57 protein-coding genes and 3 tRNA genes (1 of these 60 cut by a window edge) are annotated in these 57,430 nt (G+C 50.1%); 14 read left to right on the top strand and 46 right to left on the bottom strand.

All coding sequences use genetic code 11. The features are described 5' to 3' along the window. The 3 genes from D9741_RS19550 to dsbG form a co-directional block, all read right to left on the bottom strand. A protein-coding gene (locus D9741_RS19550) for a phosphoadenosine phosphosulfate reductase (RefSeq protein ID WP_130219411.1) crosses the window boundary here: on the bottom strand, nucleotides 1-742 show its 5' portion. The gene continues 479 nt to the left of window position 1, outside the view; 742 of the gene's 1,221 nt are visible here — the first part of the coding sequence; it begins with the start codon at nucleotides 740-742; its stop codon lies off the left edge, out of view. 146 nt (nucleotides 743-888) lie between these two features. Then, complete coding sequence (locus D9741_RS19545) at nucleotides 889-1,791, bottom strand: LysR family transcriptional regulator (protein ID WP_130219413.1); 903 nt, start codon at nucleotides 1,789-1,791, stop codon at nucleotides 889-891. Nucleotides 1,792-2,000: 209 nt separating this feature from the next. After that, nucleotides 2,001-2,747: a thiol:disulfide interchange protein DsbG gene (gene dsbG, locus D9741_RS19540; RefSeq protein ID WP_130219460.1), complete on the bottom strand. Its 747-nt coding sequence runs from the start codon at nucleotides 2,745-2,747 to the stop codon at nucleotides 2,001-2,003. 373 nt (nucleotides 2,748-3,120) lie between these two features. Here dsbG and ahpC point away from each other — a divergent pair, with 373 nt between their 5' ends. Continuing rightward, nucleotides 3,121-3,684 carry an alkyl hydroperoxide reductase subunit C gene (gene ahpC / locus D9741_RS19535; protein ID WP_000052796.1) on the top strand — a complete coding sequence of 188 codons (564 nt, stop codon included), beginning with the start codon at nucleotides 3,121-3,123 and terminating at the stop codon, nucleotides 3,682-3,684. Here the strand turns inward: ahpC and D9741_RS23395 are convergent. Beyond that, complete coding sequence (locus tag D9741_RS23395) at nucleotides 3,681-3,857, bottom strand: hypothetical protein (protein ID WP_165383272.1); 177 nt, start codon at nucleotides 3,855-3,857, stop codon at nucleotides 3,681-3,683. The genes ahpC and D9741_RS23395 overlap by 4 nt on opposite strands. Between D9741_RS23395 and ahpF the strand changes: the two genes are divergently transcribed. Next, nucleotides 3,856-5,421: an alkyl hydroperoxide reductase subunit F gene (gene ahpF / locus D9741_RS19530; RefSeq protein ID WP_130219415.1), complete on the top strand. Its 1,566-nt coding sequence runs from the start codon at nucleotides 3,856-3,858 to the stop codon at nucleotides 5,419-5,421. The two genes, D9741_RS23395 and ahpF, sit on opposite strands and share 2 nt — an antisense overlap. A gap of 118 nt (nucleotides 5,422-5,539) precedes the next feature. Here ahpF and uspG read toward each other — a convergent pair whose 3' ends face one another. The 10 genes from uspG to citC all read right to left on the bottom strand — a co-directional run bounded on the left by uspG (nucleotide 5,540) and on the right by citC (nucleotide 14,633). Beyond that, the gene (gene uspG / locus D9741_RS19525) at nucleotides 5,540-5,968 is read right to left on the bottom strand and encodes a universal stress protein UspG (RefSeq protein ID WP_130206453.1); all 429 of its coding nucleotides are present in this window, start codon (nucleotides 5,966-5,968) and stop codon (nucleotides 5,540-5,542) included. A gap of 355 nt (nucleotides 5,969-6,323) precedes the next feature. Continuing rightward, nucleotides 6,324-6,734 (bottom strand): nucleoside diphosphate kinase regulator, encoded by a 411-nt coding sequence (gene rnk / locus D9741_RS19520; RefSeq protein ID WP_130219417.1) that lies wholly within the window; start codon nucleotides 6,732-6,734, stop codon nucleotides 6,324-6,326. Nucleotides 6,735-6,973: 239 nt separating this feature from the next. Further along, on the bottom strand, nucleotides 6,974-7,780 hold the full coding sequence (gene rna, locus D9741_RS19515; protein ID WP_130219419.1) for a ribonuclease I: 807 nt from the start codon (nucleotides 7,778-7,780) through the stop codon (nucleotides 6,974-6,976). Nucleotides 7,781-7,893: 113 nt separating this feature from the next. Further along, nucleotides 7,894-9,357, bottom strand: coding sequence for a citrate/succinate antiporter CitT (gene citT / locus D9741_RS19510; protein WP_130206459.1), 1,464 nt, complete (start codon nucleotides 9,355-9,357; stop codon nucleotides 7,894-7,896). A 50-nt stretch (nucleotides 9,358-9,407) separates the two neighbouring features. Further along, nucleotides 9,408-10,286: a triphosphoribosyl-dephospho-CoA synthase CitG gene (citG, locus tag D9741_RS19505; protein ID WP_130219421.1), complete on the bottom strand. Its 879-nt coding sequence runs from the start codon at nucleotides 10,284-10,286 to the stop codon at nucleotides 9,408-9,410. Beyond that, complete coding sequence (gene citX / locus D9741_RS19500; protein ID WP_000550408.1) at nucleotides 10,261-10,812, bottom strand: citrate lyase holo-[acyl-carrier protein] synthase; 552 nt, start codon at nucleotides 10,810-10,812, stop codon at nucleotides 10,261-10,263. The genes citG and citX overlap by 26 nt, the downstream gene beginning before the upstream one ends. A 3-nt stretch (nucleotides 10,813-10,815) precedes the next feature. After that, nucleotides 10,816-12,348, bottom strand: a complete 1,533-nt coding sequence (gene citF, locus D9741_RS19495) for a citrate lyase subunit alpha (RefSeq protein ID WP_130219423.1) — start codon at nucleotides 12,346-12,348, stop codon at nucleotides 10,816-10,818. 10 nt (nucleotides 12,349-12,358) lie between these two features. Beyond that, entirely contained in the window at nucleotides 12,359-13,267 is a 909-nt protein-coding gene (gene citE / locus D9741_RS19490; protein WP_000622357.1) for a citrate (pro-3S)-lyase subunit beta, read from the bottom strand. Beyond that, nucleotides 13,264-13,560, bottom strand: a complete 297-nt coding sequence (citD, locus tag D9741_RS19485) for a citrate lyase acyl carrier protein (RefSeq protein WP_000700703.1) — start codon at nucleotides 13,558-13,560, stop codon at nucleotides 13,264-13,266. Before citD ends, citE begins: the two co-directional genes overlap by 4 nt. Nucleotides 13,561-13,574: 14 nt before the next feature. Further along, nucleotides 13,575-14,633, bottom strand: a complete 1,059-nt coding sequence (gene citC / locus D9741_RS19480; protein ID WP_130206465.1) for a [citrate (pro-3S)-lyase] ligase — start codon at nucleotides 14,631-14,633, stop codon at nucleotides 13,575-13,577. A 378-nt stretch (nucleotides 14,634-15,011) separates the two neighbouring features. On the opposite strand from citC, the gene dpiB reads away from it, so the two are divergent. After that, nucleotides 15,012-16,670, top strand: a complete 1,659-nt coding sequence (gene dpiB / locus D9741_RS19475) for a sensor histidine kinase DpiB (protein ID WP_130219425.1) — start codon at nucleotides 15,012-15,014, stop codon at nucleotides 16,668-16,670. Next, on the top strand, nucleotides 16,639-17,319 hold the full coding sequence (dpiA, locus tag D9741_RS19470; protein WP_130206469.1) for a two-component response regulator DpiA: 681 nt from the start codon (nucleotides 16,639-16,641) through the stop codon (nucleotides 17,317-17,319). The genes dpiB and dpiA overlap by 32 nt, the downstream gene beginning before the upstream one ends. A gap of 38 nt (nucleotides 17,320-17,357) precedes the next feature. Here dpiA and dcuC read toward each other — a convergent pair whose 3' ends face one another. Further along, nucleotides 17,358-18,743 (bottom strand): anaerobic C4-dicarboxylate transporter DcuC, encoded by a 1,386-nt coding sequence (gene dcuC / locus D9741_RS19465; RefSeq protein ID WP_130219427.1) that lies wholly within the window; start codon nucleotides 18,741-18,743, stop codon nucleotides 17,358-17,360. A gap of 560 nt (nucleotides 18,744-19,303) precedes the next feature. Here dcuC and pagP point away from each other — a divergent pair. Then, nucleotides 19,304-19,864 (top strand): lipid IV(A) palmitoyltransferase PagP, encoded by a 561-nt coding sequence (gene pagP / locus D9741_RS19460; RefSeq protein ID WP_130219463.1) that lies wholly within the window; start codon nucleotides 19,304-19,306, stop codon nucleotides 19,862-19,864. A 174-nt stretch (nucleotides 19,865-20,038) separates the two neighbouring features. After that, entirely contained in the window at nucleotides 20,039-20,248 is a 210-nt protein-coding gene (gene cspE / locus D9741_RS19455) for a transcription antiterminator/RNA stability regulator CspE (RefSeq protein WP_000034825.1), read from the top strand. 53 nt (nucleotides 20,249-20,301) lie between these two features. On the opposite strand, the gene crcB is transcribed toward cspE, so the two are convergent. After that, complete coding sequence (gene crcB / locus D9741_RS19450; RefSeq protein ID WP_130206475.1) at nucleotides 20,302-20,685, bottom strand: fluoride efflux transporter CrcB; 384 nt, start codon at nucleotides 20,683-20,685, stop codon at nucleotides 20,302-20,304. A 92-nt stretch (nucleotides 20,686-20,777) separates the two neighbouring features. Between crcB and D9741_RS19445 the strand changes: the two genes are divergently transcribed. Together D9741_RS19445 and tatE are read left to right on the top strand one after the other, a co-directional pair. Next, the gene (locus D9741_RS19445; protein WP_130219429.1) at nucleotides 20,778-21,566 is read left to right on the top strand and encodes a deaminated glutathione amidase; all 789 of its coding nucleotides are present in this window, start codon (nucleotides 20,778-20,780) and stop codon (nucleotides 21,564-21,566) included. Nucleotides 21,567-21,694: 128 nt separating this feature from the next. Continuing rightward, a complete protein-coding gene (tatE, locus tag D9741_RS19440; RefSeq protein WP_064528973.1) occupies nucleotides 21,695-21,898 on the top strand; it encodes a twin-arginine translocase subunit TatE in 204 nt (67 codons plus the stop codon). 99 nt (nucleotides 21,899-21,997) lie between these two features. Here tatE and lipA read toward each other — a convergent pair whose 3' ends face one another. From lipA to leuS, 14 genes are all read right to left on the bottom strand, one after another. Further along, nucleotides 21,998-22,963, bottom strand: a complete 966-nt coding sequence (gene lipA / locus D9741_RS19435) for a lipoyl synthase (RefSeq protein WP_000042625.1) — start codon at nucleotides 22,961-22,963, stop codon at nucleotides 21,998-22,000. Nucleotides 22,964-23,265: 302 nt separating this feature from the next. After that, on the bottom strand, nucleotides 23,266-23,907 hold the full coding sequence (gene lipB, locus D9741_RS19430; protein ID WP_130206479.1) for a lipoyl(octanoyl) transferase LipB: 642 nt from the start codon (nucleotides 23,905-23,907) through the stop codon (nucleotides 23,266-23,268). 99 nt (nucleotides 23,908-24,006) lie between these two features. Then, a complete protein-coding gene (gene ybeD / locus D9741_RS19425) occupies nucleotides 24,007-24,270 on the bottom strand; it encodes a DUF493 family protein YbeD (RefSeq protein WP_130206481.1) in 264 nt (87 codons plus the stop codon). A 109-nt stretch (nucleotides 24,271-24,379) separates the two neighbouring features. Further along, nucleotides 24,380-25,591, bottom strand: a complete 1,212-nt coding sequence (gene dacA, locus D9741_RS19420) for a D-alanyl-D-alanine carboxypeptidase DacA (RefSeq protein ID WP_064528971.1) — start codon at nucleotides 25,589-25,591, stop codon at nucleotides 24,380-24,382. 140 nt (nucleotides 25,592-25,731) lie between these two features. Continuing rightward, complete coding sequence (gene rlpA / locus D9741_RS19415) at nucleotides 25,732-26,820, bottom strand: endolytic peptidoglycan transglycosylase RlpA (protein ID WP_130219431.1); 1,089 nt, start codon at nucleotides 26,818-26,820, stop codon at nucleotides 25,732-25,734. A 9-nt stretch (nucleotides 26,821-26,829) separates the two neighbouring features. Then, nucleotides 26,830-27,942: a peptidoglycan glycosyltransferase MrdB gene (mrdB, locus tag D9741_RS19410; RefSeq protein WP_000131717.1), complete on the bottom strand. Its 1,113-nt coding sequence runs from the start codon at nucleotides 27,940-27,942 to the stop codon at nucleotides 26,830-26,832. Between the two features lie 2 nt (nucleotides 27,943-27,944). After that, nucleotides 27,945-29,846, bottom strand: coding sequence for a peptidoglycan DD-transpeptidase MrdA (gene mrdA, locus D9741_RS19405; protein ID WP_130219433.1), 1,902 nt, complete (start codon nucleotides 29,844-29,846; stop codon nucleotides 27,945-27,947). 30 nt (nucleotides 29,847-29,876) lie between these two features. Beyond that, entirely contained in the window at nucleotides 29,877-30,344 is a 468-nt protein-coding gene (rlmH, locus tag D9741_RS19400) for a 23S rRNA (pseudouridine(1915)-N(3))-methyltransferase RlmH (protein WP_000776104.1), read from the bottom strand. Nucleotides 30,345-30,347: 3 nt separating this feature from the next. Further along, entirely contained in the window at nucleotides 30,348-30,665 is a 318-nt protein-coding gene (gene rsfS / locus D9741_RS19395; RefSeq protein ID WP_001161662.1) for a ribosome silencing factor, read from the bottom strand. Between the two features lie 259 nt (nucleotides 30,666-30,924). Beyond that, nucleotides 30,925-31,536: an adenosylcobalamin/alpha-ribazole phosphatase gene (locus D9741_RS19390; RefSeq protein WP_130219465.1), complete on the bottom strand. Its 612-nt coding sequence runs from the start codon at nucleotides 31,534-31,536 to the stop codon at nucleotides 30,925-30,927. A gap of 23 nt (nucleotides 31,537-31,559) precedes the next feature. Further along, the gene (nadD, locus tag D9741_RS19385) at nucleotides 31,560-32,201 is read right to left on the bottom strand and encodes a nicotinate-nucleotide adenylyltransferase (protein WP_064528967.1); all 642 of its coding nucleotides are present in this window, start codon (nucleotides 32,199-32,201) and stop codon (nucleotides 31,560-31,562) included. 1 nt (nucleotide 32,202) lies between these two features. Next, on the bottom strand, nucleotides 32,203-33,234 hold the full coding sequence (gene holA, locus D9741_RS19380) for a DNA polymerase III subunit delta (RefSeq protein WP_130219435.1): 1,032 nt from the start codon (nucleotides 33,232-33,234) through the stop codon (nucleotides 32,203-32,205). Next, a complete protein-coding gene (gene lptE / locus D9741_RS19375; RefSeq protein WP_130219437.1) occupies nucleotides 33,234-33,812 on the bottom strand; it encodes an LPS assembly lipoprotein LptE in 579 nt (192 codons plus the stop codon). The genes holA and lptE overlap by 1 nt, the downstream gene beginning before the upstream one ends. 14 nt (nucleotides 33,813-33,826) lie before the next feature. Next, entirely contained in the window at nucleotides 33,827-36,409 is a 2,583-nt protein-coding gene (gene leuS, locus D9741_RS19370) for a leucine--tRNA ligase (RefSeq protein WP_001297565.1), read from the bottom strand. A gap of 235 nt (nucleotides 36,410-36,644) precedes the next feature. On the opposite strand from leuS, the gene D9741_RS19365 reads away from it, so the two are divergent. Next, on the top strand, nucleotides 36,645-37,127 hold the full coding sequence (locus tag D9741_RS19365; protein ID WP_001044880.1) for a zinc ribbon-containing protein: 483 nt from the start codon (nucleotides 36,645-36,647) through the stop codon (nucleotides 37,125-37,127). A 70-nt stretch (nucleotides 37,128-37,197) separates the two neighbouring features. Here the strand turns inward: D9741_RS19365 and ybeQ are convergent, their stop codons facing one another. Continuing rightward, nucleotides 37,198-38,175: a Sel1 family TPR-like repeat protein YbeQ gene (ybeQ, locus tag D9741_RS19360; protein ID WP_130219439.1), complete on the bottom strand. Its 978-nt coding sequence runs from the start codon at nucleotides 38,173-38,175 to the stop codon at nucleotides 37,198-37,200. 163 nt (nucleotides 38,176-38,338) lie between these two features. Here ybeQ and D9741_RS19355 point away from each other — a divergent pair, with 163 nt between their 5' ends. Together D9741_RS19355 and D9741_RS19350 are read left to right on the top strand one after the other, a co-directional pair. Beyond that, nucleotides 38,339-39,046, top strand: a complete 708-nt coding sequence (locus D9741_RS19355; protein ID WP_130219441.1) for a DUF1266 domain-containing protein — start codon at nucleotides 38,339-38,341, stop codon at nucleotides 39,044-39,046. Further along, nucleotides 39,043-40,470 (top strand): J domain-containing protein, encoded by a 1,428-nt coding sequence (locus D9741_RS19350; RefSeq protein ID WP_130219443.1) that lies wholly within the window; start codon nucleotides 39,043-39,045, stop codon nucleotides 40,468-40,470. The genes D9741_RS19355 and D9741_RS19350 overlap by 4 nt, the downstream gene beginning before the upstream one ends. Nucleotides 40,471-40,479: 9 nt before the next feature. On the opposite strand, the gene D9741_RS19345 is transcribed toward D9741_RS19350, so the two are convergent. Then, nucleotides 40,480-41,034, bottom strand: coding sequence for a tetratricopeptide repeat protein (locus D9741_RS19345; protein WP_130219445.1), 555 nt, complete (start codon nucleotides 41,032-41,034; stop codon nucleotides 40,480-40,482). A 101-nt stretch (nucleotides 41,035-41,135) separates the two neighbouring features. Between D9741_RS19345 and D9741_RS19340 the strand changes: the two genes are divergently transcribed. Both D9741_RS19340 and djlC read left to right on the top strand, forming a co-directional pair. Next, nucleotides 41,136-41,843, top strand: a complete 708-nt coding sequence (locus D9741_RS19340) for a DUF1266 domain-containing protein (protein WP_130219447.1) — start codon at nucleotides 41,136-41,138, stop codon at nucleotides 41,841-41,843. After that, entirely contained in the window at nucleotides 41,840-43,291 is a 1,452-nt protein-coding gene (djlC, locus tag D9741_RS19335; protein WP_130219449.1) for a co-chaperone DjlC, read from the top strand. Before D9741_RS19340 ends, djlC begins: the two co-directional genes overlap by 4 nt. Before the next feature lie 110 nt (nucleotides 43,292-43,401). On the opposite strand, the gene hscC is transcribed toward djlC, so the two are convergent. The 11 genes from hscC to miaB form a co-directional block, all read right to left on the bottom strand. Continuing rightward, complete coding sequence (gene hscC, locus D9741_RS19330) at nucleotides 43,402-45,072, bottom strand: molecular chaperone HscC (protein WP_130219451.1); 1,671 nt, start codon at nucleotides 45,070-45,072, stop codon at nucleotides 43,402-43,404. A gap of 83 nt (nucleotides 45,073-45,155) precedes the next feature. Then, nucleotides 45,156-46,091, bottom strand: a complete 936-nt coding sequence (gene rihA, locus D9741_RS19325; RefSeq protein ID WP_130219453.1) for a pyrimidine-specific ribonucleoside hydrolase RihA — start codon at nucleotides 46,089-46,091, stop codon at nucleotides 45,156-45,158. A 117-nt stretch (nucleotides 46,092-46,208) separates the two neighbouring features. Next, entirely contained in the window at nucleotides 46,209-46,934 is a 726-nt protein-coding gene (gltL, locus tag D9741_RS19320; protein ID WP_130219454.1) for a glutamate/aspartate ABC transporter ATP-binding protein GltL, read from the bottom strand. Next, the gene (gene gltK, locus D9741_RS19315) at nucleotides 46,934-47,608 is read right to left on the bottom strand and encodes a glutamate/aspartate ABC transporter permease GltK (protein ID WP_000272824.1); all 675 of its coding nucleotides are present in this window, start codon (nucleotides 47,606-47,608) and stop codon (nucleotides 46,934-46,936) included. Before gltK ends, gltL begins: the two co-directional genes overlap by 1 nt. Further along, nucleotides 47,608-48,348: a glutamate/aspartate ABC transporter permease GltJ gene (gltJ, locus tag D9741_RS19310; RefSeq protein ID WP_000020944.1), complete on the bottom strand. Its 741-nt coding sequence runs from the start codon at nucleotides 48,346-48,348 to the stop codon at nucleotides 47,608-47,610. Before gltJ ends, gltK begins: the two co-directional genes overlap by 1 nt. Nucleotides 48,349-48,517: 169 nt before the next feature. After that, entirely contained in the window at nucleotides 48,518-49,426 is a 909-nt protein-coding gene (gene gltI, locus D9741_RS19305; protein WP_001177085.1) for a glutamate/aspartate ABC transporter substrate-binding protein GltI, read from the bottom strand. A 396-nt stretch (nucleotides 49,427-49,822) separates the two neighbouring features. After that, on the bottom strand, nucleotides 49,823-51,361 hold the full coding sequence (gene lnt / locus D9741_RS19300) for an apolipoprotein N-acyltransferase (RefSeq protein ID WP_130219456.1): 1,539 nt from the start codon (nucleotides 51,359-51,361) through the stop codon (nucleotides 49,823-49,825). 24 nt (nucleotides 51,362-51,385) lie between these two features. Then, entirely contained in the window at nucleotides 51,386-52,264 is an 879-nt protein-coding gene (corC, locus tag D9741_RS19295) for a CNNM family magnesium/cobalt transport protein CorC (protein WP_001278605.1), read from the bottom strand. Nucleotides 52,265-52,353: 89 nt separating this feature from the next. Beyond that, complete coding sequence (gene ybeY / locus D9741_RS19290; RefSeq protein WP_000084469.1) at nucleotides 52,354-52,821, bottom strand: rRNA maturation RNase YbeY; 468 nt, start codon at nucleotides 52,819-52,821, stop codon at nucleotides 52,354-52,356. Beyond that, nucleotides 52,818-53,858: a PhoH family protein gene (locus D9741_RS19285; RefSeq protein WP_001018040.1), complete on the bottom strand. Its 1,041-nt coding sequence runs from the start codon at nucleotides 53,856-53,858 to the stop codon at nucleotides 52,818-52,820. The genes ybeY and D9741_RS19285 overlap by 4 nt, the downstream gene beginning before the upstream one ends. A 327-nt stretch (nucleotides 53,859-54,185) precedes the next feature. After that, nucleotides 54,186-55,610: a tRNA (N6-isopentenyl adenosine(37)-C2)-methylthiotransferase MiaB gene (miaB, locus tag D9741_RS19280; protein WP_000162740.1), complete on the bottom strand. Its 1,425-nt coding sequence runs from the start codon at nucleotides 55,608-55,610 to the stop codon at nucleotides 54,186-54,188. Between the two features lie 145 nt (nucleotides 55,611-55,755). On the opposite strand from miaB, the gene ubiF reads away from it, so the two are divergent. Beyond that, nucleotides 55,756-56,931: a 3-demethoxyubiquinol 3-hydroxylase gene (gene ubiF / locus D9741_RS19275; protein WP_130219458.1), complete on the top strand. Its 1,176-nt coding sequence runs from the start codon at nucleotides 55,756-55,758 to the stop codon at nucleotides 56,929-56,931. 153 nt (nucleotides 56,932-57,084) lie between these two features. On the opposite strand, the gene D9741_RS19270 is transcribed toward ubiF, so the two are convergent. From D9741_RS19270 to D9741_RS19260, 3 genes are all read right to left on the bottom strand, one after another. Next, nucleotides 57,085-57,159: transfer RNA gene (locus D9741_RS19270), tRNA-Gln, on the bottom strand. A 37-nt stretch (nucleotides 57,160-57,196) separates the two neighbouring features. Next, nucleotides 57,197-57,271, bottom strand: a tRNA-Gln gene (locus tag D9741_RS19265). 48 nt (nucleotides 57,272-57,319) lie between these two features. After that, nucleotides 57,320-57,396 (bottom strand) — tRNA-Met (locus D9741_RS19260). Nucleotides 57,397-57,430 lie beyond the last annotated feature (34 nt).

The raw sequence follows: 57,430 nt of genomic DNA, 5'->3' as shown, positions 1-57,430 counted from the left end.
GTTCGCAAATTCGCATTTGACGCAGAGGGACGCCCGCCTGATACATTAGGTTATACAGAGGGTTGCAGAGACTTTGATGATTTGCATACCAGGTCCAGATATCAGCCACTTTCCAGTCGTAGATGGGGTAAATGTACCAGCTATGACCGCCTGGTGCGGCCGTAGTCCAGGGTTTATCGTCGGCAAAACGCTGTTTATTCGAACTGGCGATAGCAACGAAACGGTTATAGGACTCGTCAGCCCGGATGCCGATCATCATGGCCGCAGGACGTTTTTGCGAAAACCATTCGGCAAATTCACGCACGAAATGTTCAAAAGTCATGCCTGGCTGGTAAAACGGGAAATAAGCGGGATCGGTTATTGCATCTCCCGGGGGCTGGCGTACCCATTCAACATCAGGTTCCCAGCATTGCCATTCGGGTTGATATTGAGAAAGAGAGTTTTGCGTCGTAAGAGGCAGCGCTACCCAATAAAATTCTTCAATGACATCTGCATACTGCTCTCGTAGGGACTGAATATAGTGAATAGTTAAAGAAAACTGTGCTTCCCAGTCGATAAACAGAACGTATATTTTTTTGCCCATTTTTCTGGCCAGATTCGCGGTTAGATGAAGCATTAAGCCTGAATCTTTACCGCCAGAAAATGAGACACAAACGCGGGGTAGGGTGTTGAGTGTCCAGGTAATACGCTCTTGTGCAGCTTCCAGAATATTGAGCGGAAGAGGAATTTTATAAATAGACATCTAAAGATGCTCTCTGAACCTGACAGGTAGATAATGCGATAGTTTTTTAATTATAAAGTAAATAAATTCAAATAAGATATATTATTTTATGTATTTATAGTGTGAATTTTTCATTGAAAAACATTTTGCCAACGGATAGATGTTTATTATAAATTGTCATTCAAACGATCAATGAATCGTGAGAACGTAAGGTTATTTAATGATGATTTATTATAGGACATATAAAGTGTGTTTGAAGGCAACGGGTGTTCAAGTTTTATTTGTTTTAGCTGAAGTGTTTTATGATAACTGCGGTATAATTCGTAAGGCACAATACCAATTAAATCGGTAACTGCAATTGTATTAATAATGGTAAACAGAGAGGAACTACGAAACGATATTTTACGGTTTGCCATGAGTGCTTCTATTTCCATCTGGAAATCTTCTAATCCAGGGATTTTAGATATCAGAAAGGTAAATTCTTCATCAAGAATTTGTGCATGGGTGCTCCGTTCATTTATTCTCGGATGGGTAGTACTACAGATGAGTGTATTACGAATTGACTGAAAAGGGATGCAGCTCACAGAACGGCTGATAACTGGTGCCAATGTCACTACGAGATCCGCTTTGCGGTAAGCCAGTAAATCTTCGGCGCTTTCTACGGCCATCATAATGTCATGATGTTCAATGTCGATAACCGCATCCTGGCGCAGACTATTGATCAAAAGGCTGCTGTTTGTCGCAGAGATGAATTGTGGACCATAGATTATAAATTTTTTCTTTAATTCAGATTTATTGACGATATTTATTGTTTGTTCCAGGTTTCTAAGGTTTTTCTCAAGATGATGATGAAGATTTAACCCAGTAGTCGTTGGCGTAATACCTTTTCCGGCACGAGTAAACAAAGGATCATTAAATTGCGTACGTAAGCGTTGCAGGGACTGACTAACCGCAGAGGGCGTTATATATAGCGATTCTGCAGCCTTACTAATGCTGAGATGTTGGTAAATGCACTCGAAGATTACCAGTAAATTCAAGTCAAATTTTTTTAAGTCGTAAAGATTGGCCATGATGTACTCCATTCATATCATTGCACTCATCATGATATTCATTAAATCTATAATATGAATTAATATATTTGTATTTATTATGTTCTTTTACTTAACTCATGATTAAGTTTTTCTAAAATAGCATAGCCGATTTATTGTTTGTGATCAATTCTTGCGGTTTTCAGGATAACTGAAAAGCCGTATATATTCCAGTTATCCATGATTTAATATTATTTATTTCCCATGATGATATTTAAGGTCTTTTGATCCGGTAATCCGACCGCCTGTTGCAATGTATTCTCCGGGCTCATGTAGTAGATAGCAGGCGTGACGTTTGCGCCAAGTTCATCCATCAGTTTTTCATTGGCACTTAAGATTTTCATTTGCTCTGCACCAACGGTGGCCGGAATGTTTAGCTTTAGCTTCTTGTCTGATGCTTCATACTCTTGCCATGCTTTAGCCGGATCTTTAGCCGCGAGGATCGCCGCAGCAGTCGCTGGGCTTTCCGGTTTGATTACGCCAACCAGTAGTGTGCGAATCTGGACTTTGCCAGCCTCAACCCACGGGCGCGTCTGCTGCCAGAACTGTTTACAATACGGACAAAATGGATCGACAAAGACATAAACCATAACAGGCGCATCTTTTTTGCCGTCGAGGAGCCAGTGGGATTGCTCCATCCGTTGCCACATTTCTCGACCGACTGGCGCATAAATTTCTTTCTCAATAAGTGTGTTACTCAGGTTTTCACCTTTTTCGTTGTACATATAACCTGAGATAGCGTGCTTGCCGTCTGGTGTCAGGTAGATAGTAACTCCCATATCCTGATACTTTCCGAGATAACCTTTCATTCCCCCGGGGGCATCAAAAGATTTGAGGATAGTAATACCCTGTTTTTCAATGGCTTTTACTGGGGCTGGAAGTTCCTCTGCGAAGGCGACTGCAGGAAGCAGAGCCAATAAAAGTATCTTTTTTAACATTAATTTGTCCTTTTCAGTCAGTGCAAAATTTGAGTAAAAGGCATAACCTATCACTGTCATAGGTAAGAGCTTAGAACAGGTGATTGCCCTTTGTTTATGAGGGTGTTGTAATCCATGTCGTTGTTGCATTTGTAAGGGCAACAGCGCAGCCTGCTGAACAGGCGCTGAAGATACCAAAGGGTAGTTCAGATTACACGGTCACCTGGAAAGGGGGCCCATTTTACTTTTTATCGCCGCTGGCGGTGCAAAGTTCACAAAGTTGTCTTACGAAGGTTGTAAGGTAAAACTTATCGATTTGATAATGGAAACGCATTAGCCGAATCGGCAAAAATTGGTTACCTTACATCTCATCGAAAACACGGAGGAAGTATAGATGTCCTTGATTAACACCAAAATTAAACCTTTTAAAAACCAGGCATTCAAAAACGGCGAATTCATCGAAATCACCGAGAAAGATACCGAAGGCCGCTGGAGCGTCTTCTTCTTCTACCCGGCTGACTTTACTTTCGTATGCCCGACCGAACTGGGCGACGTTGCAGACCATTACGAAGAACTGCAGAAACTGGGCGTAGACGTATACGCAGTATCTACCGATACTCACTTCACCCACAAAGCATGGCACAGCAGCTCTGAAACCATCGCGAAAATCAAATACGCGATGATCGGCGACCCGACTGGCGCCCTGACCCGTAACTTCGACAACATGCGTGAAGACGAAGGTCTGGCTGACCGCGCGACCTTCGTTGTTGACCCGCAGGGTATCATCCAGGCAATCGAAGTTACCGCTGAAGGCATTGGCCGTGACGCGTCTGACCTGCTGCGTAAAATCAAAGCTGCTCAGTATGTAGCTTCTCACCCAGGTGAAGTTTGCCCGGCTAAATGGAAAGAAGGTGAAGCAACTCTGGCTCCGTCTCTGGACCTGGTTGGTAAAATCTAAATTTCCTTCGTCTTTCGCGCTACCAACTCCGGCGCGAAATACTTCGGAAATTCACCTAATTCTTCGGGTGCTGCGGCACCCGATTTTCTTCCCCGCATCATGATGCAAGCTGCATCCAGGTAGCCGATGAAGGCCGCTTGCATGATGATGTTTAAAGCCCAGGAGATAAACATGCTCGACACAAATATGAAAACTCAACTCAAGGCTTACCTTGAGAAATTGACCAAGCCTGTTGAGTTGATTGCCACGCTGGATGACAGCGCTAAATCGGCAGAAATCAAGGAACTGTTGGCTGAAATCGCAGAACTGTCAGACAAAGTCACCTTTAAAGAAGATAACAGCTTGCCGGTGCGTAAGCCGTCTTTTTTGATCACCAACCCAGGTTCCAACCAGGGGCCGCGTTTTGCAGGCTCCCCGCTGGGTCATGAGTTCACCTCGCTGGTACTGGCGTTGCTGTGGACCGGTGGTCATCCGTCGAAAGAAGCACAGTCTCTGCTGGAGCAGATTCGCCATATTGACGGTGATTTTGAATTCGAAACTTATTATTCGCTCTCTTGCCACAACTGCCCGGACGTGGTGCAGGCGCTGAATCTGATGAGCGTACTGAACCCGCGTATTAAGCACACGGCGATTGATGGCGGTACGTTCCAGAACGAAATCACCGATCGTAACGTGATGGGTGTTCCGGCAGTGTTCGTAAACGGGAAAGAGTTTGGTCAGGGCCGCATGACGTTGACTGAAATCGTCGCCAAAATTGATACTGGCGCGGAAAAACGTGCGGCAGAAGAGCTGAACAAGCGTGATGCTTATGATGTATTAATCGTCGGTTCCGGCCCGGCGGGTGCGGCGGCAGCAATTTACTCCGCACGTAAAGGTATTCGTACCGGTCTGATGGGCGAACGTTTTGGTGGTCAGATCCTCGATACCGTTGATATCGAAAACTACATTTCTGTACCGAAGACCGAAGGCCAGAAACTGGCAGGCGCGCTGAAGGTTCACGTTGATGAATACGATGTTGATGTGATTGATAGCCAGAGCGCGAGCAAACTGATTCCGGCAGCGGTTGAAGGCGGCTTGCATCAGATTGAAACGGCTTCCGGCGCGGTACTGAAAGCTCGCAGCATTATCGTGGCGACCGGTGCAAAATGGCGCAACATGAACGTTCCGGGCGAAGATCAGTATCGCACCAAAGGCGTAACCTATTGCCCGCACTGCGACGGTCCACTGTTTAAAGGCAAACGTGTGGCGGTCATCGGCGGCGGCAACTCCGGTGTGGAAGCGGCAATCGACCTGGCAGGGATTGTTGAACACGTAACGCTGCTGGAATTTGCCCCTGAAATGAAAGCCGACCAGGTTCTGCAGGACAAACTGCGCAGCCTGAAAAACGTCGACATCATTCTGAATGCGCAAACCACGGAAGTGAAAGGCGATGGCAGCAAAGTCGTTGGTCTGGAATATCGTGATCGTGTCAGCGGCGATGTTCACAACATCGAACTGGCTGGTATTTTCGTTCAGATTGGTCTGCTGCCGAACACCAACTGGCTGGAAGGCGCAGTAGAACGTAATCGTATGGGTGAGATAATCATTGATGCGAAATGCGAAACCAACGTCAAAGGCGTGTTCGCTGCTGGTGACTGTACGACGGTTCCGTACAAGCAGATCATCATCGCTACGGGCGAAGGTGCTAAAGCCTCTCTGAGCGCTTTTGACTACCTGATTCGCACCAAAACTGCATAAGAAGAAGTAAGATTCACCTGCAATTGCTTAGCCGCCGGGGTCAAACCTGGCGGCTTTTTTTATAAAAAACGCCCTGCCGGGATTGCTCAGGGCAGGGCGTCATAAATGCGTTAATTTGTTAACGAACGACTAATACCGGCAGATTGGCGTGACGGATCACGTTGGAAGCGTTGGAACCTAACAGATGGGTTGAAATCGATGGATTTCGCGAACCGATAACCACAACATCCGCATCCAGTTCTTTAGCTAACTCGTTCACTTCATCTCGCACGTTACCAAAACGGACATGTGGTTTGATACGGGATGGATCAATATTGAAATGGCCGACCATTGTCTGTAGGCGTTCTTCGGCTTCATGTTGCAAATGTTCTTCGAAACGACGCACATCAGCAGCAAAACGGTGCAGACTAAGGCTTGCGGCGCCCGGTAATACATGGAGTAAATGAATTACGCCATCATCCTGGGCGAGAAATTCAGCGTGACGAACGGCTTTGTCGCTCAATTCCATTTCAAATACGTCTACTGGCATAATGATTGTTTTGTACATAAGCATTCCCTCCTTGCTATTGCATGAACATATAACAGCATATTATTGATTATGATTCTATGATTTGCGAAGTTGATTTGATCTGGGATAGCAATTGATCTGGAAAATGGATTAAGTCAGCTACTACCAGCGTTGCTCAAGATATAGCACTGCCACAACAATAATTGCTGCAATGAATATATAAAACGCAGTAATACCGAGAGCTTCGCTCATAGGGGGGATCCGCTGGTGGATAACTTGTTCAGATTAGAACGCAGCGGTGAAGAGCAAAATGATAAATCTGGTTGATATTTGAGCGGAAAGAGGATGCAGAAGCATCCTCCGGGCAAAGCGAATAACGCTTGTGCAGATGGGATTAAAGCAGGTACTCGCCAGCGGCTTCAGGCTGGTATTCGAGTTCCAGCACTTCAAGGTGGGTAGCAACGCCGCCCGGAAGTTCCCAGTGGATGGTATCGCCAACGCGCAACCCCAGCAGTGCGGCACCAACCGGAGCCATAACGGAAAGTTGAGTATTGCTGTCGGTCATCTTTGCCGGATACACCAGTGTACGCACACGGACTTCGCCATCGCTAAGATTGCGGAATTTAACCCGGCTGTTCATCGTCACCACATCGTGTGGCATCTCTTCTGGCGAACACATTTGGGCGCGATCCAACTCTGCGTTTAACGCGTCGGCGATTGGCAAACCGGCATAGGCAGGTTGCTCCAGCAGAATATCGATGCGTTCGGCATCCAGGTCGTTAATGATGATTGTTGGTCTGGACATTTTTACTCCATGTCGTCGGTACTGCGAGTGTCGCAGATAAACATACCCAAAAGAAAACCCTCACCGTCAGGCGGCGAGGGTTTAGCTCATATGATGATACTGACTGTTGCTCACTCTTTGAAGTGATTTACATCACATTCAGGTAATTCCTTAATGCTGAGCGATTTGTATAAATCTTAATCGAAAAACAGCGTAAGGGATAAATTTTCGTGATGGATTAACTTCCGCTGCGCTGGATCTCAATAACCTGCTTTATCAATCACAAAGTTTTTGCCACAGTTGCCTGGGTGTGGTTGTGGCAAGAATGAGTTTGCAGAAAGCGGCGCATTGATGGCGTCAGCTTTGATTGAAATCTGGATTTCAGTCAAATATGCCGGATTACCCTGGCAGGTTAACTTGACTGCTTTGACGTTCTCTTTCCCCCAGCTTTTGGCAAAGGCGGCGTCAAAGTCACTGCGGCTCACGGTTTTACCGTAGTTATCCGCAAGGAATTTTCCGGCTGTGCTTTCTTTGATCTCTTGATTCAGACGTACCATCGTACCGAAGTAAGCGTCCGGATCAAAACCAAAGCAGGCGCCGTGTTTCGCGTATTCATAACGTTCCAGACAGGAACGACCACCTGCGCCTGGCATAACTTCACTCAATTTAGCTGCTGTTTCCAGCGATAACCCTGTTTCCGGTGAAGAACACATCCGGCTGGCGCGAGCTTCCGGCAGGTTTGGGACTGGGCGAGTGGCGCAGCCGAAGCGCATCCATCGGCGTTCATCAACGCCACGCGCAGCAACCGATTTAGGCAATCCCGGCCACAGGCCATGAACGGTCAGAAAATCAGCTTTGTTGCTCGTTTCGGTTTGCAGTCGACACTCATCGCGTTCGTTACGATTTCGATCGTGCTGACTCTGGCAAAACCCGGTTTGCCAGGAAAGAGCTAAAACGTAACGATCAAAATCGCCATACTGTTTTGCCTGTAATGCAGCGGCGTTGACAGAAGATAAGGGGAGCAGAGAAGCCGCCAGTAAAGCGGCGTTACGCCAGAATGTTTTCATAGTGGGTGTGGAACTCATACATGCACTGAATACTATCTATTAAATCATAAAAAAGCCCGCCAGGTTGGCTAACCTGGCGGGCGCGGTGATTTATTCAGCGTTTGGCGAACGTATTAGTTCCACATGGCGAGAATCGGCCAGCCTACCAGAAGCAGCATGGCAATATAAATCACCCCGAAGATAGCCCCAAGACGCCAGTAATCTTTTGATTTCACATAGCCGCAGCCGTAAATAATCACACCAGGGCCAGTAGCATATGGGGTCAGACAGCCCATGATACCGATAGACAGCACCAGCAGGATACACAGTTGTTCCATTGGTACGCCCGGAATACCTTTACCGACGGCCAGAATAACCGGCAGCATGGTTGCGGTGTGCGCTGACAGGCTGGCAAACAGGTAGTGCGCAAAATAGAACACCAGCACGAGGACGATAACCGTCGCGTTCGGCGAAAAACCTTCCAGATGCGTACTCATGGTGCTGGCGAACCAGTCGATAAATCCGGAACGAGTCAGGCCATTAGCCATGACGACCAGCGTTGCCAGGTTAACCAGCGTGTTCCATGCGCTGTTATAGCGGGTAATGTCTTTCCACGGCACAACGTGCAGCGCCAGCATCAGCGAAACTGCCAGCAGACCAACCGCAGTGGCGTTAATCACTTCGCTGCCAAATACCCATAAACCTAAGCTGAGTAATACAAGGCCAATCAGCGTCCACTCTCTGCGTGTCAGCGCCCCCATGGTTTTTAGTTCATCACCCGCCCAGGTTGCCACTTCTTCACTGTGTGTGATTTCCGGTTTGTACAGCACGTAGGAAAGCCACGGCGCAATGATAAGCAAGATAACCCCAACCGGCAGGAAGCAGAGGAACCACTGTAACCAGCTAATCTGGATACCGGCAATTTTGCTGACGAACTCCAGACCCAGCACGTTTGGTGCTGCACCAGTGACAAACATAGAGGAGCTAAGACTGGTACTAATGACCATCATCCACATCAAATAGCCGCCAATACGACGCGCGGACGGATCGTTCGGGAATGATTTAAATAGCGGCGGCAGGTTTTTAATGACCGGAAAAACTGTACCCCCGGTACGCGCGGTGTTGGACGGTGTAAACGGTGCCAGCAGAATGTCGATAATGACAATCGCATAACCCAACGTTAGCGTGCGTTTGCCCATGAATTTCACCAGGAAAAGGGCAATGCGACGACCTAACCCGGAAACTTCATATCCTAATGCAAAGATAAATGCGCCAAATACCAGCCAGACTGTGGTACTGGAAAAACCAGCCAGCCCCCATTTCAGCGCCTGTTTTTGCGCATTAAACGCTGGGTCAGCTAATTCTTTGGCATCAAAGAGCAGGTAATTACTGCCAATAACGCAAATAGTAACCGCAATAAAACTGATCGCTGTTGCCGGGATTGGCTCGAGGATCATGCCGACAATCATTGCCACAAACACAGCGAAGTAATGCCATGCCTGCGGCGGCATACCGTCGGGGACAGGGATAAGAAACATGACACCCATCACCACCAGTGGGGCCAATAGTTTCCATATATTATCTTTTGCTAAAGACATACGGGTTCTCCGAAAATTAATATTTCCAAATTTATCAAGTGCTTAAATTATTAAATCTGTGCTAAAAACCAGGTAAGGATCAGCAGGTCGGCACTGCCGCCTGGACTGAGATTTCGTTCGATACACTCCCTGTCGAACTGCCGGAGATAATCGAGATCGGCGGGGGTTCGGATGCCCCCTTTTTGCAATAATGTTTGCGCCTCGCGCTGTAGCCAGCGCAGGCCCCCCTCTCCACCGCGCGATGCAACGTTGGTATCGCCGTTGGTAGCCATCAGTAGGAGCAAGGTATCGAGCAATGCCAGTTCAGGATCTAACCCCTGATCCAGCAGAGTGAGGTAGTGCGGCAGGGCGTGGTTGATCACCAGTGGATAACCTGCTTCGGCTTCACCGCGCGCGCCGGTAAGGCCAAGCTGCTGGTACAACCGTTGACCTGCGGTCAGTTGTTGATTATTGGTACGCAGTTCGCGATCGGTCAGACCACGGCAGAAACTTGCCGCCGTAGAACAAACGGTTGTGGGCGTTACCGGCTGGTTGAGCTGAAGCAAACGGCCAATCGCCGCGAACAGTAGCCCTAAAGAAAAAATGCTGCCTTTATGGGTGTTTACGCCCTCAGTGGCGCGGAACATATCGCCTTCACAGGCCATACCAATTGGGCGTAATCCGTGGAGTACTGCTTCGGGGGCCATTTCTGCACTACAGGCACCAAATTCGATAAAACGGGGTAACCAGGCCTGGATCGCCAGTGCGCTACGGTGGAAATCTTCCAGCGCCATATCTTTGTGCGCACCGCAGTTAATGCGATCCACGAGGCCTGGTTTCGGTGACAGATTGACTTCAGTCAGCATGGCGCGCCAGCCCAGCAGGGCATATTCATCGATTAATGACGTCGCAAGCTTTGTGGTTTTAGTTGACGTTGCAGGCATCGACATCGTTCAGCAGCGCCTCCATGCGGTTGAGTAAATCGGTCAGTTGGTGGGTTTTTCCACGCGCGCAGACGGCTGCGCTTTGCTCGCACAATAGGCAGCGGCGAGGCGGCAGCGAATAATCGCGGCGGGAGAGAATTTCGCCTTCTGGCGTCAGGACATCGATATCCCATAAACGCCCGAGAGGATGGCTATGTTCAAGCTCAATGGTGGCAAGCTTGAGGTCGCGAGCTGGAGCGGCAATGCTCAACATGCCCTCCGGCCCGCTGGCGGAAACCAGTGCAGCCTGCTCCTGAATTTGCCAGCCCTGTTTTGCGGCTAAGGCACGCAAGGCTGTCACGCCATGATTAAAAATTCGGCGTGTGACCTCGCTGTCTTTAATCGGACCCGGCGCAACCACGGTAAAGGAGACCAGTGGAACAGGATGGCGCTTGAGCCAGGCGTGTTGCCGTGCTTGCCTTTCATCCCGGCTGACGAGCAGCTCGGGAATTGACACCGCATGGTGGCTGGCGAGTTCAGGAAGCAGGTGCATGGCTTATTCCTTCACCTGATGCACAACGTCAATCACCGAGCCATCACGGTAGCGCACGACGGCAACGACGCGGTCGGTGAATTCAATCGGCTGTGGTTCACCGGTCAGCAGACGCGCACGTTCGCGCAGCCACTCAATGGAAACCACTTTAATGCCTGCTTCCTGCAGACGTTCTGCCAGTTCCGGACGTGCCGGGTTAACAGCGATGCCGTGGTCGGTGACCAGAATATCGACGCTGGACCCTGGGGTAATGCAGGTCAGCACGTTATCCACCAGAGTCGGGATACGACCGCGCACCAGCGGCGCAACAATGATGGAAAGCGCAGAGGCAATTGCGGTATCGCAGTGACCGCCGGAAGCGCCACGCAGCACGCCATCAGAGCCGGTCAGCACGTTGACGTTGAACTGGGTATCAATTTCCAGCGCGCTCAGTACCACCACGTCGAGACGATCAACCGATGCGCCTTTAGAGCCCCAGTTAGCGTACTGGTTGGCACTGATTTCGATGTGATTGGGGTTACGGGCCAGCGATTGCGCAGCGTGGCTGTCAAAGCTCTGCACATCCAGCAGTTTGCGGATCAGACCTTTTTCGTGCAGATCAACCATCGTTGCGGTAATGCCACCGAGGGCGAAGTCGGCGCGAATATCGCGGCTACGCATTTTGTCTTCCAGGAAACGGGTTACCGCAAGCGAAGCGCCGCCGGTGCCGGTCTGCAGGGAGAAACCTTCTTTGAAGTAGCCAGAGTTGACAATCACATCCGCAGCGCTGCGGGCAATCAGCAGTTCGCGCGGGTTAGTGGTCATACGGGTTGCGCCAGCGCCGATTTTCGCGGCATCGCCGACACGATCAACTTTGACGATCAGATCAACCTGATCCTGTTCAATGCTCGCCGGGTTATGCGGATAAGGCAGCAGTTCTTCGGTGAGCATCACCACCTGTTTTGCGTTGTCGGCATCAACCATTGCATAACCGAGAGAACCGCAGCAGGCTTTTCCGGTGTAGCCGTTGGCATTACCGAATTCATCACAGGACGGGACGCCGAGGAAAGCAACGTCGATGTTCAGTTCGCCGCTCTGTACCAGATGCACGCGACCGCCGTGGGAGTGGATTTGCACCGGTTCAGCCAGCAGGCCACGGGAGATTTCTTCTGCCAGTGGACCGCGTAAGCCGGAGGTATAAATGCGGGTAACCACGCCCTGGCGAATGTGTTCTACCAGCGGCGCATGGCAATCACTCAGGGAACTGGACGCCAGGGTCAGGTTTTTAAAGCCCATCTTCGCGATGACGTCCATCACCATATTGACGGTCAGGTCACCGCCACGGAAAGCGTGATGGAAGGAAACAGTCATGCCGTCCTGTAAACCAGAACGACGAATGGCTTCTTCCAGGTTGGCGCACAGTTTGCGATCGCGCGCTTTTTCAGCCTGATAGGTTTGTTTCGGCGAGTTCTGGAAAGCGGCAAGATCGCATTCAGCGTGACGATTCCAGGCTGCTACCCGTTCTTGTCGTTGAGATTGTTCAATTTTCTGCGTCATTTTGATTGCCTTATTCTTCGCGGATGCCGGAAAGTTCTGCACGGGAGAGCACCAGACGGGCGCGATCGATAACCGGACCGTCAACCATCTTGCCGTTCAGGGAAACGACGCCAAGGCCTTCGCGAGCGGCGGCTTCAGCGGCTTCTACGACGCGGCGTGCGTGATCCACTTCTTTCTGGGTTGGAGCGTAGAGGTTGTGCAGCAGATCAATCTGACGCGGGTTGATCAGCGATTTGCCGTCAAAGCCCAGCTGTTTGATGTGGGCGGCTTCTTGCAGGAATCCGGCTTCGTTGTTGGCGTCGGAATAGACGGTATCGAACGCCTGAATACCCGCAGAACGTGCGGCCTGCAAAATAGAGCAGCGAGCGAACAGCAGTTCAGTTCCTTCCGGGGAGCGTTCTGTACGCAAGTTGCGCACGTAGTCTTCTGCACCGAGGGCGATACCGATCAAACGCTCGGAAGCATGAGCGATTTCCACCGCGCGGGTAATGCCCAGCGGAGATTCAATCGCTGCCAGCAGCCCCGTGCTGCCGGGTTCGCGACCGCAGGCTTTTTCAATACGCAGGATCTCTTTTTCGATATCCAGAACGTCCTGAGCGGTATCGGTTTTCGGCAGACGCACAACGTCTGCGCCACCGCGAACGACGGCTTCCAGGTCGTTAACGCCCCATTCAGAATCCAGTGCGTTAACACGTACGATGGTTTCAATATCGCGATACAGCGGATGTTGCAGCGCGTGGTAGACCATACGACGTGCGGTGTCTTTTTCACGCAGCGCCACGGAGTCTTCGAGGTCGAACATCAGAGCATCAGCTGGGTAGATGAAGGAGTTGCTGACCATCGCGGCATTGGCACCAGGCACAAACAGCATGCTGCGGCGGGTGCGAGTTTTACGTTGTTGCAGCGAAGCGGAAATCATTGGCAATCCTCCCATGGCAGCGCCGGGATACCGCTGGCGCGCGCCAGCAAGGCTTCCAGTCGTGCACGTAAAATGCAGTCCAGTGCGCCTTTGTCATCGACATTCAGCTGTACGCCGCGCACGTTATAGCGGGCGAGAACGTCCAGAATGGTGGTGCGAATCGCATCGCCAAACTGTTTCTCAACGCTGCTGTTGATTTGCAGGTCGATATCCTGCGTATCGAGTGGGGCGATGCGTATCATCACATCCCCAGACTCAAGGGTGCCTGCAACGGCGGGCTGGTTTATTTTCATTTTTCACCTGTTTCTTATGCGGGGGTCTTTTGACGAACTGCCGCGTCCTGGCGGGCGTGTTCAAGCAGATTCTGCAAGTAATGCAGAGTGGGTGCCGGGACCAGTGGCGCGATAGCCGTGAGATCGTTTTTCACCAGCAGTTGACGTACCCGGGAAGCGGATATCGGCAGTTCCTGGTAACGCAGTCGCTCAATTTCAACCAGTTCGATGGGCGGTGCGGAGATGGTCGGTGTTTCCAGCCAGTAGCGCATATCCTGGTTGTACTGGGCGGTCACGCGACAAATGGGTTCAGTACCAACAAAGCGGTGAGTAACGCCCAGCGCGGGCGCGAGGTACTGACGGAAAATTTTCAGGTCAATTTCGGTGTAACAATGGTTGATGACGCTCTGTTCTTTAATGAAGTAGCAGGGGAACGTGGCGCGGGAGATGATGTACTCGGAGCCGCGATGCACGGTCAGACGCGGAATATCGGCGGTGCCTTTTAACACCAGATCTAACCGGTCGTCATAGGGAAAGCGTGAAGAATCTTCTTTAACTAAAAATAGATGCAGCCAGTCGCACTGTGCCGCAGCTTGTTGAATCAGATAACGGTGGCCGTTAGTAAAGGGATTGGCGTTCATGACGATACAGCCAATCTTCTTCCCTTCATGACGGAATTTCTTCAGCGATTCGGCATAGCGTTTCAGACGTGTGGCGCTATTTTCCATTAACACCATCACGCCAGGTACGCTGGTTAACGTGTAGAAACCGCACTGACGGAACAGCGCCTCGTATTCGGTTTTGGTATAAATAAACAGATGCGTGCTGTGCCGTTCATAGGCGAGGTTTATCAGTTCGGTGGCTAATGTCAGCGCCAGTCCTTCACCGCGAACTGATTCACTAATAGCGACGCACTTAATGATATTTCCGGCAATTCCGCCGCAGGCAATAAGGCGGTCGTTACGGGTTACGGTAATAAATACCTCGACCGTGGTGTCAACACTCAAATCATTTTCATGCAGAAAGTGGGTAATTTCCGCCATCTTTTTATTTTCTGAACGTTTTACCCGGGTGAAAATATCATTGCCGAACATAATAAATAGTATCCTGAAGGTGTATGTTGTTATCGGGTTGCAACAAATGTTGTTCGATGTAGCAAATTGATAACCTTTTATTTTCAGTTGAGAGAAAGGGCTGTGAGTGAGGTATTTCTGTTTCTCCTTTCGCCATACATCCTAAGGAGTATTGCATCGTGAAATTTTGATTTATTTCACATAGAGTTAGTGGTTTTTTATTTATTTAATGGTTTTAAGTTTTTTAATTAATGTAATTACGAATTGACCCATAGGTTTAATTGATTTAATTGATTTAATGAATGAAATTTGTCACGATCATATTTGATATTTATAAATCGAGATTCAACATTTTAATTACATCCGCCAAAAAACAGGGCTTACCCCGCAAGGAAAACAATGTTGCAGCTTAATGAGAATAAACAGTTTGCTTTTTTCCAACGACTGGCGTTCCCGCTGCGTATTTTTTTGCTGATTTTGGTGTTCTCGATATTTGTCATCGCTGCGCTGGCGCAATATTTTACCGCCAGCTTTGAGGACTATTTAACGCTTCATGTTCGTGATATGGCAATGAATCAAGCGAAAATTATTGCCTCCAATGACAGTATCATCACTGCAGTGAAAACGCGTGACTACAAACGACTGGCTACTATTGCCAACAAATTGCAAAGAGATACCGACTTCGATTATGTGGTGATTGGTGACCGGGATTCGATCCGCCTTTACCATCCTAATCCGGAAAAGATTGGTTACCCCATGCAGTTTACCAAACCGGGAGCGCTGGAAAGAGGGGAGAGTTACTTCATCACCGGCAAAGGGTCGATAGGTATGGCAATGCGCGCCAAAACGCCGATCTTTGATGACGATGGCAAAGTCATTGGCGTGGTGTCGGTGGGGTATCTGGTAAGTAAAATCGATAGCTGGCGGGCAGAGTTTTTATTACCGATGGTGGGCGTGTTTGTCGTGCTGTTAGGCATTCTGATGCTGCTGTCGTGGTTCTTAGCTGCGCATATCCGCCGCCAGATGATGGGGATGGAACCAAAGCAGATTGCGCGCGTGGTCCGCCAGCAAGAGGCGCTTTTTAGTTCGGTTTATGAAGGGCTGATTGCGGTGGACCCGTATGGGCATATTACTGCCATCAACCGCAACGCAAGAAAAATGTTGGGGCTGAGTTCCCCCGGACGGCAGTGGCTGGGCAGACCTATTGCAGAGGTTGTTAGACCGGCTGATTTTTTTACCGAACAAATTGATGAAAAACGTCAGGATGTGGTGGCGAATTTTAATGGCCTGAGCGTTATTGCTAACCGTGAAGCTATTCGTTCTGGTGATGATTTGCTAGGTGCAATTATTAGTTTTCGTAGTAAAGACGAAATATCTACCCTTAATGCGCAACTGACGCAAATTAAACAATATGTTGAAAGCCTGCGCACACTACGTCATGAACATCTCAATTGGATGTCTACGCTCAATGGTCTGTTGCAGATGAAAGAGTATGATCGTGTGCTGGCGATGGTTCAGGGGGAGTCCCAGGCTCAGCAGCAACTTATTGATAGTCTGCGTGAAGCATTTGCCGATCGCCAGGTGGCGGGGCTTCTTTTTGGTAAAGTGCAGCGCGCCCGGGAGCTGGGGCTAAAAATGACGATTGTTCCAGGCAGCCAACTTTCACAACTACCGCAAGGGCTGGACAGCACTGAATTTGCGGCGATAGTGGGCAACTTACTCGATAATGCCTTCGAAGCCAGTCTGCATAGTGATAAAGGGAATAAGACCGTCGAATTATACCTGAGCGATGAAGGCGACGACGTGGTAATCGAAGTGGCCGATCAGGGCTGCGGCATTCCAGAGTCTCTTCGCGACAAAATATTTGAGCAGGGCGTCAGTACGCGTGCTGATGAACCCGGTGAGCATGGCATTGGGTTGTATCTTATTGCCAGCTATGTAACGCGCTGCGGTGGAGTTATTACTCTCGAAGAGAATGATCCCTGCGGTACTTTATTTTCAATCTATATTCCGAAAGTGAAACCTGATGACAGCTCCATTAACCCTATTGATCGTTGAGGACGAAACACCGTTGGCAGAAATGCATGCGGAATATATTCGTCACATTCCCGGCTTCAGTCAGATATTGCTGGCGGGAAACCTGGCGCAGGCCCGAATGATGATCGAGCGTTTTAAGCCGGGGCTTATCTTGCTGGATAACTATCTCCCTGATGGTAGAGGCATTAATTTGTTGCATGAGTTGGTGCAGACGCATTACCCCGGCGATGTGGTGTTTACCACTGCCGCCAGCGATATGGAAACGGTATCTGAGGCTGTGCGCTGCGGTGTGTTTGATTATTTAATCAAGCCAATCGCTTATGAGCGTCTGGGGCAGACATTAACTCGTTATCGCCAGCGTAGACACATGCTGGAAAGTATTGATAGCGCCAGTCAGAAGCAAATTGATGAGATGTTCAACGCTTACGCTCGCGGTGAACCAAAGGATGAGCTGCCAACTGGCATTGACGCGTTGACGCTAAACGCAGTGAGAAAACTGTTCAAGGAGCCAGGTGTGCAACATACGGCTGAGACAGTAGCGCAGGCTTTGACCATAAGCCGCACCACCGCGAGACGTTATCTTGAATATTGCGCCAGCCGACATCTGATCATCGCCGAGATTGTTCACGGCAAAGTCGGCCGGCCGCAGCGCATTTACCACAGCGGATGAAGAGAGTGCCGGAGGATGCGTTCCTCCGGCCTGGGAAATTACTTACCAGCAACCGCGGCGGTAGTACCGGGCACCATCAACTCTGTAGCCACAATGACAATCACCAGCCCAACAAGCACCGGCACCGAGGTGCGTTTAACCACTTCAAAAGGTGATATTTTAGCCATTCCCGCAACGGCAACCACCACGCCAGAGACTGGCGAAAGCGTGCGCCCCAGGTTTGACGCCTGCAGCATCGGGATTGTCAGGTACGCCGGGTTAATGCCGGAAGAGTGTGCCAGTTTCGGGATCATCTCAACAAAGGCATAGAAAGGCGCATTGCCGGAACCCGTGGTGACTGCTGCCAGCATTGTCAGGATAACCAGCACCAGCATCAGGATAATGCTCGCCGAACCGAACGAGGTGGCGATTGAGATCAGGCTCTGGATAAAGCCGATGGTGCTAAGGCCCTGAGCAAAAACCCCTGCGGCAACTAATAACATGACTACGTTAGCGAAGGCATCAGCCATGCCACGGTAAGCTACCTCGAGGCCCGAAAAGACTTTTTGCGTATTAAAGCCGCGAAGAAATTCCAGAACAGAGGCAATCAGCATACAGATCACCAGAATGGTGATGATGTGCAATTGCGGACCCCATTTGCCGTCAAAAAATAGCACGCCAATGATCGGTGTAAACGGCAGAATGGCGTAAAACGCGGGCGCGGTGGTTGTGATTTCGCTGACATCTAACATTTCATGAGAGATGTGCTCTTTTTTGTCCAGATAACGCTGCCAGAAAAAGTGGGCAATCGCCATGCCGATAATCGCGGCAATTGAGATAGGAAGTGTTGTTTTGAAGGCGAAGTCAATCAGCGGCATTTCAGAAGCCTGTGCTGCCAGCACCACATCACCAGATGTTGGTGCGAGAATAATTGCTGCTGGTGAGGCACAAATGGCAGCTGCCGCGCCGCGACTGATACCAACGTTCACCATCACCGGGAACAACGTTGCCATCAGTAAAACGCCAAGACCGGTTGCGGAAGAGACTGCCAGTGACATCAGACAGGCGACAAAGTAGGCGGCAATCATCAGCAGGTAAGGGGAGTTAATGTACTGCAGCGGTTTTGATGCCAGTTTGACAACCATATCGTTCGCGCCAATGTGGGTCATGTAAGCGGCAAAGCCACACAGCATCATGATCATCATGCCGAGATCGCCGCCACGGCTCATCAGTAATATTTTAATGTATTCAACGATATCTGTGGCGTTGTAGCCAGTGGAAGTCTGGCTGGAGGGTAAAACTTTGTGTCCCATTATAGCGCTGATGATCAGCAGTAGCAGGCCGCCAACAAATAGCACCCCGGTGGCGGAATACCCTTTAATGATGTAGCGAGCTACACCCACAATAACGACAACCCCAATAAGGAGTTCAATAAATGTCTGCATATTCTTTCCTGTCTCCAGAATCTACAATAAATAATAAAAAAGTCCTAAAATAAGAAAAAAATATGCCGAATAAATTGACATCGGATGCTGATTGAAATCAAGAAAGCTGTCATTAAGACATTGATGTTGTTGTTTTTATACCTGGATAACAAAATTTATTTTAGGGGGAGTAATTACAACATAACGATGTTTATAAACTGATGAATAATTGATGCGATTTTGTTAATTGTTTTATGGTGTTTTGTCCGTCCAAAAAATAATCTTGTATGCGTATCATGTGGCAATGCAAACAATGATTTTATTGATGGTTTATTGTATCTAATTGAAAGTTAAGTGAATGATAAATATTTTTATGGGTGTGACTTTTATTTGCATGAGTTGTTCTTTAGCTGAAAATATTTCTTAGTCTCCGGAATAGTCCGATGGTTTTATTAGTAAATTTCATGAAATAAATTTTTCAGGCGCTCGAATTATTCTTTATGTTTGCCTTGTTAAGGTTGTATTTATTTTTCTTTGGCTATGCTGGTAATATATTTTTGATAAGTTTTCTGTGGTTGCTAATGGGCGCTAGTAAATGTGTTACCGTATTTTCCTTTACTTTTATTCAGTTAATCAGCATTGAAGAAGTTTCTGCTAGTGCAGAGCAATGGATTGCGACATTTAAAGATAATGTCGCAGAAACCAGGCAGCGGCCAGAACATTATGATCTGTATATTCCCGCCATTACCTGGCATGCACGTTTCGCTTATGACAAAGAAAAAACCGATCGCTATAACGAAAGACCGTGGGGTGGCGGTTTTGGTCAGTCACGTTGGGATGAGAAAGGCAACTGGCACGGTTTGTACGCGATGGCGTTTAAGGATTCGTGGAATAAATGGGAGCCCATTGCCGGATACGGTTGGGAAAGTACCTGGCGACCGCTTGCCGATGAAAACTTTCATGTCGGTCTGGGATTCACCGCTGGTGTGACGGCGCGTGATAACTGGAACTACATACCTGTTCCGCTGATACTGCCATTGGCTTCTGTGGGCTATGGCCCTGCGACTTTTCAGATGACCTATATCCCTGGCACTTACAACAACGGCAATGTTTACTTTGCCTGGATGCGGTTTCAGTTTTAGACAAGTCACGTTTTAATAAAAGCCTTAAAAATCAGTGTGTAATGAAATTAACATCAAAAATAACGCGACTTTTATCACTTTTTAGTAAAGTTGCACTGGACAAAGCGTACCACAATTGGTGTACTGGTAACCGACACAGCATTTGTGTCTATTTTTCATGTAAAGGTAATTTTGATGTCTAAGATTAAAGGTAACGTTAAGTGGTTTAATGAGTCCAAAGGATTCGGTTTCATTACTCCGGAAGACGGCAGCAAAGATGTGTTCGTACACTTCTCTGCAATCCAGACTAATGGTTTTAAAACTCTTGCTGAAGGTCAGCGCGTAGAGTTCGAAATCACTAACGGTGCCAAAGGCCCTTCTGCTGCAAACGTAATCGCTCTGTAAGATACGTCAGCAAGAATTCAAAACCCGCTTATTCAGCGGGTTTTTTTTGGTCTTCAGTGTGCGGTTGATGCTGAAAATAGCCAAAAAGCCAGTGCGGTCATGGCAAAGGAACCTAACAGGTTAACGAAGACGTTCAGTAGCGCCCAGCCAAAACGCCCCTCCTGCAATAAAAACACCACTTCTGCCGAAAATGTTGAGAAGGTCGTTAGCCCGCCACAAAAACCAGTGGTGATTAATACTTTCCACACCGGATCGATATTAGTCATGCGGCTAAACCAGGCAAACCCCATTCCTATGATAAATGCCCCAATCAGGTTTGCTGCCAGAGTTCCGAGTGGAATAGCCTGGTGCAGTGGGTTAAACCGCATACTTAACATCCATCTCGCCACGCTTCCCGTACCACCACCAATAAAAACTGCTAAAAGGAGTTGTAACACAGCTAAATCCTGCTATTTGATTTGTATGAGTGATAAGTTTAACGCCGAATATTCGTCGTTGGCGAATTTTACAACTCTGACAGGAGGTGGCAATGCTGGTTGCCGCAGGACAATTTGCTGTTACATCAATATGGGAAAAGAACGCTGAGATTTGCGCCTCGTTAATGGCACAGGCGGCGGAAAACGACGTATCGCTGTTTGTCCTGCCGGAAGCGCTTCTGGCGCGCGACGATCTTGACCCGAATTTGTCAGTTAAATCGGCACAGTTGCTGGAAGGGGAATTCCTCGGACGTTTACTGCGGGAAAGTAAACGTAACATGATGACGACGATTCTGACGATTCATGTTCCCTCAACCCCTGGGCGCGCGTGGAATATGCTGGTGGCGCTGCAGGCGGGGAAAATTGTCGCCCATTATGCCAAATTGCATCTCTATGATGCGTTTGCCATTCAGGAATCGCGCCATGTGGATGCAGGTGATGAAATAGCCCCTTTACTGGAGGTTGAAGGCATGAAAGTGGGGCTGATGACCTGCTATGATTTACGCTTTCCAGAGTTGGCATTAGCCCTGGCATTACAGGGGGCGGAAATCCTGATCCTGCCAGCGGCCTGGGTTCGCGGGCCACTCAAAGAGCACCACTGGTCAACCTTGCTAGCCGCTCGTGCTCTGGATACCACCTGTTATATGGTGGCAGCGGGGGAGTGCGGGAACAAAAATATCGGGCAAAGCCGGATTATAGATCCCTTTGGCGTCACCATTGCGGCAGCGGCAGAAATGCCAGCGTTCATTATGGCGGAAGTGACGCCCGAACGTGTGCGTCAGGTGCGCGCGCAACTTCCCGTCTTAAACAACCGTCGCTTTGCGCCGCCGCAATTATTATGATGTTTTTTTACTCGGCGCTTGATTCACCTTGTTACAGATTGCTATTGTGTGCGCGCGTCGAATGACCGTTAATATTCTCTGGTTTTTAAGGCGCGTTCTGTTGCCAGTTTTATGTCAAGAAGGTATCTATGGGTGAGATTAGTATTACCAAACTGCTGGTAGTTGCGGCGCTGGTCGTTCTGCTGTTTGGGACTAAGAAGTTACGTACGCTGGGCGGAGACCTGGGAGCGGCCATTAAAGGGTTCAAGAAAGCGATGAATGATGATGACGCTGCGGCTAAAAAAGGCGCAGACGTTGATATTCAGGCTGAAAAGCTCTCTCATAAAGAGTGACGTGGCGAGCAGGACGCTCCCTCAATATCTTGTTCGATAAAAAACCCCGCTTCAGAAAGCGGGTTTTTTATCAGACAGATGTAAGCAATTATTACGCGATTACTTAACTTCCATCCCCTTCGCCTGCAAGTCGGCGTGGTACGAAGAGCGGACAAACGGACCGCATGCAGCATGGGTAAAGCCCATCGCCAGCGCTTCGGCCTTCATTTCATCAAACTCATCCGGGCTAACGTAGCGTTGTACCGGCAGGTGATGGCGGCTTGGCTGCAGATATTGCCCCAGTGTCAACATGGTTACACCATGGCGGCGCAGATCGCGCATGACTTCAATAATCTCTTCATTGGTTTCACCCAGTCCCACCATCAAACCGGATTTGGTCGGGATCTCCGGATGCGCTTCTTTAAAGCGTTCCAATAGTTTTAGCGACCAGTTGTAATCTGCACCCGGGCGTACCTGACGGTAAATACGCGGTACGTTTTCCAGGTTGTGGTTGAACACGTCTGGCGGCGTGGCGGTCAGAATATCCAGCGCGCGATCCATACGACCACGGAAATCCGGCACCAGAGTTTCGATTTTGATTTCCGGGCTTTTTTCCCGGATGGCAGTAATGCAATCCGCAAAGTGCTGGGCTCCGCCATCGCGCAGGTCATCGCGGTCAACGGAGGTGATAACCACATAACGCAGCGCCATATCAGCAATGGTCTGCGCCAGTTTTACCGGCTCGTTGGCATCCGGGGCGACCGGGCGACCGTGGGCAACGTCACAGAACGGACAACGGCGCGTACAAATGGCGCCGAGGATCATAAACGTTGCTGTGCCGTGGTTGAAGCATTCTGCCAGGTTAGGGCAGGAGGCTTCCTCACAGACAGAATGCAGGCCATTTTTGCGCATTGCGGCTTTGATGCCCTGGATACGGGTAGAGTCCGCGGGAAGCTTGATTTTCATCCATTCCGGCTTGCGCAGCAGGGCTTCGCGCTCTGTTGCCACGTTTTTAACCGGGATAAGGGCCATCTTATCGGCATCGCGGTATTTAACACCGCGTTCCATCACAATGGGTTTACTCATAGCGTGCGTGTTCCAGTTGCGAATTACGAAGGAAAGCGTTTCAATTCAATGGATTGTTGTAATTATCAACTATTTTTGAATTAACGACTGGCAGTATATCATTGAAACGGCCCAGAAAGCAGCCAAAGCGGTCGCGAAAATGTAAAATTGTTGTTGGTTTGTGCCATTTTATCGTTCTGCGCTGTGAACGCTATGTAACGATACTTTTTCAAAACACATTCGATAGCATCAGTTCCCCGCGAAGCGCTGGAACACGCTGAATGCAATGACCCAATATGATTTGGGTCATTAATGAGGGGGAATTAAGCAGGGATATATTCTACGTCAGGATTTTTGAGTAGCGCTAAAATATTTGCCAGTAAGCGTGGTGCAATATTATCGGTGGTCGCATCAGGTTTCCATTGTGATATTTTTGCCATTTCCATCCCGGCATAACCACAAGGGTTGATACGTAAAAATGGCGAAAGATCCATATTGACGTTTAATGCCAGACCGTGGAATGAACAGCCGCGGCGAATACGCAATCCGAGCGAACAAATTTTCTTTTCCCCAACGTAGACACCTGGAGCATCAGCCCGAGGGTGCGCTTCAATATCCAGCTCGGCCAGGGTATTCACCACCGTTTGTTCGAGCAAGGTCACCAGTTCACGCACGCCCAGCTTCCTGCGTTTGAGGTTAAGCAACACATACATCACCTGTTGCCCCGGCCCGTGATAAGTTACCTGGCCGCCGCGATCGCTCTGGATCACCGGAATATCACCCGGCATTAAAATATGTTCCGCTTTACCTGCTTGTCCCTGGGTAAATACAGGATGGTGTTCAACCAACCAGATTTCATCAAGGGTATTTTCATCACGGGTATCGGTGAATTCATGCATAGCCTGAGAAATAGGCTCGTAAGGCTGAAGGCCGAGCTGGCGGACAAGAATTTTATCCTGATACAAAACGGCATCTCCGTGGAGAATGAGTAAAAGTGGGGAAAATTATATCACAGCGAGGGGAGGGGAGTTACCCGACCAGAGGCCGGGTAACGGAGAAGCGAATTACAGAACCATACGGACGATATCGATTTTGCCCAGTTCTTCGTACAGAGTTTCAACCTGCTCGATATGAGTGGCGTTGATAGTGATAGATACCGAGTGGTAGTTGCCTTTGCTGCTTGGTTTTACCGTTGGGTTGTAGTCACCTGGCGCATGGCGCTGTACCACTTCAACCACCTGATCAACCAGCTCAGGTAACGCCTGCCCCATTACTTTGTAGGTAAAAGGAGTAGGGAATTCAAGCAGTTCGTTAAGTTTGGTTTTCATGTCAGCTCCGGCGTAACGTAATTAAATAGCAACTCCCGCCAGAGGGCGGGAGTTTTTTACTGATACTTAGTATATGGGGGCGGAAATTACACTTTCAAGTGTTCATTTTTTAGCCGAACCAGTGATGGAACATTAATTTAATGTAATCAATGATTTTGCCGAAGAAGTTACCTTCCGGAATTTCCTGTAACACCACCAGCGGGCGCTGTTCGATAGTTTTGCCATCAAGCTGGAAGTTGATGGTGCCAACGACCTGGTTCTTTTGCAGCGGCGCATGCAGTTCACTGCTGTTCAGCACGTAGCTGGCTTTCAGGTCTTTCATGCGGCCACGCGGAATGGTCAGGTAAACGTCTTTATCAACCCCTAACGAAGCGCGGTCAGTATTACCAAACCATACCGGTTCAGAGGCGAACTCTTTGCCAACTTTCAGCGGGTTAACCGTTTCGAAGAAACGGAAGCCCCAGGTCAGCAGTTTTTTACTTTCGGTTTCACGGCCTTTGAACGTGCGTCCACCCATGACTGCGGAGATCAGACGCATCTGACCTTCCGTTGCGGAGGCGACAAGGTTGTAGCCCGCCTTATCAGTATGGCCAGTTTTGATACCGTCGACATTCAGGCTGTTATCCCATAGCAGGCCGTTACGGTTGAGCTGGCGAATACCGTTAAAGGTAAACTCTTTCTCTTTATAGATAGCGTATTCGTTAGGTACATCACGAATCAGGGCCTGACCGATCAGCGCCATATCACGCGCGGAGCTGTACTGACCGTCAGCGTCCAGACCGTGTACAGTCTGGAAGTGGGTATTTTTCAGGCCCAGGGCGTTAACGTAACTGTTCATCAGACCAACGAAAGCATCCTGGCTACCGGCGGCGAAGTCAGCCATGGCAACACAAGCATCGTTACCAGATTGCAGGTTGATACCACGGATAAGCTGAGAAACCGGTACCTGCATGCCAGGTTTGAGGAACATCAGCGAAGAACCTCTGAACACCGGGTTACCGGTGGCCCAGGCGTCATTGCCGATGGTCACTAAATCAGATTCTTTGAATTTACCTGCTTTCATTGCCTGGCCGATAACGTAGCTGGTCATCATTTTGGTCAGACTTGCAGGGTCGCGACGGACATCCGCATTTTGCTCGGCGAGCACTTTGCCGGAGTTATAGTCGATCAGGATGTAAGACTCCGCGTCGATCTGCGGTACACCCGGGATCATGGTTTTGATATTCAGGTCATCGGCATGTGCAGCAGAGATAAAGGCTGTGCAAAGAGCCGTGGTGAGCGCCAGGCGCTTCATGATACGAGCGGAAAAAATGGTATTCATGGTCTGAACTACGACATCCGTGATGGAATTTAAAATAAGTGCCCTACTATAGCAAATGCACTACCGCCAGGCATCTGACTTTCCGCGTGACTTTGTTAACGTCATTTACAGAAATTGACATTTCAGATGCCTGCTTTACGTTATTGCGCGGTGGTAATAAATGACTGTAATTGGGCTTCGGTTTGTAAACGTTGCTGTAAGGCACTGGCTTCAGCTTTGTTGGCGAATGGACCAAGCTGAATACGCCAGACCGCGCCGTTTTGGGTCACGCGACCGGGTACGCCGAACTGTTGTCCCAGTTGCTGTTGATACTGTTGCGCGCGTGCCTGATCGCTAACGGCCCCCACTTGCACCATAAAGTTACCGCTGGCGCTTTGCGAAGCGGCTTGCGGTGTCACCATTGCAGGTGTTGTTGCAGGTGTTGTTGCAGGTGCTGAGACAACGGGCTGTGGTGCAGGCGTCGGTTCGCTGCCTTCCAGTACGCCGGGCGCCAGGGTGGTCGGTGCGCCGAGGAAGCCGCTGCTGGTTACCGGCGCGCCGGTCGGATCTTCGCTTTTCAGCGTCGAGTTGCTGACCGGGAGAATATCACCCTGCGGGACAGACATAGAGTTTGTTCCGCTGCCGCCGTTTAAATCGGGCGGTGCAGGCAGGGCGTAAGTCTGTTTGGCAATGGTAGTACAAGCCATGCCTGGGCCAGAAAATGAACCATCCTGGGCGACGATAATAGGATCGATACGAACTTTTGTATTGTTCGAGGTGTTAAGACGGTCAGCTGCCGCGCGTGAAAGTGAAATCACACGGTCGTTGCCGTAGGGACCGCGATCGTTAATGCGCACCACGATCATCCGCCCGTTAGCCAGGTTGGTGATTCTGGCGTAGCTGGGGATGGGGAGCGTTGGATGCGCCGCCGTCAGCTGCGTTGGATCAAATGCTTCGCCAGATGCCGTCAGATTGCTGCCAGGTTCGGCATCATAAATGGCTGCAAGGCCCGCCTGGCTAAAGCGTGAAGGGTCCTGCACGATTTTGTAGCTTCTGCCGTCGCGCTGATAATCCTGATTTGCCGTCGCGTTCAGTGGTTCGAAACGTGGTTCCGCCCCGCTAATTTCAACTATAGGGCCGTTACATACCGCAGGCTGCGGCACACTTACCGTCTGTTGCTGACCATCATCGCTAGTACATGCCGCGAGCATTCCTGCCGCGATGCAGATCCCGAGCCACTGCTTACGCATTTGCACCTCTTACACGCTTTTCGACAACATTTTCCTGTGGGTGTGGATTGACATCACAATCCCAAACCCAGCCATCAGCACTATGAGCGCCGATCCTCCATAACTGACCAGCGGGAGTGGAACCCCTACAACCGGCAGAATACCGCTTACCATACCAATATTTACGAAGACATAAACGAATAATATCAGCATTAAGCCGCCAGCCATGACGCGACCAAAGGTAGTTTGTGCTCTGGCTGCAATCCACAGTCCGCGCATGATGAGCAGAATATAGAGAGCAAGCAGAATCAAAATACCCACTAATCCCAACTCTTCCGCCAGTACCGCGAAGATAAAATCGGTATGGCGTTCGGGCAGAAATTCAAGCTGTGACTGGGTACCGTGCAGCCAGCCTTTACCGCGTAATCCGCCGGAGCCAATAGCAATTTTAGACTGAATAATGTGATAGCCCGCGCCGAGTGGGTCTGATTCCGGGTCGAGTAGCATCATTACGCGCTGGCGCTGGTAATCATGCATCAGGAAGAACCACAAGATTGGGATAAATGCTGCCACCAGTACCACTGCAACGCCAATCAGGCGCCAGCTAAGTCCGGAGAGAAACAGTACAAACAGACCAGAAAGTGCAACGAGGATTGACGTCCCCAAGTCAGGCTGCGCTGCCACCAGCAACGTGGGCATAAAAATCAGCACCAGCGCGATGGCGGTATTTTTTAACGACGGCGGGCAAACGTCACGGTTGATAAAGCGAGCCACCATGAGCGGCACAGCTATTTTGGCGATTTCCGAGGGCTGGAAACGGACGATACCGAGATCCAGCCAACGTTGAGCGCCTTTGGAGATGGCCCCAAAGGCATCTACCGCTACCAGCAAAATAATACAGATGATATAGAGATAGGGCGCCCAGCCTTCATAAACGCGCGGCGGAATTTGGGCCATCACCACCATAATGACCAGCCCCATCGCGATCTGGCCGATTTTACGCTCCATCATGCCGATGTCCTGGCCGCTGGCGCTCCAGATTACCAGGGCGCTGTAGACCAGTAATGCCAGTAAGATCAGTAGCATTGTGGGATCAAGATGGACTTTATCCCAGAATGTTTTTTTATTCGGATTATCCGTCATGATTAATGGTCCTCCGCAGCAGTAACCGCCGGGTTTTCTGCAGGCAGATCGGTGTTGTTGTCACCAAGCATAATATGGTCGAGGATCTGGCGCATCAGCGTACCGACCGCCGGGCCAGCCCCGCCGTTTTCCAGAATCATAGCGACAGCGACTTGCGGATTGTTATATGGCGCAAACGCGGTCATCAGTTTGTGGTCGCGCAGACGCTCGGCAATTTTGTGCGCATTATAGGTTTCGTTCGCCTTCAGGCCGAAGACCTGCGCGGTACCGGATTTCGCCGCAATTTTGTAGGGCGCGCTGGCAAAGTATTTATGTGCCGTACCGTTAGGACGGTTAGCAACACCAAACATGCCGTCTTTCGCCAGTTCCCAGTAACCAGAATGAATATCGCCTACCGGCGGTTCATGCGGCTGTACCCACGGCACTTGTTTGCCATTTTCGGCGGTGCTCATCAGCAAATGCGGAACCTTCACAATACCGTCGTTAATCAGGATCATCAGTGCTTTGTTCATCTGGATAGGGGTCGCTGTCCAGTACCCCTGACCGATACCGACCGGAATGGTGTCACCCTGATACCACGGTTTTTTAAAGCGTTTCTGTTTCCATTCGCGGGTCGGCATATTACCGGAACGTTCTTCCGACAGGTCGATACCGGTGTAATGACCGTAGCCAAATTTACCCATCCATTCAGAAAGGCGGTCGATGCCCATATCGTAGGCAACCTGATAGAAGAAGGTATCTGCTGACTCTTCCAGCGATTTAGTGACATTCAGGCGACCGTGGCCCCATTTTTTCCAGTCACGATAACGCTTTTCAGACCCCGGCAACTGCCACCATCCAGGATCAAACAGGCTGGTATTACGGGTGATCACCCCTGCACTTAATGCCGAAACCGCCACATAAGGTTTAACCGTCGACGCTGGCGGATAAACCCCCTGCGTGGCACGGTTCACCAGTGGTGTATTCGGGTCGTTCAGCAACGCGGAATAATCTTTGCTGGAGATACCGTCAACAAACAGGTTAGGGTCGTAACTTGGCGTGGAAACCAGCGCCAGCACGCCACCTGTACGCGGATCGGTGACTACAACAGCGGCACGACTGCCCGCCAGCAGTGTTTCAATATACTGCTGGAGCTTGAGATCAATTGTCAGGTAAATATCATGCCCGGCCTGCGGCGATACTTCTTTTAACTGGCGGATGACGCGACCGCGGTTGTTAACTTCAACTTCTTCATAACCCGTCTGGCCGTGCAGAACATCTTCGTAGTAACGTTCAATCCCCAGCTTGCCGATATCATGTGTTGCGGCATAGTTGGCCAGTTTGCCGTCATTATTTAGTCGCTCGACGTCTTTATCGTTAATTTTCGAGACATAACCGATAACGTGGGTCAACGCTGAACCATAGGGATAGTAACGACGTTTATAGCCTTTAACTTCCACACCTGGAAAACGATATTGGTTAACGGCGAAACGCGCCACCTGAACTTCAGTCAGGTTGGTTTTCACCGGAATAGAGGTAAAACGGTGCGAACGTGCACGCTCCTTTCGAAACGCGGCGATATCGTCATCGGTCAGGTCAACCACGCTGCGCAGGGCGTCCAGAGTCTGCTGCACGTTATCGACTTTCTCCGGCATCATCTCTATCTGATAGATAGTTCGGTTGAGCGCCAGAGGGATACCGTTACGGTCGTAGATAATGCCGCGGCTGGGGGCGATAGGCACCAGCTTAATGCGGTTTTCATTAGAACGGGTCTGGTAATCGGTAAAGCGAACAATTTGTAGGTTATACAAGTTGGCGATGAGCACGCCGGTTAGCAGCAAAATCCCCAAAAAGGCGACCAGCGCCCGGCGCACAAACAGCGCGGACTCTGCCGAATAGTCGCGAAAAGAGTTCTGTAATTTCATCCGCTGCGTTTTCTACTTAAGGCTACCATATCACTCACGGTGATAAGGATGGTTGGTGGTAATGCTCCACGCCCGGTACAGACTCTCTGCGACCAGTACGCGAACCAGCGGATGGGGGAGGGTAAGCGCCGAAAGTGACCAGCTTTGTTCTGCCGCCGCTTTACAGGCAGGCGATAACCCTTCCGGCCCGCCAATCAGCAAGCTGACATCGCGGCCATCCAGCTTCCAGCGTTCCAGTTCAGCGGCTAACTGCGGCGTGTCCCAGGGCTTGCCTGGGATATCAAGGGTGACAATGCGGTTTTTACCTGCGGCAGCCAGCATTTGCTCACCCTCTTTGTCGAGTATGCGCTTGATATCCGCGTTCTTGCCGCGTTTTCCCGCCGGAATTTCAATCAGTTCAAAAGGCATATCTTTCGGAAAACGACGCAGGTACTCGGTAAAACCGGTTTGTACCCAGTCCGGCATTTTCGTTCCCACGGCGACAAGTTGCAGCTTCACGCATTAACTCCAGAGTTTTTCCAGCTCATACAGGCGACGGCTCTCTTCCTGCATAACATGGACAATCACATCACCCAGATCGACCACAATCCAGTCGGCGCCGTTTTCACCTTCAACGCCGAGGGGCAATAAACCCGCCGCGCGAGATTCCTGAACCACGTGGTCGGCAATGGACATAACATGACGGCTGGATGTTCCCGTACAGATGATCATACAGTCGGTGATACTGGATTTGCCCTGAACGTCTAAGGCGATGATGTCCTGACCTTTGAGGTCATCAATTTTGTCGATAACAAAATCCTGGAGTGCTTTACCCTGCAAGTTTTCCCCCTGGGTGAAATAAAAAAGATAAAAATGGTCTGTCAGTATACCTGAAGCAGAGGCGATTTCGGGACAAATGTCAGCAAATCGGCTCTTGAAAGTGGGCTATCATCCCACCCCGCGTCACAGATTGCATCGCCATTTTTGTAAAACAATTTCTACAAAGTCGTGTATGGCGGAAAAGTCAGGTTGCGGAGAATATCAGCCTGCCCGGGCCTGTCAATGTCCGTTGCGGCTTACCTGTAAAAAAACAGAAAAGTCATGCATCTTCGCACCAGATGGCACGGCTATTGAGGACACGTAGAGTTGCGAACTCGCCATTGATATCAATGGCGCTCCAGCAGCCCTGGTCTACACGAAAATGCCACATTGCCTCGGGAGGCATGCCGATTAAGCGGGCAATCAACAGGCTCAACACACCCTGGTGGCTAACGATCAATATGTTTTTGTGCTGCTGATACTCACCAAGTCCGGCAATAAACCTTTCTATCCGCTGTGAAAATGCCTGAAAGCCTTCACCGTGAGTAGGGACAGTATGCTGCCAGTCATTGCACCAGGCACTATAGTTTTCGGCATCTTCTTGCATCAGCTCGCGATGATGCCGCATTTCCCAGTCACCAAAAAACATTTCGTTGAGTTCAGGGATGATTTGCACGGGGAATTGACGGTCGTCAAGAACCAGGCGCGCGGTGTGCTGCGCCCGTTCCAGTTCACTGCATAAAACCCTATCGAAGGGAACATCATGTAGCAGGGTATGTAAGCTTTGCGCCTGCGCGATACCGCGCTCCGTAAGTGGTGTAGGCGCATGACCGCTGTATAACCCGTCGACATTCGCTTGCGTTTCACCGTGACGAATTAACCACAGTCGCATCATTCCCTCCGTGACGGCAGATATCAGCGATACAAGCCTTGTTGGTTAATGTAAGTCAGTACCGATTCTGGTAACAATTCCTCACAAGATTCGCCGTTTTGCAAACGTTCGCGGATGATTGTCGCCGAGATGTTGAACCACGGCGTTTCGGCGAGATAAATTTTACCAGCAGGCTGAAGATGCAGATCTTCCGGATTATGCGTCAAATGATCTTCCAGCCACTGCTGGTACTGCGGTTGTGCCATTTCCAGCGGATAACCTGGACGTCGACAGACTATCAAATGTGCATTGTCGAGAATCGTTTCGTATTCATACCAGGTCGGAAAGTTCAGCAGCGAGTCCTGACCGATAATAAACGCCAGCGGCACATCTGGGCCTTGCTCCTGTCGCCACTCTTTTAACGTCTGCGATGTGTAAGAGGGGGCATTACGCTTTAACTCGCGTTCATCAAGGGTAAACAGCGACTTGTCGGCAATCGCCAGTTCAAGCATGTGTTTTCGCTGCACGCTGTTCGCTTCAGGCTGGGGGCGATGCGGAGGAACGTTGTTAGGGATAATCGTTACTCGCGTCAGACCAATCAGATTCGCCAGCGTTTCCACAGGTTTTAGATGGCCATAATGCACCGGGTCGAAGGTGCCGCCAAACAGAGCTTGTAAAGATTTCATATCAACCGTCGATAAATACGTCTGCCAGTGGTTTATGGCACAAAAGAAGAGATAATCCCTCCAGTTCTGCCCACACTGACTGACCGTAATCTTGTTTGAGAGTAAGTTCCGTTCGTGTCAGGAGTTGTACAGCCTGACGTAACTGTGGCTGACTCAGGCGATTTAGCGCTTCGCTAATCATGTTACGACGGTTCTGCCATACCCGATGCTTGTCAAACAGCGTACGCAGTGGAGTATAAGCAGACTGACGCTTCAGATTAACCAGCAGCAACAGCTCACGTTGCAAAGTGCGCAACAATATCACCGGCTCACTGCCTTCCAGACGCAACTGCTGAAGAATATGCAATGCACGCTTGCTTTTGCCACTCAACAAAGCGTCAACCCAATGAAAAGGGGTGAAATGAGCGGCATCATTCACCGCTTGCTCAACGCGCGGCAGTGTCAGTTTGCCGTCCGGCCAGAGTAGCGATAAACGCTCCAGTGCCTGTGCCAGCGCCAGCAGGTTTCCTTCATAACAGTAGCAGAGCACCTGATTCGCCGCGTCATCCAGTTCTAAATTGAGCTGTTTTGCTCGCGCGGCAACCCAGCGAGGAAGCTGGGCTTGTTCTGGGGTCTGGCAAGTAACCTGCACGCTACGGTTTGCAAGCGCAGTAAACCAGGCGGCATTTTCCTGCGCTTTGCTCAATTTATTACCGCGTACGATCAACAGCAGATCGTCATGCAGCAATCCGGTGAGCGTGAGGAGTTGTTCATTGATCGCCGCATTTGGCCCATTTTCAGGTAGCACTAACAACAAGGTTTGCCGACTGGCAAACAGGCTCATTGCCTGGCATAGCGAAAAGATCGCATTCCAGTCAGTGTTGGGATCAATGGAAAAAGTATGGTGTTCTTCAAACCCTTGTGCGGCGGCGACCTGACGAATGGCGTCCTGGCTTTCTTGCAACAACAGGGGATCGTTACCAAGTAAAAGATAGGCCGCGCGCAGCCCTTCAGTGAGCTGCGCGCGGAGCTGTTCCGGGTACAACCGAATCATCAGTTACCCAGCGTGGTGGAGACGCGTGCAGGCGTTGCTGTGGTATCCGTTGTTGTCGACGTTTCTTCGTCGGAACGGACGTCCGCAGCGCGAATGCTTGGCAGCTTACGAATAAGCTGTTCGGCGGCACGGTCGTACATCTCTTTAATGATCATGTCCTGCTCGTTATCTTTCGCTAACGCCATTTGCGGGTTATCGAAGAACGAACGGAAGACTTTGGCGCTAATCGGGTAGATATCACGGCCGGGGATCAACACGGTCGCATTAACCGTCATGATCATCTGATACTCTGCTGTTTGACCGTTACGGAATACCGATGCGGTATCTTTCGCAATGCTCACTTTACCCAAACGCAGGGATGGAACGTCCTTACGCGTGGTTTCTTTATCAAGCAACTCGACACCGTTCAGACGTAACTGGTTACGCACCGCACGGCTTAACGGCCCGTTCGGATCGCCTGAGTCCAGGATCATGACCTTCATAGTGGAAGGAACCTGCGTGGTATCACGCAGATGCCAGCCACACCCGGCGGTGATTAACACCGCCAGAGATAACAACAATGTTGCCAGATATCGCACGCTTCCTCCCGCGCTTAGCCAACGACCAGATTGAGGAGTTTACCTGGTACGTAAATCACTTTACGCACGGTAACGCCATCAAGATATTTTGCTACCAGATGTTCCTGGCCAGCACGTTCACGAACTTGTTCTTCCGTTGCATCCACCGGAACGGTGATTTTGGCACGGACTTTACCGTTAACCTGAACAACGACCAGCGTGGAGTCTTCCACCATCGCTTTTTCGTCAGCCACCGGCCACGGCGCGTTGTCGATATCGCCTTCGCCTTTCAGCTCCTGCCACAGCGTGAAACAGATGTGTGGGGTGAACGGGTTAAGCATACGAACTACCGCCAGCAGCGCTTCCTGCATCAGGGCGCGATCCTGCTCGCCATCGGTCGGTGCTTTCGCCAGTTTGTTCATCAGCTCCATAATCGCCGCAATTGCGGTGTTGAAGGTCTGACGACGACCGATATCATCGGTCACTTTAGCGATCGTTTTATGCACATCGCGACGCAGCGCTTTCTGATCTTCAGTCAGTGCATCGACGTTCAGTGCCGCAACATCACCTTTAGCAGTATGCTCGTACACCAGTTTCCAGACACGTTTCAGGAAGCGGTTAGCCCCTTCCACGCCAGACTCCTGCCATTCAAGAGTCATATCCGCCGGAGAAGCAAACATCATAAACAGACGAACGGTGTCCGCGCCGTAACGTTCAACCATCACCTGCGGGTCGATACCGTTGTTCTTCGACTTGGACATTTTGCTCATGCCGGTATAAACCAGTTCATGGCCTGCCGCGTCTTTCGCTTTCACGATACGGCCTTTTTCGTCACGTTCAACGATAGCATCAACCGGGGAAACCCAGTTACGTTCGCCGTTTTCGCCAACATAGTAGAAGGCATCTGCCAGCACCATACCCTGACACAGCAACTGTTTCGCTGGTTCGTCAGAGTTCACCATGCCTGCATCACGCATCAGTTTGTGGAAGAAGCGGAAGTAGAGCAGGTGCATGATGGCGTGTTCGATACCACCAATGTAGATATCCACCGGCAGCCAGTAGTTAGCCGCTTCGGAATCCAGCATACCTTCTTTGTACTGCGGGCAAGTGTAGCGCGCATAGTACCAGGAGGACTCCATAAAGGTGTCGAAAGTGTCGGTTTCACGCAGCGCTGGCATACCGTTAACGGTAGTTTTTGCCCACTCCGGATCTGCTTTAATCGGGCTGGTAATGCCGTCCATCACCACATCTTCCGGCAGGATCACCGGCAGCTGGTCGTCCGGGGTCGGCATTACAGTACCGTCTTCCAGCGTCACCATCGGAATCGGCGCGCCCCAGTAACGTTGACGGGAAACACCCCAGTCGCGCAGGCGGTAGTTTACTTTACGCTCGCCAACGCCCATCGCAGTCAGTTTATCGGCGATGGCGTTGAAGGCCGCTTCATGGTCAAGACCGTTGAACTCGCCAGAGTTGAACAGCACGCCTTTTTCAGTCAGTGCCTGCTGAGAAAGATCGGGTTCAGAACCATCAGCCGCCAGGATAACCGGTTTGATGTTCAGGCCGTATTTAGAGGCAAACTCGTAGTCGCGCTGGTCGTGACCCGGAACCGCCATAACTGCGCCCGTGCCGTATTCCATCAATACGAAGTTTGCTGCCCAAACGGGAATTTCTTCGCCCGTTAATGGGTGAACCGCTTTAAAGCCAGTATCGACGCCTTTTTTCTCCATCGTCGCCATTTCAGCTTCGGCAACTTTGGTGTTACGGCATTCGTCAATAAAGGCCGCCAGTTCAGGATTATTTTCTGCCGCTTTCTGCGCCAGCGGATGACCTGCCGCTACCGCCAGGTAGGTACAACCCATAAAGGTGTCCGGGCGGGTAGTGTAAACGGTCAGCGTGTTGTCATAGTCGTTAACGTTGAAGGTGATTTCTACGCCTTCGGAACGACCAATCCAGTTACGCTGCATGGTTTTAACGGTGTCTGGCCAGTGATCCAGTTTATCCAGATCGTTGAGCAGCTCGTCAGCGTAAGCGGTGATTTTGATAAACCACTGCGGGATCTCTTTACGTTCAACTTTGGTATCGCAGCGCCAGCAGCAGCCGTCGATAACCTGTTCGTTCGCCAGTACGGTCTGGTCGTTCGGGCACCAGTTGACCGCAGAGGTCTTCTTATACACCAGGCCTTTTTTATACAGCTCGGTGAAGAATTTCTGTTCCCAACGGTAGTATTCTGGCGTACAGGTTGCCAGCTCGCGGCTCCAGTCATAACCAAAGCCCAGCATTTTGAGCTGGTTTTTCATGTACGCGATGTTGTCGTACGTCCACGGTGCTGGCGCGGTGTTGTTTTTTACCGCCGCGCCTTCCGCAGGCAGACCAAACGCGTCCCAGCCGATCGGCTGCAGAACGTTTTTGCCCAGCATGCGCTGGTAGCGGGCGATCACGTCACCGATGGTGTAGTTGCGTACGTGGCCCATGTGTAGTCGACCAGAAGGATAGGGAAGCATAGACAGGCAGTAATACTTCTCTTTGCTCTCGTCTTCGGTTACTTCAAATGTGCGCTTCTCATCCCAATGAAGCTGTACTTTGGATTCTATCTCTTCCGGGCGGTATTGCTCTTGCATGGCAGCCAGTGGTCCTGTTTTCATTACGGCTACAAAAGTAGCGTTAGAGGTGGTTTTTCAGATCCGCATAGCATAGCCCAAACGTCCGCGTCAAAACAGCCTTTCGCGCACTCGACGTTGAAATCGCACAGCGGTAATCCTTGCACGAATTTACACACTCTGTGGGCAGTCTTGCAAAGTTGAGCGTAAATAACGTCTATTATTATAGCCAGTTAACGACACGGGAGATGAAATGATGAACAAGGTTGCTCAATATTACCGTGAACTGGTGGCGTCATTAAGCGAGCGACTGCGTAATGGCGAACGCGATATCGATGCACTGGTAGAACAGGCGCGTGAGCGTGTAATAAAAACAGGGGAGTTAACGCGGACCGAGGTCGATGAACTGACTCGGGCCGTCAGACGTGACCTGGAAGAGTTCGCCATGAGTTATGAAGAGAGCCTGAAGGAAGAATCCGACAGCGTTTTTATGCGGGTGATTAAAGAAAGCCTCTGGCAGGAACTGGCGGACATCACCGATAAAACGCAGCTTGAATGGCGTGAAGTTTTCCAGGATCTCAATCATCACGGGGTTTATCACAGCGGAGAAGTGGTAGGGCTGGGGAATCTGGTCTGCGAGAAATGTCACTTCCATCTCCCGATCTACACGCCGGAAGTGCTGACGCTATGCCCGAAATGTGGTCATGACCAGTTCCAGAGACGCCCGTTCGAGCCGTAATAGTTTGATTTCGCACACTAATAAAGAGAATTTGGGCCGAATGAAATTCCCCGGCCCTTGTTTTTTATCTCTACAGTAAATCTTCAATCTCACGGATTTCTTGACTGACATCCCTGGTACCGGATGACTGAACTTTACGATACAGGTCGAGAGCCTGTCGGAGATCAACAGGTCTTCCTTCTCCGTAGTGATACATAATGGCCAGGTTATACCAGGCAGTGGCGTGATCGCATTCAGCGGCTTTCGTAAACCATTCAAAGGCAGCGTTATAATCTTTCTCAACGCCTTGCCCATGTTTATACATATAGCCGATGTTAACGTAAGCGCCGATGCTTCCCTGAGCGGCAGCCTTCAGATACCAGTACATCGCTTGTTTATAGTCCTGGTCTACCCCTTCGCCAGCGTTATAAGCCCACGCAATTTGAAACTGGGCGTGCCGATTACCCTGCTGTGCGCTTTTCAAATACCAGAATGCGGCGAGAGTCTTGTTTTGAGCAACGCCTTCTCCATCTTTATAAAGATCGGCCAGATTGTCTTGCGCGTCACTATGGCCTTGCAATGCAGCTTGTTTGTACCAGAAAAATGCCAGCGTATAGTCTTGTGCGACTCCGTTGCCATTTCTGTACATCCACCCAAGATTATTTTGCGCATAAGACATTCCGCTCTCTGCGGCTATCTGATACCAGGCAACCGCTTCTTTATCGTTGGGGTCTTCTCCACGATCCAGTATCCAGCCAAGGACGTTGGAAGCGAAAGTATGTCCTTGTATGGCAGCTTTTTTCAGCCAAAAGATGGCTTGCTCATTATCTTTATGACGGCTTTTATCCTCGGAGTATTTCCGCCCTAAGGAATATTGTGCTTCACAATGGTCTTGCCCGGCGGCAAGCTTTAGCCAGTAAAAGGCCTTTTCGTCGTCCGGAGAGTCAATTGCGCTATCGCGATTGTAATAAAATCCAACAATATATTGAGCCTCACTATCGCCTTGTTCAGCACGTTCGATAATCTCATCTATTGATAAATTATCGCAGCGACTTGACGTAAAAATCATTATCATTTCCTTATGGTTGCAGATAAAGCATATTATATTTTTATATGTTCCATTTTTGCGTAAGCCTTATTTTATGCGTATTATGTTGCGTCAGAAAAGTATAAATAAATGAGCCTCGCAATGTAGTTTACATTCATTAAATGAATGTTTAAGGATAAATTATATGGACATGGAGTCGCAAAAAATATTGTTTGCACTTTCCACCCCGATGGAAATACGCAATGAATGCTGTTTACCTTCGCATTCATCCCCCAAAATGTATTTAGGTACATGCTTTTTTGACCTTTCTTCCTCCTGGGGAATTGATGACCGTGATGACCTGCTGCGCACAATTCACCGAATGATCGATAACGGTCATGCTGCACGGTTGGCTGGGTTTTATCATCACTGGTTTCGTTATTCGCCATGTGAATGGCGTGACTATCTTGCTGAATTAAATGAGCAAGGTCAGGCTTACGCGCAATTTGTCGCCAGCACCGCTGAATGCTGTGGCGAAGGGGGGATCAAAGCCTGGGATTATGTCCGGATGGGTTTTTTAAGCCGAATGGGCGTACTTAATAACTGGTTGAGTGAAGAAGAAAGTCTATGGATCCAGTCGCGCATTCATCTACGGGCGCTACGTTATTATAGTAACTGGCGGCAATACTTTGCCGGTTATACCTTTGGTTGGCAATATTGGCAGTCTCCCGAGGATGATAATCTGCCTTTATTACATGAATTCTTAGCGCGTAAAGAATACGACGATTCCGGCAATGATATGTTTTATCAATTATTTGCCAGTGACGATGCATATTACGCGACCTTACCCTGGCAACCACTGGCTGACTACCCCGCATGCCCGGAAACGCTTAAGGATATGAGCGACCTATGAAAAATTGCTGGAAGATCCTCGAAATAGAGGAAACAACTGACGTCGATATTATCCGTCGCGCTTATCTGGGGTTGTTACCGTCCTTTCATCCAGAAACCGATCCACAGGGCTTTAAACAACTGCGTCAGGCGTATGAAGACGCGCTACGGATTGCGCAGTCGCCAGCTAAATCTGTTTGGCAACCAGAAGAACATGAAGTTGCAGAACATGAAATTCTGCTCGCCTTTCGTGCGTTACTTGCCTCTGATAGCGAACGTTTTCTGCCCTCAGCCTGGCAGCGATTCATTCAGCAATTAAATTATTGCTCGATGGAAGAGATTGATGAATTACGCTGGTTGTTGTGCGCGATAGCTATGAACACTGCCCATTTATCCTTCGAGTGCATGGTGTTATTAGCAGAAAGATTGCGGTGGTTGCAGGAGGAAAACACCGAGGAAATAGACGAAGAAGAACTGGAATCCTTTTTATATGCCATTGCGAAGGGGAATATTTTTAACTTCCAGACCATCCTGCATCTGTCCGTTGCCGTGCAAAATGACACCATTGATTTTTACCAAATGTTCGCTCGGATTTGGTCATCGCATCCAGAATGGCTGACACTGTATTTAGCGCAACATCGCGCAGTGATTATCCCCGATGATGCAAAACTGCACAGAAATTTACTGTGCTGGTATACCTCAAGCCGCCTGGGATTACCTGAACTCCTGGATTACGCTCGGTCGTGGCGGGAAGCTGAACCTGATAATGAAGATGCGCGTTATTATGAATACGCGCAACGCGTCTATTGTGGGGAAGGCGAAAACCTGCTGGCAGAACTTTGTGATTACTGGCGCAAGTCTCCCTCTACCCAGGCGGATGCTTTAATGTTGCAATGGTGCCGTCAGCATCGGGTCGATTATTACCCATTAGTGGTGATGATGATTGAAGCTCGTGAACTGGTTAACGATCAGGGAAAACCGCTACTTTATGTCCCCGGCGACAGCGCCCGTACGCGCTTTCAATTATACGAAATACTCAGCCATGAAAAACTCTCTGCGCTGGGGCGTTCTCTGGTCGAGATGGTTTTGCACAAAGGGCGTAAGCCGCGAATCTCACTCACGCGTGATACAGAGCATCCCTTATGGCCATTATATTTAGTTGCTAAACAATTAGTACTGGCGAACCAGCCTACAGAAGAATCATTAATGCCGATCGTCGCTCGTCTTGATGCAGAAGATCGTTGCCCACTGGAAGCATTAATTATTCGTCGATTATTAATTCAGTCGGCGAATTTTACCGAGAAGCAAACCGTCGAACCGGAGCCGCAACCGCAGCCAATGCCTGTTGATGATGGTGGGCCGGGCTGTCTGGGCATCATTAAAATTATTTTCTATATTTTTATTTTTGCTGGTTTGATAGGGAAAATACTCCATCTCTTCGGGTGACAGTCGACGTTAATGTGCGGGAAGCCCAGCAAGCAATCTTTCCGCATTTTTGTAATGTTGTTTGGCGGCCAGTTTTAACCATTTTTGAGATTCATAATGGTTAACATTAATACCAGTGCCATTTCTGTAGATCAAACCCAAAGTATATTGAGCATGAGCATACCCTTGTTCAGCTGCTTCCTTATACCAGAGAATTGCTTTACGGGTATCGGGTTTGACTCCCAGACCTTTCAGGTAGATCCACCCCAGTTTGCTTTGTGCGCGCGGATTTTCCTGTTCTGCTGATTGCTCATACCAGTATCTCGCCTGTGTATAATCCAGTGGTTTACCGTCGCTACCATGAAGATAAAATTCGCCAAGGCGATATTGCGACGTTGAGTGACCATGAATCGCGGAAAGCTCCGTTGCTGCCGTGGTAAACGGAAGACTGCCTGGGGATCTTAAATAATCAAAGACATAATTCACCATAGCTTTATCGCGCAAAGTCGTTTTCTTAGGTTGGCTAATACAAGTGATAGCTGCAACTATAAATATTGCGAATATAAAATATATTTTTTTGTTCATTTATCAATACTTCGATTTTCTTTTTATTTTGAAAGCGTCAAGTTTATACTCATCATTAATAAAAAAGTAGTCAGTTAATGTACTTAAAGGATTGTTAATAAATGGATAAGGAAGAACAACGCCTTCTATTTGCGCTTTCTACGCCAATGGAGATTCTTAATAAGGGATGCAAGCCTGCACATGACTCGCCAAAAATGTATACCGGAATAAAAGAATTTGATCTGTCATCATCCTGGGGAATAAATAATCGTGATGATTTAATTCAGACTATTTACCAAATGACCGATGATGGTCACGCAAATGATTTAGCCTGGTTATATCTGGCATGGCATCGCTCTTCACCTGAAGAGTGGAAAGCATTAATTGCTGGTGGCTCTGACAGAGGGCTGATTTATACCCAATTTGTTGCACAAACTGCTATGTGCTGCGGGGAAGGGGGAATCAAAGCCTGGGATTATGTTCGAATGGGGTTTCTGTCACGGGTCGGTGTGCTCAACAAGTGGCTGACGGAAGAAGAGAGTTTATGGCTGCAATCGCGCGTCTATGAACGAGCACACCATTACTATCAGAGTTGGATGCACTATTTTTCCGCCTATTCGTTAGGACGTCTCTACTGGCAATCCGCTCAGTGCGAAGACAATGCTTCGCTACGCGAGGCGCTGACCTTGTACAAATATGATAGCGCCGGGAGTCGGATGTTCGAAGAGCTGGTAGCGGGAAGCGATCGTTTCTATGCCACGCTTCCCTGGCAGCCATTAACTGCCCAACCTGAATGCCCGGCAACGCTTAAGGATGTGAGCGACCTATGAAAACATGTTGGCAAATCCTCGAAATTGAAAGCACGACGCAAATAGACATTATCCGCCAGGCTTATCTTGCTCGCTTACCGTTATGTCATCCCGAAACCGATCCGCAGGGGTTTAAAGCGTTACGTCAGGCCTATGAAGAGGCGCTGCGACTGGCGGTAAATCCTGTCGAGGAAGCAGATTATGAAGAAAAAGATGCCGCCGCTGAACATGAAATACTACGTGCATTCAGGACATTACTGGATTCAGAAAGTGATCGTTTTCAGCCCTCCGCCTGGCAGAAATTTATTCAGCAATTAAATACCTGGAACATGGAGGATGTCGAACAATTACGCTGGCCGCTGTGTGCAATCGCTATAGAAGCGCGATATCTTTCATTAAATTGTGCTTCTTTGCTGGCAGAGCGTTTGAACTGGCATTCATTTAGTGACAGCGAAGGAATGGATGAAGAAGAGCGGGAGGCTTTTCTTGAGGCCATTCAGGCTGGTGATTGTTTCGATTTCCTTAGCCTTCTGGAATATCCCGTCGCGTTACAGAACCAGACTGTTGAATATTACTTCGCGCTGGAACGTTGCTGCCGTTACCATCCTGACTATGTCATTGCATTTTTGGCGATGGCAGGTCCGTGGTTAATTCCTGATGATGCGAAGTTGCATCGCAAACTATTGCGCTGGTACAGCTCGGCGCAAACAGGTATGGCGGAACTCATTCCTGTAGCCAAACAGTGGCAAATGGAAGAACCAGAAAGCGAAGATGCCCGATATTACTTGTGTGCACAACGCTTGTACTGCGGTGAGGGGGAAAGCCTGCTTGCCGATCTCGGCGCGTACTGGGAAAGTTACCCATCTACACAAGCTGATAATTTGTTGTTGCAGTGGAGCAAGCGTCATTGCCCGGATTATTTCGCGTTATTAGTGATGGTTATCGAAGCGCGAAGCATGATTGATGCGCAAGGTAAACCGTTGAAATATGTTCCTGGTGAGAGCGCCCGGACGCGGCTGCTATGGGCGGAAATTTTACATAGCGGAAAATTATCGCCGTTAGGTCAATCGTTTATCGAGTCGTTATTCTTCAAACGCAAAGCATGGGCGTGGTGGAAATCGAGAGTCGGTAGTGAGACAGGGCAAGATTCACCGTTACTGGATCTGTATCGGGTATCGGAACAGGTAGTACTGGAAGCGTTTCCGAAACAAGAGATGCTGGCCCGTCTTAATACAAGGCTGGAAGGCGGAGACGCTCATCCATTAGAGGCCATTATCACCCGGATGCTGTTAACGAAAGTGAAACTCGAACCGGTGGATGAAGATGTCGATGAGCCTATACCTGAAAATCATGAAGAGATAAATGATGAGGATGAAAAACCACAGAGCATTACCAGCATTATTAAAATCAGCTTAACGGTGCTGGTGATAGGTTATGCTCTCGGCAAAATCGCGATGTTGCTCAGTTAGATGCGATGCTGACGCATCTTATCTTTCAATGTCGGATGCGATGCTAATGCATCTTATCCGACCTACGAGTAGGCCGGATAAGGCGTTCACGCCGCATCCGGCAGCCGTGTTTAAGGGATCTCAATGGCCAAATAATCGCTCGCCCGTCGACGAACTTCATCGACGCGGGCCATATCGTTTGACTGCAACGCCTCATCAAAATCGGTGATCACCCGGCCAATCTCTTCTCGCTCGTCACCCAGTGCACGCGCCCACAACTCTTCCAGTTTGGCTTTAAAGGTACGGTTGATGAGCATATCGCGCGGATAAATTTTCAATGCGGATAACCGCGCCCGACTCTCTTCAATCTGCTGAGCGCTCAATGTTACCGAACTGTGATTAATGACTCTGGACTTAACGCTGCCGTCTTCCAGAAGCACGTCAACTTCAAGCAACCCGTTGATATCATAACTAAAGCGAATATCAATCGACTGATAAGCCCCGGTTTTCTTCAACGGCACATCAAATGATTCCACCAGAATGTTATTTTTAACTTTGTGGTTTTCTCCCTGATAGACGTTAACCGTAATTGAATCCTGTTCCGGATGCATGGTTGAGTAAGTTTCTACACGCGATACAGGCACAGTGGTGTTGCGTTCAATAATTGGCGAGAAAATGCCGGAAACGCCCTGGCGGTTAACTTCAACGCCCAACGAGTAGGGGCAAATATCGGTGAGGATCACTTCTTCAATGTCTTCGCTGCGTAAGCGGCAGGCGGCCTGGATCGCTGCGCCCAGCGCGACAATGGTGCTCGGGTCGTAACTTTGATACGGTAGTTTGCCAAACAGACGCACGGCGATTCGCTGCACCAGCGGCATTTGCGACGCACCGCCGACCAGTACCAGGCTGTCGATTTGACTCGGCTTCAGACGTGCATCGCGCAACGCCTGTTCAATCGGCACACGCAAGCGGTTGAGTAGCGGTAACCACAAATCTTCCAGTTCGTTCTCGTAAAATTCGCATTCACGTGTTTCTTCCTGGTACTGCCAGCGAATGTGCATTGGCGATTGATTGCTACATTTTGCCGCTTCCACACAGGCATACAAGGCTGCCAGTTCACTCTCGTTAAGCGTGGTCCTGGCGACTTCCGCGCGTTTTAAAACCTCATCGACCAGCATATGAGTAAAATCTTCGCCACCGAGGAAGTTATCGCCAGCGGAGGCGTGAACTTCAATCACCGGCGTGGCGTACTCGAGCACCGTGACGTCAAACGTGCCGCCACCGAGATCAAAAACCAGCGAGCGGGTATTTTGCTGCGTATGCAGGCCATACGCCATCGCGGCTGCCGTTGGCTCATTAATCAGGCGCACTGCATTTAGCCCGGCTAACTCTGCTGCTAAACGGGTATGCTTGCGTTGTTCATCGCTGAAATAAGCCGGAACAGAGATCACCACATCTTTAATCGGTTGTTGCAGGAATTCTTCAGCATCTTCTTTTAATGAGCGTAATACCAAAGAGGACAGTTCTGGCGCGTTAAATGTGTCGCTGCCTAACCGCCAGTTGGTATTACTGCCCATTGCACGTTTAAATAACGCTGCGGTTTTATCCGGATGCGAAGTGCGCCGTGATACAGCCGGTTTTCCGACTAAAATATGGTTATTTTCATCCATGCTAATTATGGATGGTGTTAAATATTCACCGAATTTATTTGGAATTAATTGTGCGGCACCGTCTTTCCAGACAGCAATTAAACTATTGGTAGTACCGAGATCGATACCAATGGCGAGTTCTGCATTATCCATTGCATTTATATCTTGAAAGAAAAAGAGATAACCAGATTAAGACCACCCTGGTAAAACGTGGTGATCTTAATCAATAAGGAGTATTAAGCGTAAAATTTCAGACGTTCAGCCAGTAAATCAACAAAGCCCTGACGATCAACATCGACCATTACAGTGGCATTCGGTTTATTACCGGTCAGATAGTAATAATCAACAACCGTCATCCCCTGGGTATATTTCCCCTGTGTTTCAACGCCGACCCAGCGCTCCACGGTGGTAAACAACTCGGGTTTCAATAGCCAGGCAATGGTGCATGGGTCATGCAACGGCGCGCCGACAAAGCCCCATTTTTCGTCTTTATGATATTCGAGGAAGAAATCCAGCAGTTCGGCAACTATGGTTGAAATTGGGTTACCAATCGCGCGGAAACGCTCGGTGTCCTCAACGTGGATTTGTGCTTTGTGAGTAACATCCAGACCGGCCATCACCACCGGAATCCCGGACTGGAAGACAATTTCTGCCGCTTCCGGGTCAACGTAAATATTAAATTCAGCCGCAGGCGTCCAGTTACCAAGCCCCATTGCGCCGCCCATAATCACGATACGGGCGATTTTGCTGTGCAGTTCCGGATGGCTATTGAGCAGCAAGGCGACGTTAGTTTGCGGTCCGGTAGAAACAATGGTGACAAGTTCCGCACTTTCACGCAGCGTTTTCGCCATCAGCTCCACCGCCGTACAGTTTTGCGGAGCAAACGTCGGTTCCGGTAATGCCGGACCATCCAGACCGCTTTCGCCGTGTACGTTGTCCGCGATAATCAACTCACGCATTAACGGTTTCACCGCACCGCTTGCTACCGGAATATCGGTGCGATTAAGCAAGGTAAGCATACGCAGAACATTGCGTAATGTTTTATCGGGTGTCTGGTTTCCGGCGGAAGATGTGATGGCTTTGACATCAAGCTCTGGTGAGGCGAGGGCGAGAACTATTGCGATAGCGTCGTCATGACCTGGGTCGCAATCTAACAGAATTGGCAGTGCCATTGTTGCTCCTTGTTGTGTGTTTCTTTGCGACAAGGGTAACGCCGGAATGTAACAGATACGAGGACCGAAACGATAAAGCGTGAGATGGCGCGCACCTGGGTATGCGCGCCAGAAGGATTAGTGCAGGATTTTCGCGAGGAAGTCTTTTGCGCGGTCCGATTTCGGATCATCGAAGAAAGCCTCTTTCGGCGAGTCTTCGACAATTTTTCCCTCGTCCATAAAGATCACCCGATTCGCCACTTTACGGGCAAAGCCCATTTCGTGGGTCACCACCATCATCGTCATTCCTTCGTTCGCCAGTTCGACCATCACGTCCAGCACTTCGTTGATCATCTCCGGATCCAGCGCCGATGTCGGTTCGTCGAACAGCATCGCAATAGGATCCATGCACAATGCGCGAGCGATCGCCACACGCTGCTGCTGACCGCCGGAAAGCTGCGCCGGAAACTTATTGGCATGTGCGGAAAGTCCCACGCGCTCCAGCAATTTCAATGCTTTTTCACGAGCCGGCGCTTTATCGCGTTTAAGCACTTTCACCTGCGCCAGGGTCAGGTTTTCGATAATCGACAGATGAGGGAACAGTTCGAAATGCTGGAATACCATCCCGACGCGGGAACGCAGCTTTGCCAGATCGGTTTTCTTGTCGTTAACCACGATACCATCGACAGTGATTTCACCTTGCTGCACTGGTTCGAGGCCGTTGACGGTTTTAATCAGCGTTGATTTGCCGGAACCAGACGGGCCACAAACCACCACCACTTCGCCTTTTTTCACTTCGGTTGAGCAGTCGGTCAGCACCTGAAAGTGACCATACCATTTTGAAACATTTTTCAGGGTAATCATTATGCTGTCCTTCTTTTCAAGTAGCTGACCAACAACGACGCGCTAAGGCTAATAACGAAATAAACAAATCCGGCAAACAGGATCATCTCAACCTGCGTACCATCACGCTCACCAATGGTTGAGGCGGTACGGAAGAAATCGGCCAGAGATAACACATACACCAGTGAGGTATCCTGGAACAGTACGATGCCCTGAGTGAGCAGCAGCGGCACCATCGCGCGGAACGCCTGCGGCAGAATAATCAGTTTCATCGACTGCCAGTGAGTCATTCCCAACGCCAGCGCGGCGCTCGACTGACCACGAGAAATACTTTGAATACCGGCGCGGATAATCTCTGAATAGTAGGCCGCTTCAAACATCGAAAACGCCACCATCGCAGAAATTAAACGGATATCATTTTTTGGCGATAATCCCAGCACGTTTTGCAGAAAACCCGGCACAATCAGGTAAAACCACAGCAAAACCATAACTAAAGGAATCGAGCGGAATACGTTAACGTAGGCTTTGGCAAACCACGCTACGGGCGCAAAGCTGGACAAGCGCATCACCGCCAACATGGTGCCCCACAAAATACCAATCACGACTGCCGTGACGGTGATTTTCAGGGTGATCACCAGCCCGTCGAGCAGATATGGCAGGGAAGGGACAATGGAACTCCAGTCAAACTCGTACATTATTTGCCTCCCATGTTGCCGGGCAGGCGAACTTTACGTTCAACCAGCGTCATCACCAGCATGATAACCGCGTTAATCAACACATACGCCAGCGTGATGGCGGTAAACGACTCCCAGGCGTGGGCCGAGTAATCAAGCAATTTACCGGCCTGCGCTGCCATATCCACCAGACCGATAGTCGAGGCGATGGCGGAGTTTTTCACCAGGTTCATCATCTCTGAGGTCATCGGCGGGACGATAACGCGATAAGCATTAGGCAGCAGTACGTAGCGGTAAGCCTGCGGTAGCGTCAGACCCATCGCCAGCGCGGCATTTTTTTGCCCACGCGGTAGCGACTGAATAGCGGCGCGTACCTGTTCGCAAACACGGGCGGCGGTAAACAGCCCCAGGCAGAGCATGGATGAAAGGAAAAACTGAATATTGGGATCCAGCTCGGCCTTAAACCACATGCCGATTTTCTCCGGCAGCAACTCCGGGATCACCAGATACCAGGTAAAGAATTGCACAATCAACGGCACGTTGCGGAACAGTTCTACATACAACGTACCCAGACCGGAGAGAAAACGGTTTGGAACGGTACGTAAAATGCCGAAAAATGAACCGACGAGGAAAGCGATAATCCAGGCGCAGATCGACAAAGCGATCGTGACCTGAAAACCACTCCAGATCCAACCAAGATAGGTGGTGTTGCCGAACGGGGCTTGTTGTAAAAAAATACCCCAGTTCCAGTCTATAGACATAAATCTACTCCAGAAAAAAGAGGGTAGCAGCGTTAACTGCTACCCTCGAAGATTGTTACCCAGCGTATTGCGGTTTTCAGGCCCGATGGGGAACGACCATCAGGCGTATAGTCTGTCCGTGCTACGTAACAATCGAGAGGGCTGGAATTTCCGCCCCTGGTTCTTGTAATTAGTTCAGTGCTTTGTCATTCGGTTCTTTGAACAGTGCTTTCATTTCGTCCGACAGTTCGAAATTCATGTTCAGGTTTTTCGGCGGAATTGGATTTTTGAACCATTTATCAAACCATTTTTCCGCTTCACCGGAGGTCTGCACCTGAGCGATGGTGTCATCCATCAGCTTTTTGAACTGCGGATCGTCTTTACGCAACATACAACCGTAGGCCTCCTGAGACTGCGGCTTGCCGACGATTTCCCAGTTGTCTGGTTTCTTCGCTTTCGCACGTTCACCGGCTAGCAGAGCGTCATCCATCATAAAGGCAACGGCACGACCGCTTTCCAGGGTGCGGAAAGAGTCACCGTGATCTTTGGCGCTGATGATGCGCATATTCATTTTTTGCTCTTCATTCAGTTTGTTGAGCAAAACTTCAGAGGTAGTGCCGGAAGTGACGACTACGGCTTTGCCTTTCAGGTCGGCAAAATCTTTGATATCGCCGCCCTTTTTGGTCAGCAGGCGCGTACCGACCACGAAAATAGTGTCAGAGAAAGCCGCCTGTTTTTGGCGTTCGACGTTATTGGTGGTGGAACCACATTCAAAATCGAAAGTGCCGTTTTGCAGCAGAGGAATACGGTTTTGTGAGGTGATCGGAATCAGTTTCACCTGCAAGTCCGGTTTGTTGAGTTTCTTTTTCACTGCTTCAACAATGGCGTTGGAGTAATCCTGCGAGTAACCCACCACTTTTTGCTGATTGTCGTAATAAGAGAAAGGCACTGAAGATTCACGGTGACCGACGACAATCACACCGTTTTTGGCGATTTTGTCCAGAGTACTGCCCGCTGCCGGGGCGGCGTCATCTGCCTGTGCCAGTCCTGCGGAAAGCGCCAGGGCCAGGATTGCTGTGGCAGGTTTACGTAATTGCATATCCAACTCCTTTATCTTCTGCGTTAAAAACGCATGGATACCCGTTGTGAGTGTTTGTGTTGTTATCATCTGCAACTTTATTGTGCAGTGTTGTGCTTGTTAGGTAACATTTAGTTTGGCTAAATGTAAAGATATTGCTGTTTTATTGTTTGTTTTTGCGAGATGCGCCGCACCATTCCGAAGCAAAATTCTTAAAATGCACTCTTTTAGTGCTACCGCTGGATTACTGTGGTGCAACCAGGTTGTACTGATGCTGATTCAGGGTTTGCCTTGTATAACAAAGCAATAGATGTGCCAAAGTTGGATAGGGGAATTTTATTATCCGGATAACGCACTGATGCCGCATCCGGCGAGCGTGCCGAAATACGGGATGTATTCCGGCACGATAAGAAGGGATTATTTACGTCGCTGACGCAAGCTCATCAACACAGCGGCAAAACCAAACAGTGCCGTCAGCACCCACAGCGGCCAGTTGCCGGTACGTGCGTACGGTGTGAGTCCGGTGGTCGGCGTCACGTTAGTGGTCAACACCTCGCGGGTGAATTGCGGGATCATCGCCTGAATCTCCCCCTGCGGGCCAATCACCGCCGTAATGCCGTTGTTGGTGCTGCGCAACAGTGGGCGCGCCAGCTCCAGCGCACGCATTCGCGCCATCTGGAAGTGCTGCCAAGGACCAATAGACTTACCAAACCACGCATCGTTGGAGATAGTCAGCAGATAGTCGGTATCCGGGCGGAAGTTATCGCGCACTTGCTCGCCAAGAATGATCTCATAGCAAATGGCCGCAGTAAGCTCAATACCATTTACCGATAGCGGTGGCTGGATATATGGCCCACGGCTGAACGACGACATCGGCAGATCAAAGAACGGTGCTAACGGACGCAGTATCGACTCCAGCGGGACAAACTCGCCAAACGGAACCAGATGGTTTTTGTTATAGCGATCGGCTGATTCGTAGCTGTACGGTGCACCTTTACCCAGCGTGATGATGGTGTTGTAAGTATCGTAACGATTCTGCTTATTGAGACGCGCATCGACAATCCCGGTGACCAGCGAGCTACCTTTGTCGCGCAACTCATTGTCCAGTGCTTTGAGGAACGGTTGCTGATTAATTTCCAGATCGGTTATCGCCGACTCCGGCCAGATAATCAGCGATGATTTGCCCATCAGCGGTGCCGTTGCGTTGTAGTAAATCTTCAGCGTATTAAGAAGCTGACTTTCATCCCACTTCAGCGATTGCGGAATATCGCCCTGAACCATCGAAACCTGAATGGTTTTCTCCGGTTGCGGGGTAAACCACTGGATGTAACGCAGCGGGAAGGGAAGGGCAAACAGTACGACGGCCACCACCAGCGGACGCCAGTTGCGTTTGACTAACGCCAGTGCCAGCAGGCCGCTAACCATCATCAGCAGGAAGTTAATGGCTTCCACGCCCATTATCGGTGCCAGCCCTTTTAACGGGCCATCAATCTGGCTATAGCCGAACTGTAACCACGGGAAGCCAGTCAGCACCCAACCGCGCAGAAACTCGGTCACTTGCCAGAGAGCAGGGGCGGCAATCGCCACGCGCAGCCAGGTGGTTTTCGGCCACAGACGCGACAGCACGCCAGCAAACAGTCCGGTATACAGCGACAAATACGCCGCCAGCAGTACCACCAGGAAGATGTTAACCGGGCCAGGCATTCCGCCAAAGGTCGCGATGCTGACATAGACCCAGTTAATACCGCTGCCAAAGAGGCCAAATCCCCAGCAAAAGCCAATAGCGGCAGACTGGAGTGGACGGCGGTTAAAGGTCAACGCCTGAAGCCCCATCAGCGAAATAATCGCCGCAGGCCAGACGTCGTAAGGAGAGAAGGCCAGCGTTCCGCAGGCACCGAATAATAACGCCAGCAGCAGGCGAATGCGCTGGCGTTCAATTAATGAGGCAAAAGCCATGTAGTTATCTATCCAGTTTCGGTTTTATTCATCCAGCTTCGGCTGGGGTGAGTCATCCGGGATTTTGACATGAACCTGAATAATACGCCGACTGTCGGCCATCGCCACTTTGAACTGGTAACCGTCGATGTCGATGGTTTCGCCACGCGCCGGAAGATGCCCAAATGCCTGCATCACCAGACCACCGATAGTGTCGACCTCTTCATCGCTAAAGTGGGTGCCGAACGCTTCGTTGAAGTCTTCAATGGAAGCCAGTGCGCGCACGGTCCAGGTATGACGACTCAGCTGACGGAAGTCGATATCATCTTCTTCGTCATACTCGTCTTCAATCTCACCAACAATCAGTTCCAGGATGTCTTCAATGGTCACCAGACCGGAAACCCCACCGAATTCGTCAATGACGATCGCCATGTGGTAACGCTGAGAGCGAAACTCTTTCAGCATCCGGTCTACGCGCTTACTTTCAGGAACGACAACCGCCTGACGTAACACTTTGTCCATGCTGAAGGCTTCAGCATCGCTGCGCATAAACGGCAGCAAGTCTTTCGCCATCAGAATCCCTTCAATGTGATCTTTGTCTTCGCTAATCACCGGGAAACGTGAGTGGGCGGACTCGATGATGACATCAAGGCATTCGTCCAGCGTCTGGTTGCGTTTCAGGGTAATCATCTGGGAGCGGGGGATCATGATGTCGCGGACGCGTTGGTCTGCGATGTCCATCACCCCTTCGAGCATATCGCGCGTATCTTCGTCGATAAGGTCGTTCTGCCCGGAATCACGGATCAGCGCCAGCAGTTCGTCACGGTTTTTCGGTTCACCGTGGAAAAGTTGGCTGAGTAACAGGGAGAAAAATCCCTTCTTGTTGCTTATCGTGTCACTACTGTGTGAATTGTCGTCGCTCATGGCGTCGTATGGGTTCTCATGTTAGTTAATCAAAACGCCGTCGTTAATCACCAACGGCGGGGACATCTGCCAGTCAAATGCCTGGCAAATTATTCTTTCTCGGCAATGTACGGATCCTCATAGCCCAGAGCAAGCATAATCTCTGTTTCGAGGGCTTCCATTTCTTCTGCTTCGTCATCTTCGATGTGATCGTAACCTAACAAATGCAGACTACCGTGCACCACCATATGCGCCCAGTGCGCCTCCAGTGGTTTGCCTTGCTCCTGTGCTTCCTTCTCAACCACCTGACGGCAGATAACCAGATCGCCCAGTAGCGACATCTCCATGCCAGGCGGCACTTCAAACGGGAAGGAGAGCACGTTGGTCGGCTTATCCTTACCGCGATAGGTCAGATTCAGACTGTGGCTTTCGGCGGTATCGACCACGCGAATCGTCACTTCCGATTCTTCCTGAAACTGCGGGATCACCGCATTCAGCCATGTTTGAAACTGGCTCTCTTCCGGTAACCCGGAATTATCTTCACATGCCAGTTGTAAATCGAGGATCACCTGACTCATTTTTGTTCCTGTTCTTCGCGCTTGCGTTCTGCCGCCAGCGCAGCTTTACGTTTTTGTTCGGCTTCTTCCCAGGCTTCATAAGCGTTAACGATACGCGCCACCACCGGGTGACGAACCACGTCTTCGCTGTGGAAGAAGTTAAAGCTGATCTCTTCGACATCGGCCAGCACTTCGATGGCATGACGCAAACCAGACTTGGTATTACGCGGCAGGTCGATCTGCGTGACGTCGCCGGTGATAACCGCTTTTGAGTTAAAACCGATACGGGTCAGGAACATCTTCATCTGTTCGATGGTGGTGTTCTGGCTTTCATCAAGAATGATAAACGCGTCGTTCAGCGTACGACCACGCATATAGGCCAGCGGTGCGACTTCAATAACGTTGCGCTCAATCAGTTTCTCGACTTTCTCAAAGCCCAGCATTTCAAACAGCGCGTCGTACAGTGGGCGCAGATACGGGTCTACTTTCTGGCTTAAATCGCCAGGCAGAAAGCCCAGTTTCTCACCGGCTTCTACTGCCGGACGAGTCAGCAAAATACGGCGAATTTCCTGACGCTCCAGGGCATCAACTGCCGCAGCCACTGCCAGGTAGGTTTTACCCGTACCCGCCGGGCCAACGCCGAAGGTGATGTCATGGTCGAGAATATTGGCGATGTACTGCGCCTGGTTTGGCGTGCGCGGCTTAATTACGCCGCGTTTGGTTTTGATATTGACCGCTTTGCCGTACTCCGGCACGCTCTCCGCGCTTTGCTCCAGTACCCGCGCTTCTTTAATCGCAAGGTGGATCTGTTCCGGTTCGATATCCTGAATCTGACCGCGCATCGGGGCGGTATCGACATACAGGCTGCGAAGAATGTCTGCCGCGGCGGTGACGCAAATCGGGCGGCCGGTCAGTTTAAAGTGGTTATCGCGGCGATTGATTTCGATGCCGAGACGGCGTTCGAGTTGTTTGATGTTGTCATCAAACGGGCCGCAAAGGCTCAACAGACGCGCGTTGTCTGCTGGCTCCAGGGTGATTTCGCGAGTGTCTATGTTCAAACTGTTCCTCTTATCTGTATGCCGCCGGAAGCTGAACATTCACCGGCCTATAACGAAATTATTCACGCCACAGGAAAAAGGCGCAAGCATTGCGATAAAGATGGGGATAAAGAGAGAAAAAACAAGGCCCACCGGAACGGCGGGCCAGTGATTATTGACGAAGTGCGTGTTGTTCATGCCGGATGCGGCGTAAACGCCTTATCCGGCCTACAAATTCATGCGAATTCAATATATTGCTGGAATCATGTAGGCCTGATAAGCGTAGCGCATCAGGCAATTTGCGTTTGTCGTCAGTCTCAAAACTTACCAGACCGGCGGGCCTGAGAATTACGGCTGATAATAACCCACGCCAAGGTCGTTTTCTTTGCGAGTACGGGCAATCACCGATTCCGGAGTTTCTGCCACGCGCAGACCCATTTCATCTTCAGTACGCACCACTTTACCGCGCAGAGAGTTCGGGTAGACGTCGGTAATTTCTACATCGACGAATTTACCGATCATATCCGGCGTGCCCTCGAAGTTGACCACGCGGTTATTTTCAGTACGACCGGAAAGCTCCATGATGCTCTTACGCGATGTACCTTCTACCAGAATACGCTGGGTGGTGCCGAGCATCCGGCGGCTCCATGCCATCGCTTGCTGATTGATACGTTCTTGCAGAATATACAGACGCTGCTTCTTCTCTTCTTCCGGAACATCATCAACCATATCGGCGGCTGGCGTGCCCGGACGTGCAGAGAAGATAAAGCTGTAGCTCATGTCGAAATTGACGTCGGCAATCAGCTTCATCGTTTTCTCGAAGTCTTCGGTGGTTTCGCCAGGGAAGCCAACGATGAAGTCAGAACTGATCTGAATATCCGGACGTGCCGCACGCAGTTTACGGATGATCGCTTTGTACTCCAGCGCCGTATGAGTACGGCCCATCAGGTTCAGAATACGATCGGAACCGCTCTGTACCGGCAGATGCAGGAAGCTCACCAGCTCCGGCGTGTCGCGATACACTTCGATGATATCGTCGGTGAATTCGATCGGATGGCTGGTGGTAAAGCGAATACGATCGATCCCGTCGATCGCAGCAACCAGACGCAGCAAATCGGCAAACGATCCAGTGGTGCCGTCGTAGTTTTCACCACGCCAGGCGTTCACGTTCTGACCGAGCAGGTTGACTTCACGCACGCCCTGAGCAGCAAGCTGGGCAATCTCAAACAGAATATCGTCGGACGGACGGCTTACCTCTTCACCACGGGTGTAAGGCACCACGCAGTAGGTGCAATATTTATTGCAGCCTTCCATGATGGAGACAAACGCGGTCGGCCCTTCGGCGCGCGGTTCCGGCAGACGGTCGAACTTCTCGATTTCCGGGAAGCTGATATCTACAACGGGGCTGCGGTCGCCGCGCACGGAGTTGATCATCTCCGGCAGACGGTGCAGCGTTTGCGGCCCAAAAATAATATCGACATAGTGGGCGCGCTGGCGAATGTGCTCGCCTTCTTGCGATGCCACGCAGCCGCCGACGCCGATAATCAGGTCTGGATTCTTCTCTTTTAACAGTTTCCAGCGACCCAACTGATGGAAGACTTTTTCCTGAGCCTTCTCGCGGATTGAGCAGGTGTTCAGCAGCAGCACATCCGCTTCTTCCGCCACGTCGGTCAGTTGATAGCCGTGGGTGGCATCCAGCAGATCGGCCATCTTCGATGAATCGTACTCGTTCATCTGACAGCCCCAGGTTTTAATATGGAGTTTTTTGGTCATCGACTTGCTCTTGCGAAATAGTAGCCAGGAATGCAGGGCGCATAGTGTAATGCTTTGCTGCCGTTGTGACCAGTATGAGCGTTATCAGCCCTTGGGGGTAAAAATCCTGTAAACTTAAAGCATATTGCTAACAGGATGATTGACCATGACAAATCAACCAACGGAAATTGCCATTGTCGGCGGAGGAATGGTCGGCGGCGCGCTGGCGCTGGGGCTGGCACAGCACGGATTTGCGGTAACGGTGATCGAGCACGCAGAACCTGCGCCGTTTGTCGCTGACAGCCAGCCGGATGTGCGGATCTCGGCGATCAGTGCGGCTTCGGTATCATTGCTTAAAGGTTTAGGCGTCTGGGATGCGGTACAGGCCATGCGTTGCCATCCTTATCGCAGACTGGAAACGTGGGAGTGGGAAACGGCGCATGTGGCGTTTGACGCCGCTGAACTTAAGTTACCGTTGCTGGGCTATATGGTAGAAAACACTGTCCTGCAACAGGCGCTGTGGCAGGCGCTGGAAGCGCATCCGAAAGTAACGTTACGTGTGCCAACTTCGCTGATTGCGCTGCATCGCCATAATGATCTTCAGGAGCTGGAACTGAAGGGCGGTGAAACGATCCGCGCGAAGCTGGTGATTGGTGCCGACGGCGCAAATTCGCAGGTGCGGCAGATGGCGGGAATTGGCGTTCATGCCTGGCAGTATGCGCAGTCGTGTATGTTGATTAGCGTACAGTGTGAGAACGATCCCGGCGACAGCACCTGGCAGCAATTTACCCCGGACGGACCGCGTGCGTTTCTGCCATTGTTTGATAACTGGGCATCGCTGGTGTGGTATGACTCTCCGGCGCGCATTCGCCAGTTGCAGAATATGAATATGGTGCAGTTACAGGCGGAAATCGCGAAGCATTTCCCGTCGCGTCTTGGGTACGTGACGCCGCTTGCCGCAGGCGCTTTTCCGCTGACGCGTCGCCATGCGTTGCAGTATGTGCAGCCGGGGCTGGCGCTGGTGGGCGATGCCGCGCATACCATCCATCCGCTGGCGGGACAGGGAGTGAATCTTGGTTATCGTGATGTTGATGCCCTGATTGATGTTCTGGTCAACGCCCGCAGCTATGGCGAAGCATGGGCCAGTTATCCTGTGCTCAAACGTTACCAGATGCGGCGCATGGCGGATAACTTCATTATGCAAAGCGGTATGGATCTGTTTTATGCCGGATTCAGCAATAATCTGCCGCCGCTGCGTTTTATACGTAATCTTGGTTTGATGGCGGCGGAACGTGCTGGCGTGTTGAAACGTCAGGCGTTGAAATATGCGTTAGGGTTGTAGCCTTACAACATTGCCGGATGCATGCCAACCGTAGGTCGGATAAGACGCGCCAGCGTCGCATCCGACTTTGAAGGATAAGACGTGTCAGCATCACATTCGGCATTGAATATACGCAGAAAAGCAAAAAGCTCGCCGAAGCGAGCTTTTTTAATGTGGCTGGGGTACGAGGATTCGAACCTCGGAATGCCGGAATCAGAATCCGGTGCCTTACCGCTTGGCGATACCCCAACTGGGTGCACTTACAAAGTAAGCGTCTTGAATAAATTGGCTGGGGTACGAGGATTCGAACCTCGGAATGCCGGAATCAGAATCCGGTGCCTTACCGCTTGGCGATACCCCAACAAATCTGTTTTTGAACTTGCCGAATCTATTCGACAGATTCAGAATTTGGTGGCTACGACGGGATTCGAACCTGTGACCCCATCATTATGAGTGATGTGCTCTAACCAACTGAGCTACGTAGCCAGATTATTTCTTCGATGGCTGGGGTACCTGGATT

It is taken from the genome of Escherichia sp. E14V7 (assembly GCF_004212225.1).
Lineage (GTDB): Bacteria > Pseudomonadota > Gammaproteobacteria > Enterobacterales > Enterobacteriaceae > Escherichia.
Note: the sequence above shows the minus strand (reverse complement) of the source record. Positions and strands in the feature narration are given on the sequence as shown.

Bases quoted from the DNA above. Each gene is read 5' to 3' on its own strand.
- gltJ (WP_000020944.1), bottom strand. From the start codon at position 48,348: ATGTCTATAGACTGGAACTGGGGTATTTTTTTACAACAAGCCCCGTTC.
- rnk (WP_130219417.1), bottom strand. From the start codon at position 6,734: ATGTCCAGACCAACAATCATCATTAACGACCTGGATGCCGAACGCATC.
- lipA (WP_000042625.1), bottom strand. From the start codon at position 22,963: ATGAGTAAACCCATTGTGATGGAACGCGGTGTTAAATACCGCGATGCC.
- hscC (WP_130219451.1), bottom strand. From the start codon at position 45,072: ATGGATAATGCAGAACTCGCCATTGGTATCGATCTCGGTACTACCAAT.
- dacA (WP_064528971.1), bottom strand. From the start codon at position 25,591: ATGAATACCATTTTTTCCGCTCGTATCATGAAGCGCCTGGCGCTCACC.
- citX (WP_000550408.1), bottom strand. From the start codon at position 10,812: ATGCACCTGCTTCCTGAACTCGCCAGCCACCATGCGGTGTCAATTCCC.
- D9741_RS19445 (WP_130219429.1), top strand. From the start codon at position 20,778: ATGCTGGTTGCCGCAGGACAATTTGCTGTTACATCAATATGGGAAAAG.
- pagP (WP_130219463.1), top strand. From the start codon at position 19,304: ATGGGCGCTAGTAAATGTGTTACCGTATTTTCCTTTACTTTTATTCAG.
- mrdA (WP_130219433.1), bottom strand. From the start codon at position 29,846: ATGAAATTACAGAACTCTTTTCGCGACTATTCGGCAGAGTCCGCGCTG.
- leuS (WP_001297565.1), bottom strand. From the start codon at position 36,409: ATGCAAGAGCAATACCGCCCGGAAGAGATAGAATCCAAAGTACAGCTT.
- gltL (WP_130219454.1), bottom strand. From the start codon at position 46,934: ATGATTACCCTGAAAAATGTTTCAAAATGGTATGGTCACTTTCAGGTG.
- D9741_RS19545 (WP_130219413.1), bottom strand. From the start codon at position 1,791: ATGGCCAATCTTTACGACTTAAAAAAATTTGACTTGAATTTACTGGTA.
- ubiF (WP_130219458.1), top strand. From the start codon at position 55,756: ATGACAAATCAACCAACGGAAATTGCCATTGTCGGCGGAGGAATGGTC.
- lnt (WP_130219456.1), bottom strand. From the start codon at position 51,361: ATGGCTTTTGCCTCATTAATTGAACGCCAGCGCATTCGCCTGCTGCTG.
- D9741_RS19350 (WP_130219443.1), top strand. From the start codon at position 39,043: ATGAAAAATTGCTGGAAGATCCTCGAAATAGAGGAAACAACTGACGTC.
- rlpA (WP_130219431.1), bottom strand. From the start codon at position 26,820: ATGCGTAAGCAGTGGCTCGGGATCTGCATCGCGGCAGGAATGCTCGCG.
- cspE (WP_000034825.1), top strand. From the start codon at position 20,039: ATGTCTAAGATTAAAGGTAACGTTAAGTGGTTTAATGAGTCCAAAGGA.
- citT (WP_130206459.1), bottom strand. From the start codon at position 9,357: ATGTCTTTAGCAAAAGATAATATATGGAAACTATTGGCCCCACTGGTG.
- D9741_RS19340 (WP_130219447.1), top strand. From the start codon at position 41,136: ATGGATAAGGAAGAACAACGCCTTCTATTTGCGCTTTCTACGCCAATG.
- dpiA (WP_130206469.1), top strand. From the start codon at position 16,639: ATGACAGCTCCATTAACCCTATTGATCGTTGAGGACGAAACACCGTTG.
- rihA (WP_130219453.1), bottom strand. From the start codon at position 46,091: ATGGCACTGCCAATTCTGTTAGATTGCGACCCAGGTCATGACGACGCT.
- dpiB (WP_130219425.1), top strand. From the start codon at position 15,012: ATGTTGCAGCTTAATGAGAATAAACAGTTTGCTTTTTTCCAACGACTG.
- citC (WP_130206465.1), bottom strand. From the start codon at position 14,633: ATGTTCGGCAATGATATTTTCACCCGGGTAAAACGTTCAGAAAATAAA.
- D9741_RS23395 (WP_165383272.1), bottom strand. From the start codon at position 3,857: ATGTTTATCTCCTGGGCTTTAAACATCATCATGCAAGCGGCCTTCATC.
- ybeD (WP_130206481.1), bottom strand. From the start codon at position 24,270: ATGAAAACCAAACTTAACGAACTGCTTGAATTCCCTACTCCTTTTACC.
- corC (WP_001278605.1), bottom strand. From the start codon at position 52,264: ATGAGCGACGACAATTCACACAGTAGTGACACGATAAGCAACAAGAAG.
- uspG (WP_130206453.1), bottom strand. From the start codon at position 5,968: ATGTACAAAACAATCATTATGCCAGTAGACGTATTTGAAATGGAATTG.
- D9741_RS19355 (WP_130219441.1), top strand. From the start codon at position 38,339: ATGGACATGGAGTCGCAAAAAATATTGTTTGCACTTTCCACCCCGATG.
- citD (WP_000700703.1), bottom strand. From the start codon at position 13,560: ATGAAAATAAACCAGCCCGCCGTTGCAGGCACCCTTGAGTCTGGGGAT.
- tatE (WP_064528973.1), top strand. From the start codon at position 21,695: ATGGGTGAGATTAGTATTACCAAACTGCTGGTAGTTGCGGCGCTGGTC.
- djlC (WP_130219449.1), top strand. From the start codon at position 41,840: ATGAAAACATGTTGGCAAATCCTCGAAATTGAAAGCACGACGCAAATA.
- gltI (WP_001177085.1), bottom strand. From the start codon at position 49,426: ATGCAATTACGTAAACCTGCCACAGCAATCCTGGCCCTGGCGCTTTCC.
- mrdB (WP_000131717.1), bottom strand. From the start codon at position 27,942: ATGACGGATAATCCGAATAAAAAAACATTCTGGGATAAAGTCCATCTT.
- dcuC (WP_130219427.1), bottom strand. From the start codon at position 18,743: ATGCAGACATTTATTGAACTCCTTATTGGGGTTGTCGTTATTGTGGGT.
- gltK (WP_000272824.1), bottom strand. From the start codon at position 47,608: ATGTACGAGTTTGACTGGAGTTCCATTGTCCCTTCCCTGCCATATCTG.
- miaB (WP_000162740.1), bottom strand. From the start codon at position 55,610: ATGACCAAAAAACTCCATATTAAAACCTGGGGCTGTCAGATGAACGAG.
- citE (WP_000622357.1), bottom strand. From the start codon at position 13,267: ATGATTTCCGCTTCGCTGCAACAACGTAAAACTCGCACCCGCCGCAGC.
- ahpF (WP_130219415.1), top strand. From the start codon at position 3,856: ATGCTCGACACAAATATGAAAACTCAACTCAAGGCTTACCTTGAGAAA.
- ahpC (WP_000052796.1), top strand. From the start codon at position 3,121: ATGTCCTTGATTAACACCAAAATTAAACCTTTTAAAAACCAGGCATTC.
- ybeY (WP_000084469.1), bottom strand. From the start codon at position 52,821: ATGAGTCAGGTGATCCTCGATTTACAACTGGCATGTGAAGATAATTCC.
- citF (WP_130219423.1), bottom strand. From the start codon at position 12,348: ATGACGCAGAAAATTGAACAATCTCAACGACAAGAACGGGTAGCAGCC.
- rna (WP_130219419.1), bottom strand. From the start codon at position 7,780: ATGAAAACATTCTGGCGTAACGCCGCTTTACTGGCGGCTTCTCTGCTC.
- holA (WP_130219435.1), bottom strand. From the start codon at position 33,234: ATGATTCGGTTGTACCCGGAACAGCTCCGCGCGCAGCTCACTGAAGGG.
- D9741_RS19365 (WP_001044880.1), top strand. From the start codon at position 36,645: ATGAACAAGGTTGCTCAATATTACCGTGAACTGGTGGCGTCATTAAGC.
- dsbG (WP_130219460.1), bottom strand. From the start codon at position 2,747: ATGTTAAAAAAGATACTTTTATTGGCTCTGCTTCCTGCAGTCGCCTTC.
- D9741_RS19345 (WP_130219445.1), bottom strand. From the start codon at position 41,034: ATGAACAAAAAAATATATTTTATATTCGCAATATTTATAGTTGCAGCT.
- ybeQ (WP_130219439.1), bottom strand. From the start codon at position 38,175: ATGATTTTTACGTCAAGTCGCTGCGATAATTTATCAATAGATGAGATT.
- D9741_RS19390 (WP_130219465.1), bottom strand. From the start codon at position 31,536: ATGCGACTGTGGTTAATTCGTCACGGTGAAACGCAAGCGAATGTCGAC.
- citG (WP_130219421.1), bottom strand. From the start codon at position 10,286: ATGTCGATGCCTGCAACGTCAACTAAAACCACAAAGCTTGCGACGTCA.
- nadD (WP_064528967.1), bottom strand. From the start codon at position 32,201: ATGAAATCTTTACAAGCTCTGTTTGGCGGCACCTTCGACCCGGTGCAT.